The sequence below is a fragment of the Fructilactobacillus sp. X7R4C1 genome (assembly GCF_059901115.1).
Map to the genome: position 1 here is coordinate 1 of NZ_JBWXVD010000007.1, position 49,142 is coordinate 49,142.

At 39.9% G+C, this 49,142-nt stretch carries 42 protein-coding genes and 1 pseudogene; 20 read left to right on the forward strand and 23 right to left on the reverse strand.

Annotation, left to right across the window (positions count from 1 at the left end; genetic code table 11):
• From AC6UC9_RS06630 to AC6UC9_RS06650, 5 genes and pseudogenes are all read left to right on the forward strand, one after another.
• Nucleotides 1-324 (forward strand): SH3 domain-containing protein (locus AC6UC9_RS06630; RefSeq protein WP_500701513.1); only part of this gene is annotated, 324 nt, incomplete at its 5' end.
• A 168-nt stretch (nucleotides 325-492) separates the two neighbouring features.
• Nucleotides 493-2,061 carry an ATP-binding cassette domain-containing protein gene (locus AC6UC9_RS06635; protein ID WP_500701514.1) on the forward strand — a complete coding sequence of 523 codons (1,569 nt, stop codon included), beginning with the start codon at nucleotides 493-495 and terminating at the stop codon, nucleotides 2,059-2,061.
• A 358-nt stretch (nucleotides 2,062-2,419) separates the two neighbouring features.
• On the forward strand, nucleotides 2,420-3,436 hold the full coding sequence (locus AC6UC9_RS06640; RefSeq protein ID WP_500694283.1) for a zinc-dependent alcohol dehydrogenase family protein: 1,017 nt from the start codon (nucleotides 2,420-2,422) through the stop codon (nucleotides 3,434-3,436).
• 18 nt (nucleotides 3,437-3,454) lie between these two features.
• Nucleotides 3,455-4,177: pseudogene (locus AC6UC9_RS06645) on the forward strand (DUF6198 family protein); the annotation flags it as partial.
• Between the two features lie 72 nt (nucleotides 4,178-4,249).
• A complete protein-coding gene (locus AC6UC9_RS06650; protein ID WP_500696009.1) occupies nucleotides 4,250-4,642 on the forward strand; it encodes a VOC family protein in 393 nt (130 codons plus the stop codon).
• Between the two features lie 93 nt (nucleotides 4,643-4,735).
• Here AC6UC9_RS06650 and AC6UC9_RS06655 read toward each other — a convergent pair whose 3' ends face one another.
• Nucleotides 4,736-7,510, reverse strand: a complete 2,775-nt coding sequence (locus AC6UC9_RS06655; protein ID WP_500701531.1) for a cation-translocating P-type ATPase — start codon at nucleotides 7,508-7,510, stop codon at nucleotides 4,736-4,738.
• A gap of 262 nt (nucleotides 7,511-7,772) precedes the next feature.
• Between AC6UC9_RS06655 and AC6UC9_RS06660 the strand changes: the two genes are divergently transcribed.
• Complete coding sequence (locus tag AC6UC9_RS06660) at nucleotides 7,773-8,684, forward strand: alpha/beta hydrolase fold domain-containing protein (protein WP_500694247.1); 912 nt, start codon at nucleotides 7,773-7,775, stop codon at nucleotides 8,682-8,684.
• A 16-nt stretch (nucleotides 8,685-8,700) separates the two neighbouring features.
• Here the strand turns inward: AC6UC9_RS06660 and AC6UC9_RS06665 are convergent, their stop codons facing one another.
• From AC6UC9_RS06665 to AC6UC9_RS06675, 3 genes are all read right to left on the reverse strand, one after another.
• On the reverse strand, nucleotides 8,701-9,294 hold the full coding sequence (locus AC6UC9_RS06665) for a cadmium resistance transporter (protein WP_500694248.1): 594 nt from the start codon (nucleotides 9,292-9,294) through the stop codon (nucleotides 8,701-8,703).
• A gap of 11 nt (nucleotides 9,295-9,305) precedes the next feature.
• Nucleotides 9,306-9,821, reverse strand: coding sequence for a hypothetical protein (locus AC6UC9_RS06670; protein ID WP_500696208.1), 516 nt, complete (start codon nucleotides 9,819-9,821; stop codon nucleotides 9,306-9,308).
• A 65-nt stretch (nucleotides 9,822-9,886) separates the two neighbouring features.
• Nucleotides 9,887-11,074, reverse strand: a complete 1,188-nt coding sequence (locus tag AC6UC9_RS06675) for a multidrug effflux MFS transporter (RefSeq protein WP_500701515.1) — start codon at nucleotides 11,072-11,074, stop codon at nucleotides 9,887-9,889.
• A 161-nt stretch (nucleotides 11,075-11,235) separates the two neighbouring features.
• Here AC6UC9_RS06675 and lepB point away from each other — a divergent pair, with 161 nt between their 5' ends.
• The 4 genes from lepB (at nucleotide 11,236) to AC6UC9_RS06695 (ending at nucleotide 15,030) form a co-directional block, all read left to right on the forward strand.
• Nucleotides 11,236-11,838 (forward strand): signal peptidase I, encoded by a 603-nt coding sequence (lepB, locus tag AC6UC9_RS06680; RefSeq protein WP_500701516.1) that lies wholly within the window; start codon nucleotides 11,236-11,238, stop codon nucleotides 11,836-11,838.
• A 63-nt stretch (nucleotides 11,839-11,901) separates the two neighbouring features.
• Nucleotides 11,902-12,996, forward strand: a complete 1,095-nt coding sequence (locus tag AC6UC9_RS06685) for a hypothetical protein (protein ID WP_500701517.1) — start codon at nucleotides 11,902-11,904, stop codon at nucleotides 12,994-12,996.
• 76 nt (nucleotides 12,997-13,072) lie between these two features.
• The gene (locus AC6UC9_RS06690) at nucleotides 13,073-14,398 is read left to right on the forward strand and encodes a C1 family peptidase (protein ID WP_500695895.1); all 1,326 of its coding nucleotides are present in this window, start codon (nucleotides 13,073-13,075) and stop codon (nucleotides 14,396-14,398) included.
• 440 nt (nucleotides 14,399-14,838) lie between these two features.
• Nucleotides 14,839-15,030 (forward strand): hypothetical protein, encoded by a 192-nt coding sequence (locus AC6UC9_RS06695; protein WP_500694254.1) that lies wholly within the window; start codon nucleotides 14,839-14,841, stop codon nucleotides 15,028-15,030.
• 65 nt (nucleotides 15,031-15,095) lie between these two features.
• Here the strand turns inward: AC6UC9_RS06695 and AC6UC9_RS06700 are convergent, their stop codons facing one another.
• Nucleotides 15,096-15,260: a hypothetical protein gene (locus AC6UC9_RS06700; RefSeq protein ID WP_500695894.1), complete on the reverse strand. Its 165-nt coding sequence runs from the start codon at nucleotides 15,258-15,260 to the stop codon at nucleotides 15,096-15,098.
• A gap of 113 nt (nucleotides 15,261-15,373) precedes the next feature.
• Here AC6UC9_RS06700 and cls point away from each other — a divergent pair, with 113 nt between their 5' ends.
• Nucleotides 15,374-16,846, forward strand: a complete 1,473-nt coding sequence (gene cls, locus AC6UC9_RS06705; protein ID WP_500694256.1) for a cardiolipin synthase — start codon at nucleotides 15,374-15,376, stop codon at nucleotides 16,844-16,846.
• 85 nt (nucleotides 16,847-16,931) lie between these two features.
• Here the strand turns inward: cls and AC6UC9_RS06710 are convergent, their stop codons facing one another.
• Entirely contained in the window at nucleotides 16,932-18,356 is a 1,425-nt protein-coding gene (locus AC6UC9_RS06710; protein WP_500701518.1) for an NAD-dependent succinate-semialdehyde dehydrogenase, read from the reverse strand.
• A 240-nt stretch (nucleotides 18,357-18,596) separates the two neighbouring features.
• Between AC6UC9_RS06710 and AC6UC9_RS06715 the strand changes: the two genes are divergently transcribed.
• Nucleotides 18,597-18,869: a helix-turn-helix domain-containing protein gene (locus AC6UC9_RS06715; protein WP_500701519.1), complete on the forward strand. Its 273-nt coding sequence runs from the start codon at nucleotides 18,597-18,599 to the stop codon at nucleotides 18,867-18,869.
• A 44-nt stretch (nucleotides 18,870-18,913) separates the two neighbouring features.
• On the opposite strand, the gene AC6UC9_RS06720 is transcribed toward AC6UC9_RS06715, so the two are convergent.
• Nucleotides 18,914-20,227 carry an NCS2 family permease gene (locus AC6UC9_RS06720; protein ID WP_500701520.1) on the reverse strand — a complete coding sequence of 438 codons (1,314 nt, stop codon included), beginning with the start codon at nucleotides 20,225-20,227 and terminating at the stop codon, nucleotides 18,914-18,916.
• A 174-nt stretch (nucleotides 20,228-20,401) separates the two neighbouring features.
• On the opposite strand from AC6UC9_RS06720, the gene AC6UC9_RS06725 reads away from it, so the two are divergent.
• The 4 genes from AC6UC9_RS06725 (at nucleotide 20,402) to AC6UC9_RS06740 (ending at nucleotide 29,904) form a co-directional block, all read left to right on the forward strand.
• A complete protein-coding gene (locus AC6UC9_RS06725; RefSeq protein ID WP_500701521.1) occupies nucleotides 20,402-20,977 on the forward strand; it encodes an NAD(P)H-binding protein in 576 nt (191 codons plus the stop codon).
• Complete coding sequence (locus tag AC6UC9_RS06730) at nucleotides 20,977-24,561, forward strand: PD-(D/E)XK nuclease family protein (protein ID WP_500701522.1); 3,585 nt, start codon at nucleotides 20,977-20,979, stop codon at nucleotides 24,559-24,561. The genes AC6UC9_RS06725 and AC6UC9_RS06730 overlap by 1 nt, the downstream gene beginning before the upstream one ends.
• Nucleotides 24,548-28,273 (forward strand): helicase-exonuclease AddAB subunit AddA, encoded by a 3,726-nt coding sequence (gene addA / locus AC6UC9_RS06735; protein WP_500701523.1) that lies wholly within the window; start codon nucleotides 24,548-24,550, stop codon nucleotides 28,271-28,273. The genes AC6UC9_RS06730 and addA overlap by 14 nt, the downstream gene beginning before the upstream one ends.
• Nucleotides 28,274-28,545: 272 nt before the next feature.
• Nucleotides 28,546-29,904: a cytosine permease gene (locus AC6UC9_RS06740; protein WP_500694263.1), complete on the forward strand. Its 1,359-nt coding sequence runs from the start codon at nucleotides 28,546-28,548 to the stop codon at nucleotides 29,902-29,904.
• Between the two features lie 54 nt (nucleotides 29,905-29,958).
• Here the strand turns inward: AC6UC9_RS06740 and AC6UC9_RS06745 are convergent, their stop codons facing one another.
• The 7 genes from AC6UC9_RS06745 to AC6UC9_RS06775 form a co-directional block, all read right to left on the reverse strand.
• Nucleotides 29,959-31,674, reverse strand: coding sequence for an ABC transporter ATP-binding protein (locus AC6UC9_RS06745; RefSeq protein ID WP_500701524.1), 1,716 nt, complete (start codon nucleotides 31,672-31,674; stop codon nucleotides 29,959-29,961).
• 76 nt (nucleotides 31,675-31,750) lie between these two features.
• Nucleotides 31,751-34,357: a class III lanthionine synthetase LanKC gene (gene lanKC / locus AC6UC9_RS06750; RefSeq protein WP_500694265.1), complete on the reverse strand. Its 2,607-nt coding sequence runs from the start codon at nucleotides 34,355-34,357 to the stop codon at nucleotides 31,751-31,753.
• A gap of 50 nt (nucleotides 34,358-34,407) precedes the next feature.
• A complete protein-coding gene (locus AC6UC9_RS06755) occupies nucleotides 34,408-34,545 on the reverse strand; it encodes a class III lanthipeptide (protein WP_500694266.1) in 138 nt (45 codons plus the stop codon).
• Between the two features lie 17 nt (nucleotides 34,546-34,562).
• A complete protein-coding gene (locus tag AC6UC9_RS06760; protein WP_500694267.1) occupies nucleotides 34,563-34,694 on the reverse strand; it encodes a class III lanthipeptide in 132 nt (43 codons plus the stop codon).
• Between the two features lie 22 nt (nucleotides 34,695-34,716).
• Entirely contained in the window at nucleotides 34,717-34,854 is a 138-nt protein-coding gene (locus AC6UC9_RS06765; RefSeq protein WP_500696193.1) for a hypothetical protein, read from the reverse strand.
• A 257-nt stretch (nucleotides 34,855-35,111) separates the two neighbouring features.
• Nucleotides 35,112-36,248 (reverse strand): recombinase RecA, encoded by a 1,137-nt coding sequence (recA, locus tag AC6UC9_RS06770; RefSeq protein ID WP_500694269.1) that lies wholly within the window; start codon nucleotides 36,246-36,248, stop codon nucleotides 35,112-35,114.
• Between the two features lie 112 nt (nucleotides 36,249-36,360).
• Nucleotides 36,361-36,594 carry a hypothetical protein gene (locus tag AC6UC9_RS06775; protein ID WP_500694270.1) on the reverse strand — a complete coding sequence of 78 codons (234 nt, stop codon included), beginning with the start codon at nucleotides 36,592-36,594 and terminating at the stop codon, nucleotides 36,361-36,363.
• 195 nt (nucleotides 36,595-36,789) lie between these two features.
• Between AC6UC9_RS06775 and AC6UC9_RS06780 the strand changes: the two genes are divergently transcribed.
• Entirely contained in the window at nucleotides 36,790-38,529 is a 1,740-nt protein-coding gene (locus AC6UC9_RS06780) for an oleate hydratase (protein WP_500696007.1), read from the forward strand.
• Between the two features lie 54 nt (nucleotides 38,530-38,583).
• On the opposite strand, the gene AC6UC9_RS06785 is transcribed toward AC6UC9_RS06780, so the two are convergent.
• Nucleotides 38,584-38,994 carry an ImmA/IrrE family metallo-endopeptidase gene (locus tag AC6UC9_RS06785; RefSeq protein ID WP_500694271.1) on the reverse strand — a complete coding sequence of 137 codons (411 nt, stop codon included), beginning with the start codon at nucleotides 38,992-38,994 and terminating at the stop codon, nucleotides 38,584-38,586.
• Nucleotides 38,975-39,292: a helix-turn-helix domain-containing protein gene (locus AC6UC9_RS06790; RefSeq protein ID WP_500694272.1), complete on the reverse strand. Its 318-nt coding sequence runs from the start codon at nucleotides 39,290-39,292 to the stop codon at nucleotides 38,975-38,977. Before AC6UC9_RS06790 ends, AC6UC9_RS06785 begins: the two co-directional genes overlap by 20 nt.
• Before the next feature lie 289 nt (nucleotides 39,293-39,581).
• On the opposite strand from AC6UC9_RS06790, the gene AC6UC9_RS06795 reads away from it, so the two are divergent.
• Nucleotides 39,582-41,678: a glycoside hydrolase domain-containing protein gene (locus AC6UC9_RS06795; protein ID WP_500694273.1), complete on the forward strand. Its 2,097-nt coding sequence runs from the start codon at nucleotides 39,582-39,584 to the stop codon at nucleotides 41,676-41,678.
• 103 nt (nucleotides 41,679-41,781) lie between these two features.
• Here AC6UC9_RS06795 and AC6UC9_RS06800 read toward each other — a convergent pair whose 3' ends face one another.
• The 6 genes from AC6UC9_RS06800 to AC6UC9_RS06825 all read right to left on the reverse strand — a co-directional run bounded on the left by AC6UC9_RS06800 (nucleotide 41,782) and on the right by AC6UC9_RS06825 (nucleotide 45,340).
• Nucleotides 41,782-42,297 (reverse strand): hypothetical protein, encoded by a 516-nt coding sequence (locus AC6UC9_RS06800; protein WP_500694274.1) that lies wholly within the window; start codon nucleotides 42,295-42,297, stop codon nucleotides 41,782-41,784.
• A 583-nt stretch (nucleotides 42,298-42,880) separates the two neighbouring features.
• Nucleotides 42,881-43,231, reverse strand: a complete 351-nt coding sequence (locus tag AC6UC9_RS06805; protein ID WP_500701525.1) for a hypothetical protein — start codon at nucleotides 43,229-43,231, stop codon at nucleotides 42,881-42,883.
• A 2-nt stretch (nucleotides 43,232-43,233) separates the two neighbouring features.
• A complete protein-coding gene (locus tag AC6UC9_RS06810) occupies nucleotides 43,234-43,392 on the reverse strand; it encodes a hypothetical protein (protein ID WP_500701526.1) in 159 nt (52 codons plus the stop codon).
• 285 nt (nucleotides 43,393-43,677) lie between these two features.
• The gene (locus AC6UC9_RS06815; protein ID WP_500701527.1) at nucleotides 43,678-44,415 is read right to left on the reverse strand and encodes a hypothetical protein; all 738 of its coding nucleotides are present in this window, start codon (nucleotides 44,413-44,415) and stop codon (nucleotides 43,678-43,680) included.
• A gap of 195 nt (nucleotides 44,416-44,610) precedes the next feature.
• Complete coding sequence (locus AC6UC9_RS06820) at nucleotides 44,611-44,751, reverse strand: hypothetical protein (protein ID WP_500695882.1); 141 nt, start codon at nucleotides 44,749-44,751, stop codon at nucleotides 44,611-44,613.
• 55 nt (nucleotides 44,752-44,806) lie between these two features.
• Nucleotides 44,807-45,340 (reverse strand): GNAT family N-acetyltransferase, encoded by a 534-nt coding sequence (locus AC6UC9_RS06825; protein WP_500694276.1) that lies wholly within the window; start codon nucleotides 45,338-45,340, stop codon nucleotides 44,807-44,809.
• A gap of 144 nt (nucleotides 45,341-45,484) precedes the next feature.
• On the opposite strand from AC6UC9_RS06825, the gene brnQ reads away from it, so the two are divergent.
• Entirely contained in the window at nucleotides 45,485-46,837 is a 1,353-nt protein-coding gene (gene brnQ / locus AC6UC9_RS06830; protein ID WP_500701528.1) for a branched-chain amino acid transport system II carrier protein, read from the forward strand.
• Between the two features lie 59 nt (nucleotides 46,838-46,896).
• On the opposite strand, the gene AC6UC9_RS06835 is transcribed toward brnQ, so the two are convergent.
• Complete coding sequence (locus AC6UC9_RS06835; RefSeq protein ID WP_500701529.1) at nucleotides 46,897-48,090, reverse strand: thiolase family protein; 1,194 nt, start codon at nucleotides 48,088-48,090, stop codon at nucleotides 46,897-46,899.
• 142 nt (nucleotides 48,091-48,232) lie between these two features.
• On the opposite strand from AC6UC9_RS06835, the gene AC6UC9_RS06840 reads away from it, so the two are divergent.
• Nucleotides 48,233-48,772, forward strand: a complete 540-nt coding sequence (locus tag AC6UC9_RS06840) for a hypothetical protein (protein WP_500701530.1) — start codon at nucleotides 48,233-48,235, stop codon at nucleotides 48,770-48,772.
• Nucleotides 48,773-49,142: the final 370 nt, after the last annotated feature.

A 49,142-nucleotide genomic window follows, 5' to 3' on the forward strand; every position in this document is an offset into this window, starting at 1 on the left:
GCCGGACAAAGTGTTAATTATGATGGAATAGTTAATGCGGACGGATATACTTGGTTACAATATGTTTCTTATAGTGGAAAGAAATTATATGTTGCTAAATTAGGTGGCAGTAACCCTGGTGTTCCAGTGGTAACGCCAGCTTCAGGAACGTATACCTTTACCCAAATAACTAACATTAGAACGGCACCAAGTACAAGTGCACAAATTGTAGGCCAGTTTGAGGTCGGACAAAGTGTTAATTACAATGGAATTGTTCATGCAGATGGATATACTTGGTTACGTTACGATTCATATAGTGGTAAAACGCTATACGCAGTTAAGTAGTATCAATGTTATGTAATTATTTTGTTAAAAGATAGCAGCGGAATTTAAATATTTTGAGATGTTGAACATTAAGTTCAACATCTTTTTTGATGGTGCTATGATTATCTCAATTTATTTGAATCACATAAAAATTAACGGTAGTTAATATTAGATATTGGGAGCAGGCCAATGAAATATTTTGCTAAGCATTTAATTAATCGAATTGGTATTTTGAAGATTATCATTTATCTTTTATTTTTATTTGTATCGTACGCCATCTTCTATTTGCAGCCGTATTTATTGAGTAACATCATTAATTCAAACGGTAAAAAAGTCATCTTTACGAGTTGTTTATTGTTTTTAACGCTAATGATTCCTTCGATTACCACTTATGTTAGTAATTATTTTTTACAAGCTACCCGTAAGTATTCTAAACAGGAGATCTGGTCAAACATCGAAAAGGGTGGTTATAAGTACTTTCAAGCAGAAAAAGTGGGCAAACTTCAAAGCTACGTTGATGAGGTATCATTTTCATGTCGTAAGTTGGTTCAAGAGGTGATGCCAGCAGGGATTAAGGGAGTTGCCTTACTTTCTTTATATACCGTTATTTTGGCTAAAATGAATTTAATGATTGGAATTTCATATTTAATTGTCTTTCTCCTCTACATTTTACTTTCCGTTAAATTGTCGGGAAGAAATCGGCAATATGTCCGCGACTCTTTAAGTAAAACTTCCAAAGTGAATGAATACATCTTGTATTTTTATAATAATAAAGAAACAATTTATTCGCTAAGAAGTTTAGGCCACGAAAACGATATTTTTAATAACCTACTAAATAATGAGAGAAAAATCTATTATAAATTACAAAATAAAATTAATGGATCTGCGATTATCCAGCAGTTATTCATTGTGGTGATGGCTTTCGGAATTATTGTATTTATCAGCATTGTTGGTAAGAACAAGGATTACAGTATTTCTGGACTTTTAATTTTAGTGTATTCAATCATTAGTTTGAGTCAATTTGGGTCCGAGTATCTGGAGATGATTGAGCTTTTTGATCGTATCCGGTCAGGATTAGACGATTTACACTATCCTGTTTTGGGTTCGGTTCATGAAGGCAGAATTTTTGCCCCAGGTAGTGATTGGTTGAGGGTTAAAAAAATTAAATTTAGTTATCGTAATAGCAAAAACATTTTTTGCCATTTGTCATTAAACATTCATAAGGGTGAAAAAACTGCGATTGTTGGTGATAATGGCTTAGGGAAAAGCACGTTGTTAAAAATAATTGGTGGACTGATAGTGCCACAAAGAGGTGAAATTATAATTCCAGCGGAAGGTTCAACTGATGTTGTTTATCTTGGTCAGGATACACCGTTATTTAACCGATCGTTATACGATAATTTAACGTATCCAGGAAATCAGAAGACATCGTTTGACTTAGTTAATCAACTTTTTGACGAAATCGGATTAGAGAAAGTTTCAGAAGATGATGCTTTGAAAAGTTATTCTACCAAAGAATTTAAAAGTCATTTTTCCGGTGGTGAGCAACAGAAAATCCTGATTTTGCGAACTTTTATTCAAGACCCATCGGTGGTTTTGTTTGATGAAAGTAGTAGTGGACTTGATCCACAATCGGTTAATATATTTTATGAATTAATGGGAAAGTATTTAAAAAACAGTACCATTATTTCTGTCGTTCATAATAAGTCTGAATTACAGTACTTTGATCATGCAATTAATCTAAATAGCTTAATTTGATAGTCATTCCCAAGCCACTAGCGGTTTGGGGACGTTTTTATTTCCGAACAATTCGTGTGATTTTCATTTTTATTTCGTTTTACCAAAACAATTATTGTGAAATTATTATTTATATTAATTTATTTCAGAATAAAATGAGAATCAAAATGATTTAAAATATTGATCTTAGTATATTTGCTGATTCAGAAGTGCTTGTGAAGTTGTTATTTATTGCCATGCCAATAGTGTAAGCGGTTGCATTATTAAAATTCCGAGTATATATTGAATGTGTAAATAAAAACAAGCGCTTATTTTACTTACTATTAATTAATACTAAATTTAACATGATAAAAAGAGGCTATTTATTATGAACGATAAAATGAATGCTTTAGTAATGACTGCCAAACAAAAGATGAAGATGGAGCAGATTGACACTCCAACTCCTAAAGACGATGAAGTTTTGGTTGAAACGGCCTATGCCGGAATCTGTGGGACTGATAATGGGCTGTTCAACGGGTTACCTGGCTCCACTGACGCTACCCCACCAATCGTGTTAGGTCACGAAAATTCTGGGATTGTTGCCGCCGTTGGTAAGAACGTCCAAGAGTTTAAAAAGGGTGATCGGGTGGCCGTTGACCCCAATATTTATTGTGACAAATGTTTCTATTGTCGAACTGGTCGTTATGAACTCTGTGACAACTTGTCGGCCATTGGAGTAACTCGTAATGGTGGACTTGCTCAATACTTTACAGCACCTGAAAAAGTGGTTTACAAGTTACCAGATTCAGTCTCACTTCAAGCTGCATGTTCACTTGAACCAATCTCTTGTGTGGTTCACGCAATGAAGATTACCGAGAACATTACCCCTTACCAACACGCTTTAATCATTGGTGATGGTTTCATGGCTCGTCTGTTCGCTCAAATTCTGCGTGACTACGGGATTCAACGAATTGATTTAGCCGGGATTCTAGACGACTCAGTGCTTGACCGTTTGAAGACTGAATTAAAGTTAGACAACGTGATTAACACGACGAAGACCCCAATTAAAGAAAATTATGACTTTGTGGTTGAAGCCGTTGGTCGTCCTGAGACTCAAGAAGAGGCTGCTGAGCACACCAACAAGGGTGCTCAAGTGCTGATGTTTGGAGTCGGTAAACCTGATCAGACCTTCTCAATGAATACTTACAACGTCTTTAAGAAACAGTTAACGATTAAGGGATCGATTATTAATCCCCATGCCTTTGAAGATGCGATTGCTTTACTGGCATCCGGTGCCGTTAAGACCACTCCGTTCCAGGATAATATTTTAAAGCTTGACGAAGTTGAAGGAGTTCTAAATCACACGACCCCTAAGATGGGGAAGTCGATTGTCGCAGTTAACCCAGAACTTAAATAGAAAAATGTGGTGATTGTTATGACTGCAAAGAAAACACCACGAACGATTTCGATGAGTGCTTCGATTATTTATTTTATTATTTCAATCATCATCAATTCACTTGGAAACGTTCTGACGTTGGTCACCAGTGCCAAGGTGGTTCCCCAGTTTTTGGGGTCCGCGTACTGGACGGCGGCCGAAACCAACTTTAGTATTGCGATTCATTGGAATCTTTTTTGGACTTTCGTCCTGATCGGAGTCGCCATCATCATTTTGAATGCACTCTTGCTTGGAAAATGGGACTGGGGCAGAGCCATTGGAAACATGATTTTCATGATTCCGTTTTCCTGGTTAGTTCAGGTATTCTATGACCTTTTGACCGAGATTATCAAGTTACCGGAGGCCCGTTCGTTGGGCTTAATCACCGTTTACGTGCTGGTCAACTTTATCGGAGTTGCATTTATTGCGATTGGAATTTCGATTTATCAACGGGTCAACCTGGTCTTACACCCAAATGACGATCTAATGCAGATCCTACGTTTCAAGTATTTTAAGGGGAACGCCGCTGAAGCAATGTGGGCTTCATACATCCCACCGACTGTTATTGGAATAATTGCGATTTTGATCACACATCGAATTGAATACTATGGGATCGGAACGGTTTTTGCCTTTCTTTTCCAGGGTGGCATTACCGGAATTGCTGATAAGGTCGTCTTTCCAAGCCTCAAGCACCAAGCGTTAGATACGTCTAATGGCATAGAAGATTCAACGGTGGCAACCGACGTTGATAATGATGACCACCAATTATCGCATAATAAAAAGGGGAGTAAGAAAATGAATATTAGTGATTACTTTACTGGTCTTCAACACGTAGGAATTCCTACCAAAGACCTTAACAAAACCATTCAGTATTATGAAAAACTTGGATTTAAAAAGATTGGCGATTTCCCAAATGGTAACATTCACTGTGCCTTTATGAAGTACGACAACCTTACCCTTGAAATTTGGGAAGGCGAGCCAACCAACCCAGTTGATGGCGCGATTAACCACTTCGCCTTAAATACCACTGACATTGAAAGTGCCTTTAAGGCCGCTAAAGAAATGGGACTGAACGTCGATGATGATCAGATTCAATACATTGGGGCGTACTGGACGAAGGGAATTAAATTCTTTAACGTCTATGGTCCTAACCATGAACGTATTGAATTTTGTCAGATTCTGAAGTAACGATTGATTGCCATTAAATTATTAAAACCTCAATTTTTAAAACCCATACCAAAAAGGGATGTTGAACAATTCGTTCAGCATCCTCTTTTAATTTTATAGGGCTTTTTCTAGTTTTTGTAGGTGAGACATGTGTTGGTTGAACTTGTTGTGAATGTGTCGTCTTACGAAGTACTTTCTGACCTCATCAATTAGAACCAGTGGAATTGGGATGGCAATCAGATAGATCCAGTCACTGACACCAATTGCGGCGGTTCCAAAGACACTTTGAAGGAACGGAACGTAGATTAGAAGGGTGATTAAGACAATCTGAAAGGCGATGCCCCACATGATGCGGTGGTTACTAAAGATCCCAATTTTAAATAGGGAAGTCGAATCGGTTCGACAGTTAAGGACGGCAGCGATTTGACAGAAGCCGATGGTAGCTAGCGTCATGGTAGTGGCTTCGGCGTAAAATGTGCCACTGCCAGCTAGCGGAATCTTGGGCCAACCGTGTTGGTAGTTGGCAAAGAAGTAACCGCCAGTTGACAAGATAGACGCAAATAGTCCGTACCAACCAAACGCTTTGATAATAAGTCCTTTGTTTAACAGGTGCGAGCTTCTTGAACGTGGTGGCCGTTTCATGATTCCCGGTTCACTCTTTTCGGTTCCAAGTCCCAGAGCTGGCAGGAGATCAGTCCCCAGGTCAACGGTTAAAATTTCCATAACCGTCAGTGGGAGTGGAATGGCACCGTTAGAGATTAGGAACAGAATTGATGGAAAGGCTTCGGCCATATTACTGTTCAAAATGTAGAGGAGGAACTTCTGGATATTGCTGTAGACGGTTCGACCTTCTTCAATGGCAGAAACGATGGAGGCAAAGTTGTCGTCGGTTAAAATCATGTCGGCGGCATCCTTGGCAACGTCGGTTCCGTTAACCCCCATGGCGATCCCGATGTTGGCCTTCTTTAATGCTGGGGCATCGTTGACACCGTCACCAGTAGCGGCAACCACGTCACCGTTTTTTTGACACATAGAGACGATGCGATACTTGTCTTCCGGAGCCACCCTGGCAAAGATGACTTCACCCTTGACGGCTTCTTGAAGTTGATCGTCTGACATCTTGGTTAATTCTTCTCCGGTGATGACCCGCGCCCTGTTAGAGGTAATGCCGATTTGGACGGCAACGCTCTTGGCAGTTAAAGAACTGTCCCCAGTCACCATGATGATCCGAATGTTGGCACTATTACACTTCTTAACCGCGTCGAAGATTTCCTCTCGTGGGGGATCGGACATGACGGCTAGACCAACAAACACAAGGTTTTTTTCGGTGTTGTCAATCGTGGCTTGTTTCGGATCATCGGCGTCGTCATCGCGATAGGCAAAGGCTAATGAACGTAACCCCTGCTTAGCGTAGTCGGCATTAGCTTGGTTAATCTTTTGCCTGTCAGTTACGGTGATGGGGCGCACCTGACCGTTTACTAGGATTTTGTCACAAATCGAAAGAATGTTATCAAGGGCACCCTTGGTGTAAATGACGTTATTGCCGTCTGGTGCCGTCTTTTGAATCGTGGTCATGCGGCGCCGATTAGCGTCAAATGGGAGTTCTTTCAGCCTCGGCGTCTGTTTTGCCGCAGTGTCACGGTTTAAACCGGCCTTGTCGGTCAAGATGTTCAATCCGGCTTCGGTTGGAGTTCCTAAAATTGACGGAGCTTTCTTGTTGTCTGGGTCGTACTTAATGGCCGTATCATTATTTAATAGGGCAATCTTTAACAAAATGGCCAAATCCGGTTCGTCAGCGAGATTGACATTTTTGCCGTTGAACTGGATTTTGCCGTTGTTGAAGTACCCCGTTCCGGTGACGGTATATTCTTTGTCTGGAAGCCAGACGTGGTTGACCGTCATCTGATTTTGGGTCAACGTTCCGGTCTTATCAGAACAGATGACGTTGGTTTCACCCAGGGTTTCAACGCTGTCTAAGTCTTTTAAAAGGGCGTGGCGTTTGGCCATGACCTGAGTGCCGTGGGCTAGAGACAACGTGACGGTCGGAAGGAGTCCCTCCGGGATGAAGGCCACGATCATTCCCAGTGCAAAGATAAACGATTTGGCAAGCGGGTAATGAACAAAGTAAATTGCCAGGATAAAGAACGTAATTCCAATCGCAAAAGCAATAATCGAGATTTGACGAGTGAGACGGTTCAATTCCTTAGTAAGTGGTGAGTCCGTCTTCTTCTGGTTTTGCGTCAGGCTGGCAATCTTACCAAATTCGGTGTTCATCCCGGTCTTAACGGCTAAGACGGTCGCCGTTCCGTTGGTGACAACGGTCCCAGCGTAGACCACGTTACTGATGGCAAACTTTCCGTCACCATGTTGGTACTTATTGTTCTTATCAACCGGAAGTGATTCACCGGTTAGAGCGGATTCGTCCACCTGTAGTGATGAAGAATGGACCACGACTCCATCAACCGGGATGGCGTTACCGGCTTGTAGTTGCAGTAGGTCGCCGGGGACAATCCCATCAGCGTTGATCTGAACTGATTTCCCGTTTCTGATGACGTTGACGTATGTTGGTAGTAGATTACTCAGGGCGTCGGTGGCCTTTTTGGCTGCATGTTCCTCCCAAAATGAGAAGAGACCATTAATAATGTTGACCGCCCAAATTGCGATTCCAAGGTCGACGGTTCCTGCCAGAATGGCAATCACACCACTGACCCACAGCAGCATGGCCATTAGTGAAGTGAAGTTTTTGAGGAAGGCGACTAAAACCGATTCCTGCTTACCCTTCTTGATGACGTTGGCTCCGTTTTTTTGTAACTTTTGTTTGGCCTCGCTGGTAGTTAGACCTTTGGTGCTCGATGTGTCTAGCGTGCTAGTGAGATCTGACAATGACATTTTGGCGTAATCATCGTCAGTTAGAATTTTGTTATCCAATGTTTCTCACCCCTTTTTCCAAATATCGCTTAGAATGTGCTTCTAAACAACCGTGGACTGATTTTAGCCTCTTTTTTTAAAAAAGCAATAGAAAAAACTGACTTTCGTAAAATAAATTAATTTAACCTGGGTCAGGGTGAAACCATCACGATTAAGTAGGAATAATTGCCGCCCTTCTGCTTTTGAATTATCATAAAATTAACTACTTCAAAGGAGTCTTAAAATGGTTAAATTCATTGAACGTGAACATAAATTTTCACCAGCCGATTCTGACTTCGTGGACCGCAAGTTCATCGATGTGGCCTATGCGGAAGGCAAACGACACAAACTTGACGTTTACCTCCCAAACGAAAAGCGGGACCGTTATCCGGTCATCATTGATGTGCATGGCGGTGGGATGTACTTTGGACAGAAGAGTTCCTTTAAATTAAACGGTGCTTTGGAACTGTTAAAGCGCGGTTATGCGGTTGTCAGTCCCAATTATTCGCTTAGTTACATGAAACCATTTCCCACCGCAATCTACGAATTAAAAGCCGTGGTGCGCTTCGTGAAAGCTCACGCTGATAGTTATCACTTTGATAGTAACGCAGTTTTCATGATGGGTGAATCATCAGGGGCTCAATTAGCGATGTTACTGGCAGCTTCTGAAGCCAGTGGCCACCTTGAAAGTGATTTTGGTAGTCATTTTGACTATTCAAGTCAGGTTGATGGCGTGATTTCTTCGTACGGATTGTACGAAATGGATCTTTTAAAGCCGGAGTTTGAGGCGCTCGGTCAAAAACCCAATTTTTATGAAACCGGTGACGCCGACTCTTTTGAGGGTGCCATGCTGGGATTTCACCGACCGATTGACGTTCCTGATTTAGTTGCCGAGGCCAATCCGATGACGTACCTAAATGAAGCAATGGTTCCGGCACTTCTGTATGCGGGAACTGGTGACCGCGTTGTTCCTTACGTTCAGACGATTAACATGGCGGCCGAACTCATCAAGTTCATTGGCAAACAGAACGTTGAGGTTCACATTGTTGACGGTGTTCCCCACGGTCCGAGTGGTTTTATGAATGAGACCGTGTTTGACCAGAAGGATCAGTTCATGAAACGAGTTATAAAACAAAAGAAAAATGCATCCCACTAGGATGCATTTTTGTTAATTAATGAAAGAAATGGGCAATCGTTCCGTTTTGAACTAAAACGGAGACTCCCAAAAGGATGTACACGATTGATGACAGGTAACGGCCGTATTTTCCTAACAGATTTTTAATCCGTTTATTGTCCTCAATGAGGATGGCACAGAAGAAAAAGATGACCGCCATGATGAGCATGGTGATTAGGGCCACCAGTAATTCTAGATTAGTCTTTCGGATGAAGATGGGGATGAAGACGGCAACGTTATCAGCACCACACGCGGTGATGGTGATTGCCACGACTTTCATCACGATTTTGAATTTCGATCCCTTACTGGTACTGATGTCACTACTAGAGTGGGGTTTGGGTGGAAATAACTCCTTAATTCCAAATAAAATGGGGAAGATCCCAAGAAGGCCGAGAATCCACATCTGGGGAACAGCCCCGAGAATCCGTGCAATCGCCATTGGTAGGATAGTTAATCCTACCGTTCCAATTAAGTCACCGGTTAGGACTAACTTGGGATTCCTGTATGCTCCTAACAAGAGGACTAAGACGAGTAAGTAATCCAGATTGGTTGAAAAATAAGCCACGATTGAGCTGAAAATAATTTCGATCATTAATTCACTCCTTAAAATGCTCGAACGGCAATGACGATGCCATCGGCGACGAAGAACAAGGCCAATAAGATGACCATTTCTGAGGTGGAGACAAACGACAGAATGGTGAGGGCAACTGAAACGATAATGCCCAAAATCCCGAGGCCAATCACGACTACGTGGTACCACTTCCGAACTTTAGGAATGAATCTGACCGTTAAAAGTTCGGTGAGGGAGTCCACGATTATCCAGGCAAATATTAAGATCAGGACCACGTGAAAGTTCAAGAATTGATGAAAAAACAAGATGGTACTGATTACGATTTCAATCGTTCCCGTTACAATCAAGGTCTTATTAATCACATTGAAATAGTTGGACAACTCGTAGTACAGAACGTAGCGATAGATTCCGACTAGTAGGGTTCCAAGCGCCATAATGGTGATTAAAGAGCCAATTGGTCGGATAAATAGGAGGAACGCAACAAATAAAAAGTAGAGTCCGACTACAAGTGAGAAGGAGTCGAAGCGTTTGTTTTTGGTGGTGAGCATGGGGTGTTCTCCTTACTGATAGAATAAATCTGCAGAAAACCTGCAGAAAAAATTAATTATTAGCTTTATTTTCTCACAGTTTTTGGTCTGACCAACAATAAGTTAATCAGAATCATGGCAATTAAAATGATGAGTCCCATTGGCAAATACGTATTTTCACCCATGATACCAACGAGTGGTGAAACAATTCCACCCATGGCGTTTTGCGTTAGGCCCACAAGAGCTGAGGCACTGCCGGCGTTCTTACTGGCAGCGTTCATGGCGACGGTCGTGGATAACGTCAGCATGGCACCGATAAAGATGAGAATGATGAAGACTAGGATAATAACCACTAACAGGTTTTTAAACCAGGTGGCACTGAGAATTAGGATAAAACTAGTGATGATGGTGGCCTTAATGAACCATTTTAATAGGGTGATGGAGTCGGTTTTCATTACCAAACGACCCGGCAACGCACTACCAATCCCAATGGCAATTCCGTTTATGGCGTATAAGAAGCTAAATTCGGTGACTGACATGTGGAACTGATTCTGAAAGACAAAGGAAGAGGAAGAGATGTAGCTAAATAGCGACCCGTAAACCAGTCCGGTTGCGAGCACAAGGCGGAGAAATTTAGGGTCCTTTAGTAGGTAAAACATCTGCACTTCGGATTGAAAAAGAGAACCGGTGCTGCGGTTTTCGGGCGTCAAAGTTTCAGGGATGCCAAAGAGGCACATGAAAACGATGACGATTCCGATCACCCCTAAGATGAGGAAGATTCCCTGCCAGTCGGTAATTTTGATGATTAAACCACCAAAGATGGGAGCAATAATGGGGAAGATGCCGTTAACAGCGGTTAATAGTGAATAGAAACGAGTCAGAATTTTTCCTGAAAACATGTCACGAGCGACGGCTCTAGAAATGACCTGACCGGTTGCTCCAGCGATTCCCTGAACCAGTCGCAAACTAATGAGCGCGTAAACGTTGGGAATGAACGCAATCATCGCAGATGAGACACTAAATAGGACAAAACCGATGATTAGTAGTGGTTTTCTACCATAATGGTCACTTAAGGGGCCGATGATGACTTGTCCAACCGCCAGGCCAATCAGACAAGCAGTGATGCTTAGTTGCATCATGGAGGCGTTGGTGTGAAACGTTGCCATCATCTGTGGGAGCGCTGGCATGTATAGGTCCATTGAGAGTGGACCAGTTGCGCTAACGATCCCAAGTAAGACCGCTAACCAAATGACATAACTTTTCTTTGTTTCCATTTTTTCATCCCTAGTAAAAAATTTGCGATCAATGACGCACTAATTGCTATTATAAGGTATACTTACTAAATATATAAAGGAAATTTTCGGGATGGATTTCATCCCTGACAAATCATTAGTGATAGAATAAAATTATACATAATGATTGAGGAGAATCTGAAATGAAATTTTTTAAGAGCGTCATGAGTTGGGTGATTCCGATTGTGATTGGACTGATCCTAGCCTTAATAATCAGACAATACCTATTTACGCTGGCCAAGGTTGATGGACCGTCGATGCAGCCGAACCTTGAAAATGGGGAACGGATCATGGTCTTCAGACAGGCTAAGATTAAGCATCGAAGTGTCGTTGTATTTAATGCGGCAGGGGAGGATCCCACTGCTGCCCCGAACACCGACTACGTTAAGCGGGTGATTGGACTTCCTGGTGATACTGTTGCCTTTAAGGGTGGCAGTATCTACGTTAACAACAAGAAGGTTAACCAGGATTACATCAGTAAGAGTCAGCAGCAACAGGGAACTTACTACAACCGGATGCCTGGTGACTGGGATCTAACTAGTTTATCCAAGAACTGGCCTAAGAATAAGGGGGCTGTCAAAGTGCCAAAGGGAGAGTACTTCGTTTTAGGTGACCACCGCAGTGTCTCAAATGACAGTCGTTACTGGGGCTTTGTTCCAAAGAAGAAGATCGTTGGGGTTGTCAAGACCTTCCCATGGAGTACCACCAAGCAAAAGCGGTATAATATTAATGAATTAGGATATTAAATCAATAAAAGCTCATCATATTTATGATGAGCTTTTTATTTAAATTAATTTTTGGGGGATTATATGAAGGGATTGATGAAGAAGCTTTTATTTGTGATGTGTCTGCTTTTTGTTGGATTGGTCGTCATTTTTTACCTTTTAGAATTTATGAAATCAAATCAAAATGAGACCCAATCATCAAAACAAGCACACGCCTATCAGGTAGTTGACAACAAGGATTACTCACGGGGCTATTATCCATACGAATCGGCCTATAAACCCGATGAGAACTATCCGAACACTTTACATACGATTCGGGGTGACGGTCATTCTGACTTTGTTACCCAATACTTTTTACCTACTTATACCAGTAGACACGCGCGTTTGAACGACCGCAATCACCGGCTGATGCGTAATCCACAGAGTGTGGTGCTACACGGACAGTATGCGTACGTTATGTACACCTTCTACGGTGGCTCCAACACCGGGTTCGTGGTGCGCTATGATTTAAAAAAGCTAAATGAACTGGGATTTGACTTGCCAGGCTACATGGGGAAGTTTCGTCATAGTAAGACCGAATTGGCCGCCATCAAGGTTGGGCCCGTCTTTCACACGGGACACGGGCAGTCGATGGCCTATAACCCTAAGAATAAACAGATGTGGTTTATCAAACAGAATGGCTTCAAACCGGTTGTCCAACGTCTGAACATGGAGACTTTAAAGCCGGAACAAAAAGTCAGAGCACGGGTTCAGTCGACCATTCCGGGTAAGGTTCCAATGGGCATGGTTCTCGCCTTTGATAAAACCGGTCGGGCGTATTTTTACAGCATTACTCATCACGGCATCGCTCCAAGGGGAGCCGTCAAGATTTATCGCGGTCAGATTAACGAACGGGGAGCTAAGTTCAAACTAATTCCGCAGTTAATCCGACACGCTCCTGGCATTGTACCCCAGTCACTGGCATATAACGGTCAGAATAATAACCTTTACCTCGTTTCTAATGGTGGGGTCATGCGAATTCCGGTCAATAAGTTAGGCCACCTCAAGACCAGCGATATCCGGACGATTATTACCGACGGTCACCGCGAGTTTGAGGGGCTGTCGTTTGAAAACGGGAAGGGCATGCTACTGGTAAACCGAGGTCCCGAACTGATGCGGATGACGAATCCTAATTTTTAGTCCCTTCGCTTGTAAAACGATTAGTTGAGACTTAGAATTACAATTAACTAATTAATCGAAAGAAAGGACAAAAATAATGACAGAATTTAACCACCCAATTACACCAGATGACGTTGATCAAATGCAGGCCGATCTGGAAGTGCAACCAAAAAATGAAGTGATCTCACGGGCCATCATGACCAACGGGATTGATAAAGCTTCTGAAGATCCTAAGACCGCAGTCCGCTTAAACCGCACCTTTTCAATTGACATTGATACGGGAACGGTTTCTAATCAGAAACACAGTGGCCGCTGTTGGCTATTTTCATTGTTAAACACCTTGAGACATAAGTTTGCGGTCAAGTACAACAAGAAAGACTTTGAGTTATCCCAAAACTACCTGTTCTTCTGGGATAAGATTGAACGGGCTAACATGTTTTACGATCGGATGATTGCACTGGCCGATCGTCCAACGAGTGACCGGGATGTTGATTTTTACTTGAGTATGCCAGGTGAAGACGGTGGCCAATGGGCAATGGCAGCGGCACTGGTCCAAAAGTACGGCGTTATGCCCAAAGAGGCTTTTCCAGAAACGGCCGTCACCGATGACACCACCGACTACGATGAGGTGATGGATCGAAAGTTACGTCACGACGGGATGGTCCTCAGAGACTTGGTTAATTCTGATGCCTCAGACGACGATATCAACCAAATGAAACAGAAGATGATGACAGAGGTCTACCGAATGACCGCCTATTCGTTTGGTGTTCCACCAAAGACTTTTGACCTTGAATATCGTGATGACGATAAGAAATATCATTTGGATCAGGGTTTGACTCCCAAACAGTTTTACGACAAGTACATCGGCGTTGACTTAAACGATTATGTCGTTTTAACCAACTCACCTGACAAGAAAATGGATGAGATGTATTCCCTTCCAAGTCAGAACAACGTTGAGGGTGGCATGCCAATTGAGTTCTTGAATGCCCCAATGGACGAACTGAAGGAAGCCGCCATTAAGCAACTTAAAGATGGCGAGACCGTTTGGTTTGGAAATGATGTTTTGCATCAAATGAACCGACAAAAGGGTTACTTGGATAGCAAACTCTACCGTCAATCTGCCTTATTTGATGTAAACATGACCATGACCAAGGCTGAACGCCTCAAGTACCACGAAGCTGAAGTTTCCCACGCCATGACGTTGACCGGTGTTGATTTAATCAACGACGTTCCAACGAAATGGAAAGTTGAAAACAGTTGGGGAAAAAAGGTGGGAGACGACGGCTACTTCGCGATGACCGACGAATGGATGCAGGATTTCGTTTACGAAGTGGTTGTTAAGAAGAGTTATTTAAAGCATACCCAAAAAGAGGTTCTGAAGAAGGCTCCAATCAAGTTGGATCCATGGGATTCATTACAATAAAAATTGATTTAACACCCTTCCGATGTGGAGGGTGTTTTTTATGGATTATTTTATTCCATATGATAATATATAATTATAAAAAAGCAGTCGCATTGATATACAGCTGCCAGTACAATGGCTTCATACTTTAATGAATCGTTATTGGGATGCATAGCTAGGACAGTTATTGATCACAAAATGTTATTGGTAAAAACACGTAAATATTCCATTTTTAGTTTTAACGTAAGTTCGTTTCACAGTAGGTTACCTCTTTTTTTAGATTTACATTCGTTGTTTTGACATGAAAAAAGTGTTTGTGACATTATACACTATTACAATCCATTTAACAGCGGGTTAAAATTCCAAAACACCGCTACTAAGCGGTAGACACCGATTTATATTGCTTGTATAATTTGCATCAATAATTATTAAACAAGCAGTAGAATAGGTGGGAGAGTAAGATGAAGTGGTTTTTAAAAATTGGATTGTACGTCGTTGAATTTATGATATTTGGATCGTTATCTTTGGTACTAATTAGTCTCCCCATCGATTACTTTCCGATGCTAATACTGCTTTTCTCCAGTTTGGCATTCTTGTTAATCATTAATCAACGTGTTCAGAGTACAATTAATCATCATTATCGATATAAATGAACAAATAATAAAAAGTGTTCCGTAGTTGTGAACGATGTTTACTAATCGCCAACTATGAAACACTTTTATTTTTTCAAAAACAATTGATAAACTAAGATCGCGATGACTATGGCGGCAAAGACCACGGTTGCGACCTGCGGATTGGCAATCAGGGCGTTGACTAATCGATGAAGAATCGAAAAACTGTGTACACCATGTAGTCCAAGGACAAAGTAAGAATTCATTTTCATCACCTGCTATTTCATGCGAAGTACATATCATTTTAATCCATCGTTAGCAAAAAAGTAAGCAAAGTCTTTTAAAATTATGTATTATAGACGTATAAAACCTAGGAGGATCTACAATGGCAATTGATTGGATGTTAATTTGGCACATTATCGTCATCGGTAATGCGATTTTTGCGATTATTACCGTGTTCAGGCAACCCCGAGACATCGCCGCAACGTGGGCATGGCTTTTAGTACTGGTATTTCTACCATTACTAGGTTTCATTATTTACGCTTTCTTTGGGAGAAAACTACCTAAGAGTAAGTTCTTTCGGTTAAAGGGTAGCGTGAAAAAACACGTGAGACACGAACTTAGTGAAGAAAAAGCAATGCTTAAAAAACCGAAAGATGCTGACACACCATCAAAACGGATTGCGTGGGAGTCAGCTAACATGGTTCGCATGTTTATGAATTCTGATACGTCTCCGCTCTATGACAACAACAAAATCGACGTTTTCACTAATGGCGACAAGTTGATGGATCAGATGTTTTCAGACATTAAGAACGCGAAGAGTTCCATTAACCTGGAATTCTACACTTTTTATGCTGATAAAATTGGGAAAAAGGTCTTAGCGGCATTGGTTGAGAAGGCCAAAGAGGGCGTTGACGTCCGGGTCATCTATGACTCATGGGGTTCAATGGGAACCACACAAAAGTTCTTTAAGCCGCTGTTTGAAGCGGGCGGTCATGCTTACCCATTTTTACACACCCATTCTAATTTCTTTGATTTCCGGGTTAACTTTCGAGATCACCACAAGATTTTAGTGATTGATGGTGAGCATGCTTACGTCGGTGGGTTTAACATCGGCGACCAGTACATGGGTTGGAGCAAGAAATTTGGCAATTGGCAGGACTGTTCAATTCGAATTCACGGAAACGCCATTTATGGACTCCAGTCCCAGTTTATTTTGGATTGGAACGCCACTGATGGGAAACTCCAAATTAATCCCAACAACCCAGAAATGATCAAGAAGTACTATCCAATCATTCATACCGACGGTGAAGCGGTCATGCAGATTGTTTCCAGTGGCCCTGATACCAGTATGGAACAAATTAAGATTGGCTACATTAAGATGATTGAAATGGCCAAACACAAGGTCCAGATTACGACGCCATATTTAATCCCTGACCCATCGGTCTTAGACGCCCTGAAGATTGCGTCCATGTCAGGAGTGGACGTCCAAATCATTGTGCCAGACATGCCAGATCATCCGTTCGTATACCGTGCCACCCAGTACTATGCACGTCAGTTAACCAAACTGGGGGTCAAAGTTTACTACTACAATAACGGCTTTATGCACGCTAAAACGGTGGTAGTTGATGATAAAATTGTCTCAGTTGGGTCCGCTAACATGGATTATCGTAGTTTTAAACTAAACTTCGAAATTAATTCGTTTACCTATGATGAAGCATTTGGAAAACAAATGGGAGCAATTTTTGAAGAGGACTTGAAGAATAGTACCCTTCAAACAACAAAGATGTTTGAATCAGAGTCATGGTGGTTAAACTTCAAGCAACACTTTAGCCGCTTGTTGTCACCAATTCTATAAAAATAACAAAAGACACTAGACGATTTCGTCTAGTGTCTTTTATATCGGGGAAATGGACATCAATGATGTTCATTTTTGTTTTGGGTTATTTTTCTGGGTCAGTGGCAACCAGTGCACCTGCCAGGTTATGCATATCTGGTTCTTGAGCGGTAACGATCAATTGTTGATTGACGAATGCCATTTGTCCAATGTCACTCATTTCTCTACCATAACCAGAACCTTTTACACCACCAAATGGCAATGCTGGAAGGGAAGCGAGGAAGTTGTTAACAAAGACCATCCCGGTTTCAATTTGGTCGGCAACCTTGGCGCCGTGTTGGGGATCACCGGAGAAGACGATTCCACCTAGTCCATAAGGGTTGTCGTTTGCAAGGTCAATGGCTTCTTGTTCACTGTGAGCCTTGTAGACCGAAGCGACCGGACCAAAGAATTCAGTGGTGTAACCAGGGTTGGACTTGTCGATGTCGGTAAGAATGGTTGGCATGAAGAATTGGCCTGGGAGATCAACTGGTTCATTGCCATAAACAACTTTGGCACCGGCTTTAATGGTGGCATCAACTTGGGATTGAAGTTTGTCCTTAGCCTTCTTTGAATTCATTGGAGCAAGCGTTGTGGATGGGTCCATTGGATCGCCCATTTTAACCTTACTGAAGTCTTCCTTTAATTTCTCAACAAACTTGTCATAAACGTTGTCCATGACGATAAAACGTTTGTCAGAACAGCAGACCTGACCGTCGTTATAGAGACGAACCCGCCAAGCAATGTCTTCCGCTTTGTCTAAATCAGCGTCATCTAGAATCAGGAATGGATCCATTCCACCGAGTTCCATCGAATTCTTCTTAAGGTTTTTACCGGCAGCTTCGGCAACGGATGAACCACCACGTTCGGAGCCAGTTAGTGCTACTCCTTGAACCCGTTTGTCTTCGATGGCTTTTGTGACCTGGTCGTATGATAGGAACATATTGGTTAAAGCGCCCTTTGGTGCCCCAGCCTTTCTGATGACGTCCGCAAATGATTGAGCTGAGTCTGGGATGTTTGAAGCATCCTTTAAAATCATTGGGTTTCCGACCATAAAGTTGGGAGCGAAGACTCGCATAATTTGGTAATAAGGGAAGTTCCAAGGTTCAACCATTACAAGTGTTCCAAGGGCATGGTAGTGAACCTCGGCCTCACCAGTTACAATTGATGAAATGGCCTTTGGTTGAAGTAATTCTTCACTATGATCGGCGAACCAATCCGCAATGATGGCACAAAGCTCAACTTCACCTTGGGATTCGCGGAATAACTTTCCCATTTCAATGGTGGCGGTTTTAGCTAATTCATCTTTATTGTCACGCAAAGCTTTAGCAACGTTGTGAAGGATTTTAGCTCGTTCTTTGATGTCTTGTTTTTTAGTACTTTGATAAAGAGCCTCGTCAGTTTTAAGCACCTGCTCTAATTCTGCGTCGGTAGCGTTTGGATAAGTCTTAATTGTTTCGTTGTTAAATGGATTTACAGTCTTGTATGCCATAATAACTCTCCCTTATTATAAATAAACTTGAATTAAACTTTAGTGACCAAATAACTATGAGAATCAGTTAGCTAACTCAGATCTCACCTTGAGTATAATCCATTCGGAAGCGGTTACAATGAAATTGGCTTAATTGTTTTGAAAAAATTATTTATCTATATAATTACGAAAAAGATACAAAAATATTGCAAGTGGAAAAAGAACAAAAAATAAATATGTACTTGATAAGGAGAGAATATAATGAATAAGTTAGAAAAGTGTGTCTTAGATAGAGATAAAAAAGAACCCGGCTTTAGAAGTAGGGTTCAAAAAGAAGAAGGCAAATTAGAAGTTGCTGTTTCAGTTATGAAAGCACGGAAAGATGCGGGATATTCTCAAAGAGAACTTGCTAAAAAGGCTAGAATTCCTCAGTCAACTGTTAACCGCGTTGAGAAGGGTGATAACGTTAGTGTAAAGACGCTTTCAAAAATTGCGACGGTGTTAGGTAAAAAACTTAGTATTATCATTTCTTAAAAAAGCCCCAAAATGAATTTGAAAGTTCATTTTGGGGCTTTTTGTTATTTAATGTTTAGTATCCACAAGAAGACTAGGAAGATAATTGCTAACGAATACATCATCCAACCGACTTCCTTGCCACGTTTAGCGGCAATCATGGTAATCGGATAGGCGATGAAACCAAGTGCAATTCCGTCAGAGATACTGTACGTTAGTGGCATTCCAATTGCGATCAGAAAGGCTGGGGCTGCCACTTCAAACTTGTTCCAATGAATGTTACCAAGTGACTTGGCCATCAAGATTCCGACGATAATTAGTGCCGGGGCGGTGACTTGACTGGTAATGACGGTCAAAAGTGGTGAGAAGAACATCGCTAACAAGAACAGAATTCCAGTCACAATTACCGTAAATCCAGAACGACCACCAACCGCGATGCCGGCTGATGATTCAACGTAGGCTCCCATTGGGGAAGTTCCAAGAAGTGAACCAACTAGCATGGTAACTGAGTCGGCGCCTAAAGCACGGCCGATTCGTGGAATTTTATTGTTTTTCATGTAACCAGCCTGTTCGGCTAATCCAACTAACGTTCCGGCGGTATCAAAGAAGGTTACCAAAAGGAACGTCAGCACAACGACAATTAACTGGGGCGTGTTGATCTTGTCAACGTTGAATAATCCTACTAGGAAAGTGGATTTAATGCTTGGAACCGCCGAGACGATTCCGGTAGGCATTTTGATTAATCCGAAAAGGACTCCAATTACGGCTGAAGCAACCATCCCAATGAAAATTGAGGCTGGGACGTTAGCGGCCATCAAGAACAAGGTGATGACTAAGCCGGCAACCGTCAGTAAAGTGAGTGGGTTACTGAACGAACCAAGTCCAACCAGCGTGGACTTGTTGGCAACCACTAGTCCGCCATTGTTTAACCCTAAAAAGGCAATGAACAGGCCAATCCCACCCGCAATGGCTGACTTTAAGTCAGATGGGATCGAATCGATGATCTTTTCTCGCAACTTGAGCAAGGTCAAGATGACAAAAAGAATCGAAGCGACAAACACGCCGGCTAGTGCGGTCTGCCATGGAATCTTCATCCCAATACATACGGAGTACGCAAAGAAGGCGTTGAGCCCCAGACTGGCGGATAATGCAAACGGATAGTTTGCGATGATTCCCATTAGGAAACAGCCAAAGGCAGAGGCGAGGGCCGTTGCCGTAAAGACGGCACCTTTATCCATTCCTGCGGCACCCAAAACGTTCGGGTTTACGAATAAAATGTACACCATGGAAACAAAAGTCGTAACTCCCGCAACCGTTTCACGGGTAAAGTTAGTCCCTAATTCCTGAAAGTGAAAAAACGAGGCAATTCGATTAGCCATTTCCACAACTCCTATCAAATTAATATTCGGTTTTTCAAAAACGAATTACGATAATAGGATAACACAAAGTTAAAATGTGTCAAATCACGAACGATACTAATTACAAGGCAAAAATCGTGCATTAACGTCCGTTGACATGTTTGTTAGAATTAGAGTATGAATGGAGTTTTAGAGATGAAGAAGATTTTATTATTAGGAAATACTCCGGCCGAACAAATGGTCTTTAACTATTTTAATAGAAGTAATAAATTTCAGGTTTTTGAGATTACCGCGGGCGATTTTACTAAGGAACGGACGTATCAGGGACACTTAAAGGATGTTGATATCGTGGTTTCTTTTCTGGGACCGATGGACGTCGATTTGGACATGGAAGCGTTGTTTTCCGTGATTTATTCGCACCGCCTTCAACTAGAACGAGTTATTTTTCTTTCGGTAGCAGGCATTGACAAAGAAGTTGACGGAAAACTTGATTATCCGGGAGTCGATGACGTCTCTGAATTTTTAAAGCAGCAGCAGTATGCCATAAAAGTCATTGATGAATCGGAAATCCCCTACACTGTTTTTCGCTTGGTTAACGTAGTTAATACCAAACACAACGATGGTCATACGATTGAAGAAGGAAAGTCCGTTCCGGTTGGAGACGTTTCCCATGAAACGGTTGCACATTTTGTAATTGACGCAATCGTGAACGAGAAATTTATCAATCAGTCACAAGCACTCATTGAGGAGCGTTCAGAAAGGAAAGCATAATGGCACTACAATTTGTCTTAGGCAAAGCCAGTAACGACCATTTTAAAAAAGTGGTCGGCGATCTTGATCAGTCCATGCAGCAACATCCAAATGATGCATATTTTTATTTGGTACCGAACCATATCAAGTTTGAGTCCGAGCTAGGGACGCTGAAACAATTGAATCATAAGCATAAGAGCACGTTTGCTGAGACACGGGTCCAGGTCTTTTCCTTTTCACGATTGATGTGGTATTTTCTTGGCAACAGTAAGGAGTATCAACTACCTCGGCTTTCAAAAGATGCCATTAACATGATAATTTTCCAGATTATTGAAAATCAACAAGAGCAATTATCCGTATTTAAGGGTGAAGGAGCCCAACCAGGTTTTATTTCGCAGGTGGCTGATCAGATTAACGAACTGCAGCAGGGTAAGATTGACCCCGATACGCTGGATAAGATTGCTGGTCTTGATCCTGGAACGATTAATCCCGAATTACAGGGAAAACTGAAAGACATTAGCGTGATTTATCGCGAATTCTTGAAAAAAACGGACGGAAAATACGTCTATAGCTCACAGACTTTGACAATGTTAAACCAGTACCTACTGAACACCGACCTGTCCCAGATGCATTTTTACATCAGTGGTTTCTCGCAATTTTCCGCTTCGGAATTAGACATCGTCAAAACGTTGATTGATAAGGCCAAAGATATCACGATTGACCTCAACTTAGACCGTTCGTATCCAAATGAAATGCCCGATAACTCGGCCTTCTTTTTGCGTTCGGGAAGACTGTACAATCAGTTGTACCAGTACGCTAAGGCAAGTGGTGTCAAAATCATGACCGATCAGTACGCGGGCGACTGTCGTTGTAATGACGGCATTAAGGAACTAGAGGACTACTGGATTTCAAGTAGTCAAGTGGGCTCCCCAATTTCGCCGAACACGAATGGCAACTCGGACCTCGAACTTTTTCGGGCTGATTCCAATTATGACGAGTTGATGAACATTGCGACCATGATTCGTCAGATGGTTGCTACGGGCCGTTTTCGTTACTCCGATTTCATGGTGGTTACCAGACATTTGGACAAGTATCAAAACGTCATTGATCCCATTTTTCAGATGCAACAAATTCCGTATTTCGTGGACATTCAGAAACACATGGATAATCATCCCTTAGTGGAACTAATTGACGCGTTGTTTTCCATCTATCGTACCAATCGGAAACGAAACTACCGCTATGACGATGTGATGCGATTACTAAAATCAGAATTACTACTACCAAAAGATAAAGACGGAAAGCCGATGAACATTGATCGTTACCGTCGCTGTCTTTCGTTGTGTGAAAATTTAGTCCTAAAAAATGGCTACGAGGGGAAACGCTGGACTCAGGACGAAGACTGGGAGTACGCCGCTGTTTCTGATAATGATACGGGGATTGTGTCAAATCGAAATAAGGAAATCTCCACTGACATCAACGTCATTCGCCACTTTGTAAAAGAAACGTTACCACCATTTTATAGGAAAATGGCGCAAGCCAAGACGGGAAAAGATGCTGCCAACCTGCTGTACCAATTTTTGGATAAAAATGGTGTAATTAATGAACTAAAACACTGGCAGGATCATGCCACTGAACGTGGTGACCTACAGGAAGCTGGTCAGTCGGAACAAGTTTGGAACACACTGTGCGGTTTACTGGACGACTTTGTTACTTTTTTGGGTGATCATCCCTTTGAAATGGACACCTTCCTGGACCTCTTAAAGGCTGGTTTTGAAGGGGCTTCGTACTCCCAGATTCCATCAACCTTGGATCAGGTCACAATCTCTGAAACCGGACTAGTCCAATTGAACGATAAAAAAGTGACCTTTGTAATGGGAGCTGACGACAATAGCATGCCAGCCACGATTGAAAACAATAGTCTTTTTAACGACGCTGATCGTGACCAGATGAATGAGCACTTTACTGATGACCAGTATTTAAATGACAACAGTGAGACCCAGATGGTCAACGAACCCTACTTAAATTATTTAGCCTTCATGACCCCATCTGATAAATTGGTCTTTTCGTACAACTTGGGTGGCGGAAAGGAAGACGTGACTCAGTCCATCTCACCGTACGTCGCCAGAATTAGGGATCACTTTAACCTAAAAGAGCAACATGTAAGTGGGACGCCAGCATCTGATTCTAACGATGTTCGGCAGTTCATTGGTTCCAAGCGTGCCACCTTAAAGTTCTTGGTCAAGGCCGCACTCGATGCTAAGGTTAGTGGTAAAAAATTGAGTCCAGCTTGGAATCAGATTAAAGCGAACCTTGAAAATGACCCAACGATGCGGACCATCACGCAGAAGTTACTTGGCAGTCTGACGTATGAGAACGTGCCAGCTTCTTTGAAGCCACAAATTGTGACGGGTCTGTACGGGAACACGATTAATACCTCCATTTCTAAGCTAGAAGAATTCTACTATGATCCGTACGAATACTTTTTGAAGTATGGACTGCGACTAAGAGAACGAGACGAGTTTAACCTTGATCCCAGCAGTACGGGAACGTTCTACCACGAGTCTCTTGATGAACTGGTCAAGAAGATTAATGCCGAACACATTGACATTACTAAGTTAACCAACGAACAGATTAAAAACATGGTAACTGAAATCACAGATACCATTATTGAAAACGACCCGAACCTGCAGTACGAAATTCTGAAGAGTTCCAACCGGATGGAGTACATTGCTAGGCAGTTAGTTCAAACCGTGATTCAGATGGCGACGGCACTTAGAGACCAGTCCCATTACACCAAGATGCGGCCGAAAAACACCGAGGTCATCTTTGGTGAACCCGGAAAACCAAATGGCATTGACGGTCTGAACTTTGATTTAGGCAGTCAGCACTCGGTGAACGTGCGGGGTCGAATTGACCGGATTGACCAGATGTTCATTGATGGGACTGAGTATCTCGGGGTGGTCGACTATAAATCCGGTGAAAAGAAGATTGATTTATCGGAAGCCTATGACGGAACGCGGATGCAGATGATGACTTACCTTGATGCGGTGCTACGAAATCAGGACAAGCTGTCTACTACTGACAAGGTGAAGTTAGCGGGAGCGCTTTATATGCACATCTTTGACCCGATTTTGAAGCCGCAAGACGTTAAGAATTTTGATGATCCGAAGCAGCTGGAAGCTGCATTGATGAAGGCTCATAAGTACACGGGCCTCTTGGTTAATAACGACGGTATGTTAAAAGACATGGTCAATAACGTTGACGATGCCGGTAATATTTATCCATATCAGTTTACCAGTAAGGGTGATTTATACAGTAATGCGGTCAAGACCAGCATTGTTGAACCACGTGACTTGGACCTTCTACTGAAACGGACTGAGGATCGGATTAAGAATGCCGGTAAGCAGATTTTTGCCGGAAACATTAAATTGGAACCGTCTCAGTATAAAGACCAATCCAAGATTATTTATTCTCCCTATAAACCGGTGATGCAGTTTGACCCATTATTAACTGAAAATAATTATCGCATTGTTAAGGACATGGGAAACAACAAGGACGTGATTGACTTCTTAAGAAAGGAGGCACGTGATAATGGCGAACAATAGTATGAATTTTACCCCCGAACAAGAAAAAGCCATTACGGAAAAGTTCCCAGGGAATGCGCTAGTGTCGGCTTCGGCTGGCTCGGGAAAAACCCGAGTGCTGGTTCAACGAGTCCTAAATAAGGTCGAACACGGCGTTGACGTCGATCATCTATTGATTGTGACGTTCACGAAGGCCGCTGCTAAGGAGATGCAGGACCGCATTAAAAAGGGTCTCCAGGATCAAATTAATCAGACCAGTGACAATGCACAAAAACGAAACTTGGTCAAACAAATTCGGAAGTTGTCAGTGACCCACATTTCAACGATGGATGCTTTTTGTCAGTGGTTAGTCCAGAAGTACTACTACGCCATTGACCTAGATCCCAACTTTCGGATTTTGGCCGACCGAACGGAGCTGGAGATGCTCCGGGATACCGTTTGGGAAGACGTGCGCGAAGACCTGTACGGAGACGATGAGGATGGGTCATTTGCCAGATTAACCCGCAATTTTTCAAGTGATCGGGGTGACGACGGTTTAACCGACGTGGTTCTGGGACTTTATGATTTCGCAAACGTTGATCGAGATCCAGTGGCGTGGTTAGATAAGCTTTCAGGTTTGTACCAGATGGACGGTAGTATCACTCGGAGTGCGTTTTACCAGAAGTACCTCCTCCCAGAACTTCAAAACAAAATGAAGCAGGCCCTTAGTTTACTTGAACAGTCCCGTCAGGAATTTTTAAACGGTGCCATGTCTGATCGGGCCGATTTGGTTGAAGCCGACATTAAAAAGTTGAATCAGATTTACGATCGGTTAAAAACGGCGGACTGGGATGCCCTCTATGATGTATTTCATGATTTTAAACTGGGAACCATGTCTCGAAAAAAGGTGGATGATTCTCAAAAAGAATTCAAGAAACGAGCCATGGAACTACGTAAAAATGCTGATGATACGATCAAAAAGAATCTTACCAATCGATACTTTTTTGCCAAACAAGCTGACAATTTGGATGTGATTCATCATTCTGAAACCATCGTTAACAAGTTAGTGGACGTCGTTAAGACGTTTTCGACGCGCTATGCTGAGGTTAAAAAACAAAAGCACGCCTACGAATTTATTGATATTGAACACTTTGCGTTAAACATTTTAACTGGGAACAGCAAGGACAGTCCTGAAATTCAACATCAGTTTCAGAACTACTTTAATGAAATCATGGTTGATGAGTATCAGGATAATAATCGTCTTCAAGACGCCATTTTAAACGCCATGAAGAATCCGAAACATGAGAACATGTTTATGGTAGGAGACGTCAAGCAGTCGATTTATCGTTTCCGGTTGGCGGATCCCGGGATGTTTCTGGAAAAACTAGACGATTATCAAGAATCCGATAATCCGGATACGGCGGTCGTTTTGGCCGATAATTTCCGTTCAGCCAAAAACGTCGATGACTTTACCAACTTAGTCTTTTCTCAAATCATGGACCGGGGTCTTGGTGAGATGAACTATACCGGCAACGCCAAGTTGAAGTACGGGGCCACTTACTACGGTGACGACGTTCAATCAAACGCCAATATCATGATGTACGTTGATGATTCAGACCATGATGACGACGATCTGACCCTTGAACCAGACAATAGTTCTGAAGGTCAGGTCAAAATGGTGGCCGATCAAATTCAAGATTTAATGAAAAAGAAGATGCAAATCTACGACAAGACCACGCACGAGATGCGTGACATTCGTTATGGTGATATTGCTATCTTGGAACCAACCCGGAAGAATAACTTAGATATTTCCAAAGAATTTGCCCAAAAACAGATCCCACTTTCAATTGATGGTGGCGAGAGCTACTTTAAAACCACTGAAGTTCAGATTATGATGTCACTTTTACAGATTATTGATAATCCATATCAAGATATTCCGCTCGCGGCGGTCCTGCGTTCGCCAATCGTGGGAATGGATGAAAATGAGATGGCTTATCTGCGAATTAACCACAAGACCGGTGACTATTTCACGTCGCTTCTTGATTTCTACCACAACTATCCGACACAGGAACCAACCGAATTCGGGAACTTAGTGGCTAAAAAAGTGCAGTTGTTCTTGGACCAACTGAATGATTTTAAGGACTTTGCGACAAAGCATGAACTTTCGGACTTGATCTGGCACATTTACAGTGTGACTGGTTTCTTGGACTACGTTGGTGGGATGCCAGCCGGAAAGAAGCGCCAGGCTAACCTGCACGCTTTATACGAACGGGCCGCTGAATACGAAAAGAGTAGTTTTAAGGGCTTGTTTGCCTTCGTGCAGTTTGTGAAACGACTGCAGGACAAGGATGACGATTTAGCGGAGGCCCCTGCAGAAGTTGAGACCGACTCGGTCCACGTCATGACGATTCACGGTAGTAAAGGACTAGAATTTCCGGTGGTCTTTTTGATGGACGCTACCAAACAGTTCAATAACTCTGACAGCCGGGGAAACTACATTTTCAATAATAAATTGGGAATTGGGGTTAAATACTTAGACCAAAAAAAGCATGAACTGTTGCCCAGTTTGCAGTACGTGGCCATTAATGATTTAGAGCACAACAGTATGCTAGCCGAAGAGATGCGGCAGTTGTACGTTGCACTGACACGGGCTGAACAGCAACTCTACATTACTGGGATTGTTAAGAACAAGAAGTCGGTCGAAGATGAGACCAAGAAGTGGGAGCGCGCCTATCAGAGTTCAGACTTGGTCTTAAATCAGTCCACGAGAAGTAGTGCGAATAACTTTATGGACTGGATTGGGGCGGCCCTTGCTCGTCACCCAAACTACTATCAGAACCGGGGAAAAGTTGACGCCACCCACGTTTTGGCGAAGGATCCGACGAACTTTAAGGTCGAATTTGTGACGGCGAAGGATTTGAAGCAACCTGGGACGATCGAAACAAAGTCGGCCACAGAGGAACAGGAACTTCTAGCTGATCAAATTGATCAATCACAAATTAAGCAGATTATGGGGTTCAAATATCCATACAAAGCAACTACTACCACCACGGCCTATCAGTCCGTTTCGGAAATCAAACGATTGTTTGATGATCCTGATAACATTCAACTTGGAAGTGTTGCCGAGAGTCGGAACATGATTTTGAGACGAACGCGATACAATAATTCAACGTTTATGCAGCCCCAGTTCATGCAATCGGTTGGACAGCCCAATTCGATGGAAATTGGAACGGCGACCCATCTGATTTTGCAGAAGATTAACGTCAAAGAACCGGTTAATCACGAGACGGTTTCAGAACTCTTGGCGCAGTTGGTTAATGATAAGTTAATTACGCCGGAGGTTGCCAAAAAGGTCAACGTTGATTCGGTTGTCGAGTTTTATCAAAGTGACCTAGGCAAACTGATTAAGGCTTATCCCGATCAACTTCATCGGGAAGTTCCGTTTTCACTGCTGGTTTCAGCCGACCAAATCTTCTCTGAGTTTGAAAACGATTCGGAACAAAAGTTGTTGGTCCACGGAATTATTGATGGTTATCTTGATTTAGACGATGGACCCGTTCTGTTTGATTACAAGACCGATTTCGTTAATCCGAATAAGCCGGATGCGAGTGTCGAGAAGATCATTGACCAGTATCGTGGTCAGGTAAATATCTATGGAATTGCTTTATCAGACATCTTGGGTAAACCAGTTAAAGACGAATATTTATACCTGCTATCAAATAATACTTTGCAGCGGGTTAGGGCTAAAAAATAAATAATAATAACGTCAGTCAAAAATGATTGGCGTTTTTATTTTCATAGAAAACGAACAATATTAGCTAGCCAACTTAATTGATTCAAAGAAAAACGAATGATAAAATTTGTGGTAACTTAATGATTTACCTAATGTAATTTAGAATTTTCGTAATTGAGGAGGCGTTCGAATTATTCGTTGTGAAGGATTCTTTCAGTGGTATACTTGAAATAAGTTGCAAATACGACCATCAGACAGTAAACCAAACCAGTCGTTAATAATTGGAGGATAAAATGGAGCGAAATAAGAAGTATGCATTTGAGTCAATCCCAATTTCCGAACGAGACATGAACTATTGGGATATGTTTGCCACGTGGTTCGGAGCGAACGCTAACAACGGAACCTGGTTCATTGGTGGCGTGATTGCCGCCGCTGGTTTCTTTGGCGGAATTAGTTCCGCCGTCATTGCTTCGGCAATTGCTTTCGCGTTTTTGAGCATGGTGGGCTACATGGGATACCAAACGGGAGCATCGACCACGATTTTGTCCAGAGCTCCCTTTGGAATTCGGGGAAGTGTCGTGCCATCAGTCATTAACCTGACGCTCTTTATGGGGTGGACGGCCGTTAATACGTTTATCGCCGCCACGTCCCTCGCGTATCTGTTTCACAGTATGTTTGGCTGGGCGTTGTTTGGTCAACCCGGCGGTTACTTTGGGATTATTGTTGGAATTATCATCATGAGCATTCTGCACTTACTTAGTATTATTGCTGGTCCCAAGTCCGTTCAAATTATCGAACGAATTGGAGTGATTTTGGTAATTATTTTTGTGATTATAGAAGTCATCGTGGTCTTTCGTGACGTTTCGTTTTCACAGATTGCCAAGTATCAAGTTCCAATGAAAGCCCGGATGCCATTTGGGGTCGCCCTCGATACGATTGCCGCGGCTGCCCTTGGCTGGGTAGTTGGTGGAGCTGACTTTACCCGGTTCACTTCCAGTAAACGCATTGCCACCCAGGCTCCATACGTCGGTGCCATTCTTGGGATGGTCAGTTTCGTCATCATCGGTCTGTGCACGACGCTGAGTGTTGCTTTGACGTCCGGGGTCTTCAATCCTAATAACTCCGATCCTAGTACGGTTGCTAATAAATTGGGACTGGGTGTTATTGCGATGGTTGTCATTGTTTTGACCAGTATGACTGCCAACGCCGTCAACATTCAGTCTGGTGGATCCGCTCTAAATAATCTGATTCCCAAGATTAGTTTGAATAAATCATTGTTCATCGTTACCATCTTGTCCATGATTTTGACACTGGTTCCTTTGATTAACGGTAGTTTCCTTGATGCCTTTACGGCATTTCTGAACTATACTGGGATGTTCCTTGGACCAATCATTGCCATCTTGGTGGTTGATTACTTTGGCTTGTCAGATGGGAAATACGATTTAAAGGCTTTAGAAACTCCTGCAGGGAAATACTGGTACAAAAATGGAATTAACTGGTTTGCGATGTTATGTATCGCCATCGGGGTGGTATTGTACATTGCGTTAAACATGTTGCCAATTATTAAAGCAACGGTTGGTGCCACTTTTATTTCTATGATTGTGATTGCCATTATCTACTATGTTGGTAGTAAATTAATGAGGAAAGCGTAATTAAATAACAAACTAAAAAAGCATCAAATCATTATTTAATGATTTGATGCTTTTTTAGTTTTTATCAATGAATTGTTCATTTACGAAGCGATGATATTCTGGAACTCGATTCATTAATTCTTCGTGGTTTCCAAAGCCTAATATTTTGTGACGGTCTAGAAAGTATATTTTATCGGCATTTATAATGGTTGAAAGTCTGTGTGCAATGGCAATAATTGTTTTGCCGGTCATCATCTTATCAATTTCATGTGTTACTAATTGTTCAGAATCAGAGTCCAGACTAGAAGTTGCTTCATCAAGAATTAGGAATTTAGGATGTTTTAAATATGCTCTAGCAATTTGTAATCGTTGTCTTTGTCCTCCAGATAATTTAAGTCCTTGTTCACCAATGATTGTTTTTATTCCATCTGGTAATGATGATACACAATTTTCTAAATCAGCAATTTTAATTGCTGTTGATATTTCTGATTTGCTTGGGATATTTACTAAACCAAGAACTAAGTTATCATAAAATGTTCCAGAAAAAATAGTGTTATCTTGAGTTACTACTCCAAAAAGCGAACGCCATTGCGAAATAGAAAAATTAGAAGAGTCATTGTCATCAAACAAGAGTTTTCCATATTGGATTGGATAAAGTCTTGTTAATAAATTGATAATAGTGGTTTTCCCAGCGCCTGAGGGACCAACGATTGCAATTTTATCACCAGGAGTAAAATCCATTGAAACATTACTTAGTACTAGGTGATTTTCATAAGAAAAAGATACATTTTTTAATTTAATAACTGAATTTTTTGAAGTGTTTTTAATAACAGGATTTTTATAGTTATTTTCTGGACTTAACTGTAAGATTCTAGTAATTTGTTTTGTTGCTCCCTTTGCTTGCTTGTAGCTTGCATAGAAATCAGCTATGACATTAATTGGTCCAATTACTTGGAATAGATACATTAGAAAAGCGACTAGGGTTCCAATGGAAAGAGTTCCAGCTGATACCCGAACACCACCGTACCAAATGATTATAATAATCAATAAAAGTCCAAACATGGTTTGAATTGGACCTGTTATAGCAAAAATTGCATTCATTTTTAGTGATAAATGATAAAGAGCATTTACGTCTTTTTTGAATTTATTTTGGATACTATGTTCTGCGTTATTTAATTTAACCGCTCGAATGTTTCTAAGACTTTCAGAACTGGTTTCATTCATTTGAGCTAGTTTCTCTTGAGATTTAATTGAAACCTTCTCATCAATTATTCCAATTGGGATGGTAACCATCGCGTCTAGTGGAAATGCAATTAAGATAAGTAAAGATAGTTTCCAATCAAGTGAAAATAAAATTGCAAATGTTCCCACCACAGTAATTATCCCACTAATTGAAGAGGGGATTATTTCAGTAGTAAAGTTTTGAATTATTGAGGCATCATTAATAACTCTACTAGAAAGTTTTCCACTTAATTGGTTATCAAAATAGGTAGTTGGTAAATAAAGAAGATGATCTTGAATACGAGTGCGAATATTTGCAATTTGTTTGGCTCCTGAACGACTAAGCAAATATCCACTAATTGCTGTAAAAATGGCACTAAAAATTAGCAAGGCCAAAATTCCAATAATTGTCCACGTATTATTTTTTTGACTGAGTAACGATTTAATGTTGATAGCCTTACCAATTAATAGGGGAATAAATAAAGAAACTATTGTTCCAATCAGACTTAAACCGAGTCCAACGAAGAAGCCGGCATCTAGTTTAATGAAATTAATTTTTGTCTTTTTCATTATTTTCCTACTTTTAATTTATTTAAGAATTAATCATAATAAATGATTTTATACGATGACATTAATTTAATTTTGATTAGGAAAGAAACAGTTGATTTAAGACAGATTTAGGCACTGGCATCCATTTCCAAGCGTTATTATCTTTAATGCCTTGTAAGACAGTCATTAGACCAGCATTTCCAGTAAACAAATCATTTGAAAAACGATATCCATATGTTCCGGGTGACATAATATTATTATTAGAATCTACAAGCAGATAGTTTTCTAATGACTGGACTAATTTATCGATGTCGGATAATTTGTTTTTATTATCAATTCCTATAAGGATAATTCCACTGATCCCTCTGGTTAGTCCAGATGAGTATGTGCAGTAAGTTTGGAGATTTTTAGTGAATTGTTCTTGAAGGTTTAAATATTTTTCGTTTTGAAATTCATGTAAGCGCCTAATAAATTGGCTCAATACTAATCCGACACCAACTCCTCCTTCTCCTAGATATGGAAGTATTCTGGGAAAACCAATTGAATTATCCAAAATCTCTGCAGATTGTGAGTCGGAAATTTCAATGTTTTTATCTAGTTCAAAATTCAACATATCTTTGGCATTTTTCAGAGTTTCTTTGTTTTTTGTTACATCAAATAGTAGTAATAAAAATAAACTCGCGCCTGACCATCCATTCATTAATCCATAAGGAATGGTATCTTCATCATCTGGTTGAGTTCCCGAACCATTTATAAATAATGTATTTAAGCGGATCGCGATTAATTTACTCATTTCTAAAAATTTATTATTATTATTTTTTTTAAAGAAGGCTAGTAAACTTAAACCAATTCCGCTTAATCCAGAGTAAAGAGTGTAATCTGTTTCTTTTAAAATTCTATTTTTTTGATCAAGTATAAATTCAAGAAATTGGTTTGAATGTTCCTGTAAGTTTAAATCATCTAAAATAGACGCAATTCCTGAAATACCATTAAATAGTCCAAGACTGGTGTCTTCATTGAAGTGGCTAATAAGATTTTTGCTGCTATTATTAGCCCAATTGATTTCTTTTGTTAACTTTGTATTACTCCGATTTAATGCCATTAGTATTCCAAAACCACCATTAGCGATGTTAACTTTTCCAAGCTTGTCAATAAATTGTCTAATGTCACCACCTGAAAAACTATCATTTTGATTTGATGAATATTCAATTATTCCGGTTTTTAACCCATTGATGAGTTTGTCTACTGCTTTTATATTGATTTCAAATTTTGGGACGTCGAAAATGTTCTTTAATTTTGGAATGAAATTTTTACAATCCTTTTCTGTATTTTGTAATATATCAAGTGCTTTTTCTCCAAAATAATCTGTTATCCATTTATTTTGATTTTCTTCAATTTTTAAAGACAAATCAGAAACGAACTCAATCGGTAGTAACAAAAATCTTGAGATCCTCATGTAAGCAAACCAATCAGCACTTTTAAAGTCACTAATTTTAGAATTAACGTATCCCATAGTTTGTAGTTCTGGATGATATTCATTTGAGAGGAGGGTAGCAGTCTCAAAATCGATTAGTTTAATGTTATTGTTAGGAGTAACCATAATATTATTTGGATTTAAGTCACCAATAGCAAAACCAGCCTGATGAACTTCTGTAATTGCCACTTTTAATTGTTTGATTAATTGATCTATAAGTTTTAAATATTCATTTCGATTCTTTTCGTATGAGAAAGGAAAGTTTTCTGGAATGAAATCGGATAATGAATTTCCAGGAACAAATTCTTCAATCAAGTAATTATTTTCCCATATCTCAAAATAATCATAGACCTTAACTGTTCTGTTAATCCCATTTAATTTTTTTAGGGTATTGTATTCATTCTTTACACGGAAAAAACCATCATTCCCTTGTGCATCAATTCCAGACTGTTTTCGTCCCTCCTTCATTACATAATTTTTACCATCTTTTGTGACTTGATAGACGCCGCCACCATTACTAAAGTGAATTGCGGAAATAACCTCATAGCGTTTGAATTTAGTTAAATCAATTTTGGAATATTCAATCGTTTGTATTTTATCCATTTTTTTAATTTCTTTTGGTTCAGAAATAAATGAGGGAACGTTATAGTATGGAACCCTTAAGTCTGGCACTAACTCTCCATTTGGATTTTTGATTCCCATGATCGTTTTTCCATCATGTACCATTGGCATTCCAATAAATCCCCCATACCTAAAGAAGATGTTGGAATTGTACCACTGTTTATCGTTTAAAATATATGCACCCTTGGGGATGTCATTGGTTAGGTCAGTTAGGGGACTTAATAGTTGAATAAATTGATCTTCATCTTTGGGGTAAATTGTTATGAATTTTCCACATGCAGATCGATCACCATATTTTGAATTTTTCATAATTAATTCTTTTTTGGTAGGAACAAATTTAAAAGAAATGTTATTTTCTATCAAATACGGTGTGATTTGGTCCAATGTTTTTTGCGCGTAATCAATGGGAGATGTTACATGAATTTTCCACCCTTGGTTTGGCAGTTGTCTATTTTTATTGATAAAATAATTCCAATTTTTATCGATATGATGATTCCATTTATCCTTGTCGTGAATAGTAACTTTATAAATTAAACTGTTTGTTTCGGCTGTGGTGGGTTGATAAAATAATGATCCTTTTTTTAAATAATCTAAATATCTTAAATCCATAACTACATCCTTTAAGTTTAAAATAAAAAGAGAGTCCTATTAGGGCTCTCTTATCTCTTGCATATAAGAATACTAACGTCACTGTTAATTGTGCATCCAACGCTCAGATGAGAACCCTTACGTCCTTTTCGGCGCTTTTTTCTTAATGCTACATTATCAAGTTGTTGTAATTGCAGAATAGGTTTCATGAAATGCTCCTATAGTATTATTTGCACATAATACTAATATTGCTGTTGTTGCCACATCCCATAACACTAATATGAGAATCTTTTTTCCCGCCAACAAGCTTCTTGGCATTTTTACCCACAGTCTTTTGGAGGTCTAGCAAAGTTTTCATAATAAATACACCTATTGTTAAATTACTGACAGAAGACACTTACATTGCTTCGAACATCACATTGAACACTGATATTACTTCGTACTCCGTGATGGTGATGACGACGCTTCTTCTTTAACTCCACGTTTGGTTGTGCTTGTAAATTAAACAAGTACTTCATATTAAATCTTCCTTTCTTGTGAGAGGCTTAATTACCATAATTAATATAAATTAAACGATATAGAAAGTCAACAATTTTTTAAAAGTTATAAAAATTGTTTTTTATAGTTGTGTAATTACACTGAAAATTCATTTGAGTATTCGATATTTGACTTATGTAGATTTAATTAAAATATTGTTTAAAGCTTTATCAAGATTATTATTTGTATTAAAAAAGCATCAAATCATTACATAATGATTTGATGCTTTTCCATTTAATTAAACGTCTAACTTAGTTTCGCTATCTTTTTTGGTACTTGCTTTGGTTGTTTTCTTAGTAGTGGCCTTATTGTCAGTTGACTTGGATTTTGCATCCTTGTCACTGTCATCGTCCTTTGATTCTTCATCATTGGCAATGCCATAGGCTTCTCTGACCTTGTTCTTGATTTCTTCGACCATCTCAGGTTTGTCACGCAGATTGGCCACGGTCTTATTTAGGCCTTGTCCCAGTCGTTCCTCACCGTATGAGTACCATGATCCAGATTTGTCGACGATGTCTTTGTCAACGGCTAGGTTGACCATGTCAGCAATCGGTTCGATACCCTTTCCAAAACTCATCAAAGTGTCAACGGTCTTGAATGGGGGAGCCACCTTGTTCTTTACGACTTTAATCTTGGTTTCTCGACCAACGACGTCTTGACCTTCCTTTGATTGCTTACCAGAACTAACACGGAGTCGCACACTTGAGTAGAACTTAAGGGCCCGACCACCAGGAGTTGTTTCTGGGTTACCGAACATCACACCAACTTTTTCTCTTAGTTGGTTAATGAAGATAACGACGGTATTGGTCTTGTTGATACTGGAAGCTAGTTTTCTAAGTGCCTGTGACATTAGACGAGCTTGTAAACCAACGTGAGAATCACCAATGTCACCCTCAATTTCAGACTTCGGAACTAGGGCAGCTACTGAGTCGACAACGATTAAGTCGATAGCACCGGATTGTACCAGTGCATCGGCAATTTGCAGTCCTTCTTCACCGGTTCCTGGTTGCGATAACAAAAGGTTGTCAATGTTAACTCCCAGGCTGTGAGCGTATTCCGGATCCATCGCGTTTTCGGCATCGATGTATGCGGCCGTTCCGCCAGCTTGTTGGAGGGCAGCAACGGTCTGAAGGGCAATCGTGGTTTTACCAGATGATTCGGCACCGAAGATCTCAACGACTCGGCCACGAGGGAAACCCCCAATGCCAAGGGCGATATCTAAGGATAAAATGCCGGTTGAAATGGAATCAACGTTTTGGTTAGGGGATTCGCCCATCCGCATGATAGCGCCAGTTCCAAATTCTTTTTTGATTTTGCTGAGTGCTTTATCGAGCTCGATTTGACGCCCGTCGACACTGTTTTTAGAATTTGCCATAAAATTCCTTTCTTTTTACATATTACGTAATTGCGAACGTACGTTTGGTTATTTAATATAATCAATTGTACACTAATAATTACGTAATTTCCAATTAAATTAAATCAATTAATTAGATTCGTTTATTAACGTAATAGGGCGAAGTTTGATCGTTATTTTTAGCATCTGATTGAGCGTTATCCGAAAGGAAAATATCGAATGATTTTTTGTCTTTTCCATGAACTACTACGACGTTTTTGGCCTCCACTTGTTTGTCACGGTAAAGTTGAGCAGAACGAACTGCATCATTATAGTCGTGAAAGTTTCCAAGTGAGTCGCCGGGATTGAAAAATACTGTTTCTGGCATAGTAATTACCACCTTTCTTCTACTATATTGTACCAGATTACGACCTTAATTATCTATTCGCAGGCTGACATGTGAGTTGCTTAATGGTTGACGTAAGAACATTAATTAAATAAATTATTAAATCAAATTGATAAGTTACATTCCAACTTTTGGGTACGTTATAATATAAATATAAGCATATGTGAAACTGCTAACATAGAGACAAATGCTTACTACGTATTTAAATCTAGGAGGTTTAATATGACTAAGAAAAAAGCAATTATGATTGGTGCCGGCATTTCTAACATGGCCGCCGCCGTTTACTTGATTCAAGAAGGTCACTGGGACGGAAAGAACATTACTTTCTATTCATTGGACGACCATGGCGCAAATGATGGTGCCAAGACTGACGTGACCGGCAATGAATACTGGAATCGCAATCACGAAACGTCTGACCAGACTGGCTTTGTCGCTCGTGGGGGAAGAATGTTGAATTACCGGACCTACGTTGATTTGATGGATCTCTTAAGTCGGGTTCCGTCAGCCACCGAAGAGGGAATGACTGCCGCAGAGGACACGCGTGACTTTGATTCTAAGCATCGGACCTACGATAAAGCGCGTTTGATGGAAGGCGAAAAGGGCATCATTAACTCCTCTAAAATGGGATTTAACAACAAGGATCGGTTCTTATTGACGAAGTTAATCATGATGCCAGACGACAAGGAGACTGAACTTGATAACGTCTCCATCGCTGACTACTTCAAGGACGATCCCCACATGTTTCAAACCAACTTCTGGTACATGTGGGAGACGACCTTTGCCTTTCGTACCCAAAGTTCAGCTCAAGAACTCAGGCGTTACATGCACCAAATGATTTACGAATTTACCCAAATTAACACGCTCGTGGGGGTTAACCGAACTCGCTACAATCAGTACGAAAGTTTGATGCTACCATTAATTAATTACTTGAAGAAACAAGGCGTAACCTTCGTCTTGAACCGTCGGGTTAATGATTGGGACTTCAAAGAAACTCCAATGAACGAAGAAATTACCGTTAAGGGCCTAGAAATGGAGAACGTTGACACTGGTAAAGATGAACACATTGATGTCGATGATGATACTGCGGTCTTCTTCACCAATGGTTCCATTACCGATTCGGCTACGCTTGGAGACTTCAACACCCCGTCCGGTGAAAACACCGATTATGGAGCTGCTTCAAGTTTGTGGAAGAAAGCCACCAATCACTTCTACAACTTGGGGAATCCAGACAAATTCTTCGCCGATCGGAACGCCAGTGGCTGGAGTAGTTTTACCGTAACCACTAAGGATCATACTTTCTTAAACGAAATCACCCGTATTACTACGCAACTACCTGGGAATGCTTTGAACTCCTTCCTATCAACGAGTCCAATTACTCCGTTAGGTCAAAAAGACGTGAGAATGTCGATTGTGGTTCATCATCAACCTCATTTCACCGACCAGAAGCCAAACGAAACCGTTCTTTGGGGTTACTTCTTGTATCCATATCGTCGCGGTGAATTCGTCGACAAGCAGTACATCAAGATGACTGGAAAAGAAATGGTTCAAGAGTTGATCGGACAGCTTTCAAAGGTCGATCCGGGTCCCGTAAACATCCGTGATAAAGAAAAGGAAATCATGGACTCAATTGTCAACTCGGTTCCCGTTTACATGCCATACGCTTCGGCATTGTTTAACAACCGGGCTAAGATTGACCGTCCCAAGGTCATCCCTGACCATTCAACGAATCTAGCATTCACCGGTGAGTTTGTTGAACAACCTTACCAAATGGTCTTCACCGAACAAAGTGCCGTTCGTTCTGGTGAAATGGCCGCTTATCACTTTGCTGGTGTTCCAATGTCAAAACTCGTGGACAACCCACGATTTGATAAGAATCCGAAGATTCTGGCCAAGGCCGCTAAAAAATTATTTGAATAGATGATCGTAAATGAAAAGCTCAACTTCGAAATGAAGTTGGGCTTTTTTGATGTTTCAATCAACATAGTCTTTAATTTCAGTAAAACACACGTCACGTAGTGAATCCGGGATGGCAAATAAATCCATGAATTCCTCTAGGTTAAGCTGGTCAATTTCCTTGTTGTCAGCGTAGAAGGGAACTAGAAGCCTAACGGCATTCACGTTGGCCTTCTGTTCGTACTTGGGATTCATCAGAGTGGTAAAACTAAGAATGGCATCATCCTGATCGCACTGCAGGACGTGGCTAATTTCGTGCGCAATGATAAATGGAAGTTGTTTTCGTAGCTGCCAGTTGGCATTAATCACAATTGAATGGGAACGAACGTCCGCAAAGGATTGGGTATTTTGATGGAGTTTGTCCGTGTATACAACGGCAATGTCATTATCTAACGCATAGTTAAAAAGACTATTGATGATTTCGTGCATTTCGAAGTTTCCTTAAGATTTCCACGACTGTTTCACGGTCTTCTTCTGGGATGGGTTTGCCCCCAAACATCATGATCGTTGAGAGGTCATCTAAGTCAGCCGAGTTACCAGTTGAGTTTCCTAAGAGATAGTCAACGGAGACGTTGAAGTAGTTGGCAACTTTTTTGAGTTTTTGCGAATTAGCGGTTTGGTCCCACTTTTGCATGGTTCCGTTGGAGAACCCAAGTTGATGCTCTAATTCGCGAATGGAAATATTTTTATTTTTAGCAAGCTCTTTAACCCGTTGATAGATCGACATTTTTGACTCCTTTTAATTATTTACATAGAAAATTAATCTATGAAATTGTTGACATGTAGAAATAATGGATATATGATTGTTCTTGTAAACAGATGAGAAATCAAGCAACAACCTCGAAGAGATGTCGGTTTAGATTATTTCAGCTGATTTTCTTTACCATCATTGTAGAACTTTTGTCTATAAGATTCAATGATTATTCTACATGATTGCAAATTGATTTTGATGTGTTTACGTGCGAGTTAGCGCTAGCTCTTAAATTTTATAAAGAAAATTTTAGGAGGAAATAATTATGGATGAACAAGTTTTAAGCGTTCAAAAGTGGTTGAACCAAGAATACGGTAATGTTTCAGGATTTGATAAGGTCAAGGAAAATGGAAAGACGGGTTGGCCAACTATTTATGCTTTAAGAATGGGACTTCAGCATGAACTAGGGATTAGTCCACTTGGTAGTGGTTTTGGTGATAAAACCAAGAAAGCACTAAGTGGAATGGTCGATCAGTTGAAGGTCGGTTACAAGGGCAAGATTGCGAAGTTAATTCAGGGTGCTTTTTGGTGTAAGGGAATTAGCCCGAATGCGTTTGATGAGAAATATACCAAAGATACACAGAATGCAGTAAATAAATTACGTAATGATGCTGGATTAGATAAAGGTGGGGTTACTGTTCCATTAATGGCTGGTCTATTTGATATGGCTGCCTTTGAATTACTTGATGGTGGTAAAAAGAAATATCGTCAAATGCAACAATATTTAAACCATAACTATTTAGATTATTTTGGTGATGATCTTGGCTTGGTTCCAACTGATGGTTTGTATCAACGAAATACAAACACAGCTTTGATTTATGCCCTGCAAGCTGTTGAAGGAATGACACCTGGACAAGCAAACGGAGTTTATGGACCTGGAACCATTAATAAAACGCCAACTTTAACTGAAGGGGACAAAGGTGCAGGCGTTAAGCTACTTCAATATGGATTAATGGTTAATGATTTTCTGAGTGGATCTGTTGATGGAGTATTTAATAATTCGGTTGCTGAAGATGTGGTTAATTTTAGGAAGTTTATGAATTTACCACCATTTACAGGGAAAGCTGATTTAACCGTTATCAAGGGGTTGCTTACCAGTAATGGGAATACTAATCGAGATTCAAATGCTTGTGATACTTCATTTCAATTAAGTGATAAAGACGTTAAAAACATCAAAAATTATGGCTTTGAAATTGTTGGTCGCTATTTAACTGGATCAGTTGGCACTGGCTCAAAACGTCGTAACAAAAATCTGACTGATGATGAACTGAAAAGAATTACTGATGGTGGCCTAAAGGTGTTTCCAATCTATCAAGATAATGATGGCAGTCAGGAATACTTTAAATACGGCCAGGGTTGTGCTGATGCAGGAATTGCAAATGCAACAGCACAACGGCTTGGATTCCCAAAGGATACTATTATTTACTTTGCTGTTGATACTGATATTCAAGCTGGTGACATTGATAGTACGGTTATTCCATATATGGAGGGAGTCAAAAAAGCATTAGGCGGCTCAAGTTATCAAGCAGGAATTTACGGAACCAGAAATGTTTGTGCTCAAGCCCTTGGTAAAGGACTTGCAAAAACGGCGTTTGTATCTGATATGTCAACTGGATATAGTGGAAATTTGGGTTATCAGATGCCTAAAAATTGGGCAATTGACCAATTTGTTGAATACAGTTTAGGTGACATTGCGATTGACCAAGATGCGTCGTCTGGTAGAGATGATGGTACTAATAAGATTAAGCCAACGGGAATTGGAGAAATGTCTGCTAAAGAAGCTTTAAAGAATATTGTTGATAATACACAGGTAGAAATTGATGTTCCTTATGTGCTATACAATGATAATAAATCATTAAAAATTACTTTAGTAGGTGAAGCTGATATTAAGCCAGTCCATGGATCTGGGATGTTTACCATTAGTAATGGGAAATTACCACTAAAATTTATGTTTGATTGGGTCATGCAAAGTTGTAATAACAATGTTAATGCTGGCGTATACATCGTTAGTTTATTTAATAAGTGGGAATTTGTTCAAAAAATTGAAGATGGTCAAGTTTCAATTGAGATTGTAGAAACTAAAGACGGTTGGAGTATATCAGTAGAATTTAATATTTTTAAGTTAAAAATTAATAATAAAAGTTTTGATACAGAGCTTTCTATTTCAATAGATATTGATTCTCATCCACATGATTATCCTGACTTTAAGAGTTATGAAAAAGCTTATGATGAGGTTACCGATAAATTAGGAGAAAAGACTGATACGCTTGCGTTGACACCGGCATATGTAAGATATGCAATTGAGGGTGAAAGTGTTGGTATTGCTGTAATAATTGCATTTTTAGCGGCACTAGTAGGATGATATATGTCATTATTTGCGTAATTTATGTTGTATTAAAATGATTAAATAAATGGACCTGTAATTTGTAATTACAGGTCCATTTATTGATTTATATCTCAATTACTTATTTCATCTTTTTAATTCCCTCAGTAAGTTCTTTTGAATATTTCTTTTTCCGATATTTTAAGGTGCTTTTAGAAAGATAATATAATAAAAATCCAGAGCAAATTAAAAACGTTGGCAGCATTGGAGATTCATATGCCTCCCATAAATTGTTTGAAAGTAATAGTATTTCAATTGATCCAATGAAAACAAAAATTCCAAAACACAGAAATAAAATAATGACCCATAAACAATAATAATGTTTTAACCTTGAAGGTCGCATATGCTTAATCTTATATTTTTCTATCATTAATCTTATTGTAGTTCCTAGTGCGGTAATAAATAGCGAGAATGTAATTCCATCGATTGTCCCCATGATCCAAAGGATGAATTTGTTTGCATGCATATTAAGGAGAATGGATCCCAAAGTGAAGGTAATGATTACCAATATAATGGATGGTAGCAATAAGCGTGACATAATGTGGTATTTATGTAAGTATTCTTGGTAGTCTTTGATGTAGTCCGGTTTTTCTGACATTTATCTTCCTCCTCACAATTAGGATATTACCTTATTAGTAAAATACAAAATGATAGATTATTCCTAATGCAACATTAATAAATGAAATTATGCAAGTAAATATAATTAATATATAGATATAGTTAATATGTTTAAAAAATGATTGTTTCAGTTGCTTAATTAATTTTGGTTGTTGGTTCCCATTATTGTAAATGTTCCAGCGTTTGATTGTCATGCACAAAATAATACAGGTAAGAATAATTACGTATGACATTAGCATAATTAGTCCACTAGGGTTCCCGATTAAATAATTCCAGCGATCTGTTAATGTTTTGTTCCACATGTAATTATCAGTTAAAGTATGTCCAATCACATTGTTAGAGACAAAATATAGAAAAAGAATCAAAATGTATATTAGGGAAGAGATATTGTTAAATATTTCTCCCCTTTTTCTTAAATAATGTCTGGAACGCTCATAGGCAACAATTTCATAGATAATTACTATAAGCATACAAAAAAAGAATAATTTAGCCAGCAGATAATAACCTAATTGAAAATATGATTGCAAGAGAATCCCTCCAGTAAAAGTACGTTATCAATGCCCTTATGTTCCATCTTTTTTAATCCCCTCAGTAAATTCTTTTAAATACTTCTTTTTTCGATACTTTAAGATGTCTTTTTCCATCGAATAAATAAATATACTTCCAAAAACTGAAAATGTGGTCATGTTAGAAACAAGATATATATAACTTAAATTATGTAAAATTGGCATCAGTATAATTAAAATAATAAAAAGTAATATACCAAAGACAAATAAAATTATTAAGATCCATAAATTAAGGTAGTATTTCTTTCTCATTAAATTTACACTCTTAGGTTTTTTTATTTTTAAATTTAACCATGCTCCTAATGAGGCTATAAATAATGCCAGTACAATTCCAGTCAGTAATCCCATTATTAAAATAATAAACTTATTACATCTAGCTTGATGAGAGTAAATCCTATGGCTAAAAAAATTACTGATATTATGATAGAAGGGATCAATAAGCGAGAAGCGGTATGATATTTATGTAAAAATTCTTTTCGATCTTTAATGTAATTGGCTTTTTCTGGCATTTTATTTTTCTCCTTATAACTATGGTTACCTAATTAATAAAATATAAAATGATAAATTATTCCAAAGCAATATTCATGTGTATAAATTTGATTATCTTATTGTATTTCATTAAAACTCTTCTTAACTAAATTAACGGTTTTAAGTATAGTAAAGTCTCAATGTTTACACAAATTGATGGTTAAAGAATCCCAAAACAAAAGGCCCAATCCGTGAATATCATAGGTTGAGCCTCTTTTTATACCAGAATAACTAGGATGATAATGAAAACCGAATATTCTTATTGATTAATCGTTATCTTGATCATTATTGGTATTTGGTTCCGTAGTTGTGTCATCGTCAGAGTTGGTATCAGTATCTGAGTTATTGTCATTATCAGAATCTGAATTATTATCATTAGAATCAGTATTTGAATCTGAATTATCGTCGTTTGAATTTGTGTCAGCATCTGAGGAGTTATTGTTAGAGCTATTATCGTTAGTATTAGAGGCACTATATGTACCATTTAAAAAATTATTCGAACATCCTGATACACTTACACTTCCATTTTGATTTTTGGTAATCTGTATGTTTTCTGGTTTACTAATAGTTGAGGTTGCCGTTGATTCTCCATCTCCAGAATTGCTATCACCTTTAATAATGTAAGTATTCCCAGTCTTTTTATAAGATTTAACTAAGATACTACTATCGGCAGTTCCTAAGCCCACGGTGTTACTAGATATTATTAGTGTATAATCGTCTGATTCCTTATAATCTCCCTGTAATGATTGAGGCAAAGTTGTTCCGGTTTCCTCAGCATCTGAACTGTTATTTTTAGTTGAAGCTTGATCAGTTGCTTGCTTATTTTTGTTGTCAGTTTCTTTTTTGTGCTTAGTTGGCTTACGTTTCTTAGATATACTTGTAGTATTTTTCTTATTATTACTATTGTTATTATTTCCATTTATTTTAAATGCAAATATTATTCCTAAGGCAAATGCTAGGAGGACTACTGGAACGACTATAATTATATTTTTCTTGTTTTTCAAACCAGTTTACATCCCTTAACTTTTTATTAAATTTTGACACATAAATAATTATATTCTTTAGATAACAGAATTAATAGGGCGAATGTGAAATCTGGTACACATTATAAATGATTAGTTATTAATTATAGTAGAAAAAATAAACAAAATTACAAAACAAAAGGCTCAACCCATGAATATCATAGGTTGAGCCTCTTTTTATGCCAGAATAATTAGGATGATAATGAAACAAATTGCCAACACTGATAATGCCAAAAAACGTTTTGACGTCAATTTATGGGTCTTATGATAGGTCCATCCCATGCAACCCAAAATTACGATCAATCCGAACGTTGCCATTATGATTAATTTGATTAATACCGCTGTGTCGCCCAATTTGGCCACTTCCTAGTTATTATTTTAATTCGATTTGGTAAGCGAAACGTTTTGTTCCATGACTCTTTTTACCGTTTGCGTAAATGATACCACGTTTAGTGAAACCATTTGAGAGAATGACGTGCTGCATTCCTTTGTTGTCGGGATGAGTGTCGATTCTGACGTCTTTAAAACCACGAAAAGCGGAGATTGTGAATAAGCCACTGATGAATTTGGATGCTAGTCCCTGACCGCGATAGTCGTTTGAGACGGCGATACGGTGAATGGCAGAGTAGTGACCTTGGTCACCATTTTCCCACTCGCCACCTTCAAGGTGTAAGTAATCGGGGTCGATTCCTAAATGCAGGGTGGCGGTTCCAGCAACTTTTCCGTCAACATCTAGGACGTATGAGATGCCAAATTTAACGTCTCTGGCTAAATCCTCTTCACTCGGGTAATCACTTTGCCATTGGTCGATGCCTTGTTCGCCCAAAAACTTCTTGGCGTTTTTGATGATAGTGTAGATATCGTTTAAGTCAGCTTCAGTAGCTTTTCTTACGTAAATAGTAGACATAATAACACTTCCTTACTTTTATTATCAGACGATAAATAATTATAGTGAAGCTCATGTGGTTTTTCAACCACCAAATTAATTAGGGAGCCGGTTTTTTTTCTGGTAAAATGCATTGAACAGTAATTTAGGAAAGTTGGAGAAAACTTGGAAAAGAAATTAAGTGTAAGACAGATTATTTACGTCGGAATGATGTTGTTTGGGATCTTCTTCGGAGCTGGCAATTTGATTTTTCCCGTTAATATGGGACAGATGGCTGGTGGCAACGTTTGGTGGGCAACCCTCGGATTTGTTTTAACTGGAGTGGGTCTCCCCATCTTAGGGATCATTGCGTTAGGGGTTACTAACAGTTCCGGAGCCTTTGAAATTTCTTCAAACGTTGGCAAGTCGTTTGCGTACGTCTTTACGATTTTAATTTCTTTTATAATGGGACCACTTTTGGCCATTCCGCGTTTAGCAGCCACTTCATTTCAGATTGGAATTGCACCATTTCTTAGTTCTGGTCATCAGCAGTTAGGCTTAATCGGATTTATTTTAATTTTCTTCATTGCCGTTTTTTTACTCTCGTATAATCAAGGGCGCTTACTGGAATACATCGGAAAATTTTTGACCCCGTTGTTTTTGATTTTACTAACGGTCATCATCGTCATGTCGATTGTTAAACCAATGGGTTCACCACGTTTCTATCATCCGATGGGTGAATACGGTCACTCCCCACTCCTTTCGGGATTCGTTGAGGGATATAAAACGCTTGATGGCGCTGGATCAATTGCTTTTGGAATCGTGATTGTGGAAACCGTGCGTGGACTAGGAGCCAAAAGCCCCAAGCAGTTAGCCGTTAGCATCGGAAAGGCCGGCTTGATTGGTGGATTGATGATGGCAGTTGTCTACGTTCTATTAAGTTACATGGGCGCTAGCAGTCTGGGCGATTTTCAGCCGTCGGCGAATGGTGGCATTGCCCTTGTTCAGATTGCGACGCACTACTTTGGTGGGTATGGGAACATTTTGTTGGCGCTAATTGTGATCGTGGCCTGCCTTAAGACGGCGATTGCGATGAGTAGTGCCTTTGCGGATACAATGTCTGACGTCTTCCCGAAGCTTAAGTACCTTCCCGTTCTGGTTTTTGCGGTGGTGATGTCAGCGTTTTTGGCAACGCTTGGTCTGACTGAAATGATTAAGTTTATCATGCCAGTCTTGATGATTGTTTATCCGTTTTCCATCTGTCTGATTTTGATTTCGTTAATTAAACCATTACTTAAAAACTCTAAGATTGTTTACCAAATGACGATCTGGTTCATCGCCATTCCAGCCTTTTTAAGCGGGATTACCACCATTCCCGAATTGACGCACGTGCCAGAATTAGCGTGGTTATTTAAAATTAATGACCTTTTGCCGCTGGCGCAGTACGGAATGGGATGGGTTTTGTTCGCACTGATTGGATTTGCGATTGGATTGGTTCTTTCGGTGAAAAAAACCAGAAAACAATTGAAGCAAGGATAAATAAAGACCCCGGTAGTTAAAAATGAATCTAACTACCGAGATCTTTTTTTGTTTCTTCATTATAATGTGTGAACGGTCATTGCCATTCCCATTCCACCACCGATACAGAGGGTGGCCAGTCCCTTAGCCAGTCCCTTAGTCTGACCAGTCCGTTTGAGGTTGTTAATTAAGGTAATGAGGATTCTAGAACCGGAATCGCCGAGGGGGTGACCCATTGAGACGGCACCACCTGTAATGTTAAGCTTAGCGTCTGGGATGTGAAGGTCCCGTGCTACCGCTAAACTTTGAGAGGCAAAGGCTTCGTTTAGTTCAAACAAATCAAAGTCACTGATTTGTTGACCCGTCTTATCCAGTAGTTTATTAACGGCGTAGTAGGGGGCATATCCCATGATTTTAGGGTCACATCCAGCTTCGGCGTAGTCATCCAGCACCGCCAGCGGGGTTAGACCAAGCTCGTTGGACTTACTTTGCTTCATTAATAGGATTGCGGAAGCCCCATCATTTAGGCTGGCAGCATTTCCGGCCGTCACCGTGCCGTTTTCTTTAAAGGATGGTTTTAACTTTTTTAATTGTTCCATTGAGGTATCAAAACGAACGCCCTCATCCTTATCAACCATAGTGTTCCCATGGCGATTCTGGACTTCAATTGGGATCATTTCTTCATTAAAGTAACCATTTTGTTGAGCTTTGCTGGCTTTTCGATGGGACTGGAGGGAAAAAGCATCCTGATCCCTTCTTGAAATGTTGAACTGGTCGGCAACGTTTTCGGCGGTCATTCCCATCGGTTTTCCACTCCTGGCGTCGTTTAGTCCGTCTTTTTGAATGCTGTCCTCTAAAGTGATTGGGCCAAACTTGTGGCCCCTTCTTTCGTTCATATTTAGGTATGGAGCGTTCGACATGCTTTCGGTTCCTCCAACAAGGACGATGTCAGCATCGCCCATTTGGATGGCAGATTGCCCCAGTCGGACCGCTTTCATACCGGAACCACAAACTTGGTTAATGGTGGAGGCGGTAGCTGTGTCAGAAATGCCAGCGTTTAACTCGATTTGTCTGGCGACGTTTTGTCCACCGCCCGCTTGAATTACGTTTCCAAAGATGACTTGGTCGATTTGTTTTGGATCAATGCCCGCGTCTTTGATGGTTGCCTTGGCGGCAATGGTTCCAAGATCAACCGAAGTTAGGCTAGCGAGGGTGCCATTGATTTTACCAATCGGAGTCCTCTTTGCGCTTACAATTACGATATTGTCATTCATAGATTCGATGCTCCTTTGACATGATTCGTTGATAATTATACATGTTTTTACTTAACTTTTTTTAAAGTGCAAAAGTTAATGTTAATTTCGAGTTTCTACTATAATAAAGTGAATAATAAGATTAGATTTAGGAGATGAAGTCATGGATAAGGATGAAGAAGTACAACAAGTAGGGGAAATGATCGATCGCTGGCTAGACGCTATTGATGATCAACCTGATGTATCAGAAAAGACTCAAGATGAAGTTGACGAGATTGATACGATTATTGATAGTTTTTCTGAGATTGCGATTGTTGGTTTAGGCGTTCAGCCCAAAGACTGGAACGTTGATTTAGTTACTAACGTAATGTTTAATCGTTTTACTTTGATGCTAGATAGTGATGAGAAAACGGATTCGCTGTTTCAACTAATTCCCTTTGCCTTAATCCATTTATTTTCTTATTTAAACGATCAGGGAATTATTAGTAATGGTCATAGTTTGAATAAATGGGTAGAAAATAATAGTAAAGCATTACGTTCAATGTACGATTCTAATTTTGATGCCTTTTATAAGAAATTGGTTAGTGCGATGGAAGATGCTGACGTTGATTTAGAGGATAAGAGTGCAGTGGATGCTTTTACGACGCGTTATCTAAGACAACACCCGCAAGATGGAATTGACTTATATTCAAAGAAAAAGTAGGCCAATTTTCTTGATAAAAAATGAAAATTAAAAAAGTTTGACCTTTTTTGACCAAAAGTGTTGACAAATGATTTGAGCGCATGTATAGTAGTAAATGCTCAGTGAGGGAGACAAAGTGATTTGATAATAATCGATTAGTCACTGATTATGAACTGAATTAATTATTTTAATCATTTCTCTTGCATCTTCATTATGAGCGTTGTATAATAGTCTTTGTTGTCTGGGTTCTCCGGATACGATGCTTGAACAAATAAATTTAAAATAATTGAGTTTATCTGTTGACATTGAAAACGCAACGTAGTATAGTTATACATGTTGCGTTAAGGAAGAATTAAACAGCAACAATCAAGAGTAGATCTTTGAAAACTGA

Excerpts from the sequence above, each read along its gene's own strand:
- AC6UC9_RS06765 (WP_500696193.1), bottom strand. The coding sequence starts at position 34,854 with ATGAAGTACTTGTTTAATTTACAAGCACAACCAAACGTGGAGTTAAAG.
- AC6UC9_RS06725 (WP_500701521.1), top strand. The coding sequence starts at position 20,402 with ATGAAGAAGATTTTATTATTAGGAAATACTCCGGCCGAACAAATGGTC.
- AC6UC9_RS06760 (WP_500694267.1), bottom strand. The coding sequence starts at position 34,694 with ATGAAAACTTTGCTAGACCTCCAAAAGACTGTGGGTAAAAATGCCAAG.
- AC6UC9_RS06720 (WP_500701520.1), bottom strand. The coding sequence starts at position 20,227 with ATGGCTAATCGAATTGCCTCGTTTTTTCACTTTCAGGAATTAGGGACT.
- recA (WP_500694269.1), bottom strand. The coding sequence starts at position 36,248 with ATGGCAAATTCTAAAAACAGTGTCGACGGGCGTCAAATCGAGCTCGAT.
- AC6UC9_RS06755 (WP_500694266.1), bottom strand. The coding sequence starts at position 34,545 with ATGAAACCTATTCTGCAATTACAACAACTTGATAATGTAGCATTAAGA.
- AC6UC9_RS06820 (WP_500695882.1), bottom strand. The coding sequence starts at position 44,751 with ATGGCAACGTTCGGATTGATCGTAATTTTGGGTTGCATGGGATGGACC.
- AC6UC9_RS06805 (WP_500701525.1), bottom strand. The coding sequence starts at position 43,231 with ATGGGATTACTGACTGGAATTGTACTGGCATTATTTATAGCCTCATTA.
- cls (WP_500694256.1), top strand. The coding sequence starts at position 15,374 with ATGGCAATTGATTGGATGTTAATTTGGCACATTATCGTCATCGGTAAT.
- AC6UC9_RS06685 (WP_500701517.1), top strand. The coding sequence starts at position 11,902 with ATGAAGGGATTGATGAAGAAGCTTTTATTTGTGATGTGTCTGCTTTTT.
- AC6UC9_RS06650 (WP_500696009.1), top strand. The coding sequence starts at position 4,250 with ATGAATATTAGTGATTACTTTACTGGTCTTCAACACGTAGGAATTCCT.
- AC6UC9_RS06825 (WP_500694276.1), bottom strand. The coding sequence starts at position 45,340 with ATGTCTACTATTTACGTAAGAAAAGCTACTGAAGCTGACTTAAACGAT.
- addA (WP_500701523.1), top strand. The coding sequence starts at position 24,548 with ATGGCGAACAATAGTATGAATTTTACCCCCGAACAAGAAAAAGCCATT.
- AC6UC9_RS06795 (WP_500694273.1), top strand. The coding sequence starts at position 39,582 with ATGGATGAACAAGTTTTAAGCGTTCAAAAGTGGTTGAACCAAGAATAC.
- AC6UC9_RS06730 (WP_500701522.1), top strand. The coding sequence starts at position 20,977 with ATGGCACTACAATTTGTCTTAGGCAAAGCCAGTAACGACCATTTTAAA.
- AC6UC9_RS06745 (WP_500701524.1), bottom strand. The coding sequence starts at position 31,674 with ATGAAAAAGACAAAAATTAATTTCATTAAACTAGATGCCGGCTTCTTC.
- AC6UC9_RS06800 (WP_500694274.1), bottom strand. The coding sequence starts at position 42,297 with ATGTCAGAAAAACCGGACTACATCAAAGACTACCAAGAATACTTACAT.
- AC6UC9_RS06670 (WP_500696208.1), bottom strand. The coding sequence starts at position 9,821 with ATGCTCACCACCAAAAACAAACGCTTCGACTCCTTCTCACTTGTAGTC.
- AC6UC9_RS06655 (WP_500701531.1), bottom strand. The coding sequence starts at position 7,510 with ATGTCATTGTCAGATCTCACTAGCACGCTAGACACATCGAGCACCAAA.
- lepB (WP_500701516.1), top strand. The coding sequence starts at position 11,236 with ATGAAATTTTTTAAGAGCGTCATGAGTTGGGTGATTCCGATTGTGATT.
- AC6UC9_RS06635 (WP_500701514.1), top strand. The coding sequence starts at position 493 with ATGAAATATTTTGCTAAGCATTTAATTAATCGAATTGGTATTTTGAAG.
- AC6UC9_RS06665 (WP_500694248.1), bottom strand. The coding sequence starts at position 9,294 with ATGATCGAAATTATTTTCAGCTCAATCGTGGCTTATTTTTCAACCAAT.
- AC6UC9_RS06710 (WP_500701518.1), bottom strand. The coding sequence starts at position 18,356 with ATGGCATACAAGACTGTAAATCCATTTAACAACGAAACAATTAAGACT.
- AC6UC9_RS06695 (WP_500694254.1), top strand. The coding sequence starts at position 14,839 with ATGAAGTGGTTTTTAAAAATTGGATTGTACGTCGTTGAATTTATGATA.
- AC6UC9_RS06660 (WP_500694247.1), top strand. The coding sequence starts at position 7,773 with ATGGTTAAATTCATTGAACGTGAACATAAATTTTCACCAGCCGATTCT.
- AC6UC9_RS06700 (WP_500695894.1), bottom strand. The coding sequence starts at position 15,260 with ATGAAAATGAATTCTTACTTTGTCCTTGGACTACATGGTGTACACAGT.
- AC6UC9_RS06785 (WP_500694271.1), bottom strand. The coding sequence starts at position 38,994 with ATGCACGAAATCATCAATAGTCTTTTTAACTATGCGTTAGATAATGAC.
- lanKC (WP_500694265.1), bottom strand. The coding sequence starts at position 34,357 with ATGGATTTAAGATATTTAGATTATTTAAAAAAAGGATCATTATTTTAT.
- AC6UC9_RS06640 (WP_500694283.1), top strand. The coding sequence starts at position 2,420 with ATGAATGCTTTAGTAATGACTGCCAAACAAAAGATGAAGATGGAGCAG.
- AC6UC9_RS06690 (WP_500695895.1), top strand. The coding sequence starts at position 13,073 with ATGACAGAATTTAACCACCCAATTACACCAGATGACGTTGATCAAATG.
- AC6UC9_RS06790 (WP_500694272.1), bottom strand. The coding sequence starts at position 39,292 with ATGTCGATCTATCAACGGGTTAAAGAGCTTGCTAAAAATAAAAATATT.
- AC6UC9_RS06740 (WP_500694263.1), top strand. The coding sequence starts at position 28,546 with ATGGAGCGAAATAAGAAGTATGCATTTGAGTCAATCCCAATTTCCGAA.
- AC6UC9_RS06840 (WP_500701530.1), top strand. The coding sequence starts at position 48,233 with ATGGATAAGGATGAAGAAGTACAACAAGTAGGGGAAATGATCGATCGC.
- AC6UC9_RS06675 (WP_500701515.1), bottom strand. The coding sequence starts at position 11,074 with ATGGAAACAAAGAAAAGTTATGTCATTTGGTTAGCGGTCTTACTTGGG.
- AC6UC9_RS06835 (WP_500701529.1), bottom strand. The coding sequence starts at position 48,090 with ATGAATGACAATATCGTAATTGTAAGCGCAAAGAGGACTCCGATTGGT.
- AC6UC9_RS06715 (WP_500701519.1), top strand. The coding sequence starts at position 18,597 with ATGAATAAGTTAGAAAAGTGTGTCTTAGATAGAGATAAAAAAGAACCC.
- AC6UC9_RS06775 (WP_500694270.1), bottom strand. The coding sequence starts at position 36,594 with ATGCCAGAAACAGTATTTTTCAATCCCGGCGACTCACTTGGAAACTTT.
- AC6UC9_RS06810 (WP_500701526.1), bottom strand. The coding sequence starts at position 43,392 with ATGCCAGAAAAAGCCAATTACATTAAAGATCGAAAAGAATTTTTACAT.